General features: G+C 37.4%; 53 protein-coding genes and 1 pseudogene (1 of these 54 running past the window's edge). 15 read left to right on the forward strand and 39 right to left on the reverse strand.

Annotated features, from left to right (window positions below):
• Positions 1 to 8: 8 nt before the first annotated feature.
• The 7 genes from JG537_RS02560 to trxA all read right to left on the reverse strand — a co-directional run bounded on the left by JG537_RS02560 (position 9) and on the right by trxA (position 7,412).
• On the reverse strand, positions 9 to 1,136 hold the full coding sequence (locus JG537_RS02560; RefSeq protein ID WP_199543213.1) for an AAA family ATPase: 1,128 nt from the start codon (positions 1,134 to 1,136) through the stop codon (positions 9 to 11).
• An 82-nt stretch (positions 1,137 to 1,218) separates the two neighbouring features.
• Entirely contained in the window at positions 1,219 to 1,692 is a 474-nt protein-coding gene (locus JG537_RS09695; protein WP_246454257.1) for a restriction endonuclease subunit S, read from the reverse strand.
• Between the two features lie 73 nt (positions 1,693 to 1,765).
• Complete coding sequence (locus JG537_RS02565; protein ID WP_246454258.1) at positions 1,766 to 2,983, reverse strand: restriction endonuclease subunit S; 1,218 nt, start codon at positions 2,981 to 2,983, stop codon at positions 1,766 to 1,768.
• On the reverse strand, positions 2,976 to 3,986 hold the full coding sequence (locus tag JG537_RS02570; RefSeq protein WP_199543216.1) for a virulence RhuM family protein: 1,011 nt from the start codon (positions 3,984 to 3,986) through the stop codon (positions 2,976 to 2,978). The genes JG537_RS02565 and JG537_RS02570 overlap by 8 nt, the downstream gene beginning before the upstream one ends.
• The gene (locus JG537_RS02575; protein WP_199543219.1) at positions 3,983 to 5,542 is read right to left on the reverse strand and encodes a type I restriction-modification system subunit M; all 1,560 of its coding nucleotides are present in this window, start codon (positions 5,540 to 5,542) and stop codon (positions 3,983 to 3,985) included. The genes JG537_RS02570 and JG537_RS02575 overlap by 4 nt, the downstream gene beginning before the upstream one ends.
• Before the next feature lie 202 nt (positions 5,543 to 5,744).
• On the reverse strand, positions 5,745 to 6,788 hold the full coding sequence (locus JG537_RS02580) for an alcohol dehydrogenase catalytic domain-containing protein (RefSeq protein ID WP_132869240.1): 1,044 nt from the start codon (positions 6,786 to 6,788) through the stop codon (positions 5,745 to 5,747).
• A 309-nt stretch (positions 6,789 to 7,097) separates the two neighbouring features.
• Complete coding sequence (trxA, locus tag JG537_RS02585) at positions 7,098 to 7,412, reverse strand: thioredoxin (RefSeq protein WP_015695637.1); 315 nt, start codon at positions 7,410 to 7,412, stop codon at positions 7,098 to 7,100.
• A gap of 243 nt (positions 7,413 to 7,655) precedes the next feature.
• On the opposite strand from trxA, the gene JG537_RS02590 reads away from it, so the two are divergent.
• The gene (locus JG537_RS02590) at positions 7,656 to 8,153 is read left to right on the forward strand and encodes a phosphatase PAP2 family protein (RefSeq protein WP_132869239.1); all 498 of its coding nucleotides are present in this window, start codon (positions 7,656 to 7,658) and stop codon (positions 8,151 to 8,153) included.
• An 80-nt stretch (positions 8,154 to 8,233) separates the two neighbouring features.
• Here JG537_RS02590 and nadC read toward each other — a convergent pair whose 3' ends face one another.
• Positions 8,234 to 9,094, reverse strand: a complete 861-nt coding sequence (gene nadC, locus JG537_RS02595) for a carboxylating nicotinate-nucleotide diphosphorylase (protein ID WP_132869244.1) — start codon at positions 9,092 to 9,094, stop codon at positions 8,234 to 8,236.
• Between the two features lie 27 nt (positions 9,095 to 9,121).
• On the reverse strand, positions 9,122 to 10,426 hold the full coding sequence (locus JG537_RS02600; RefSeq protein WP_199543222.1) for an L-aspartate oxidase: 1,305 nt from the start codon (positions 10,424 to 10,426) through the stop codon (positions 9,122 to 9,124).
• 331 nt (positions 10,427 to 10,757) lie between these two features.
• Between JG537_RS02600 and nadA the strand changes: the two genes are divergently transcribed.
• The gene (gene nadA / locus JG537_RS02605; RefSeq protein WP_199543224.1) at positions 10,758 to 11,678 is read left to right on the forward strand and encodes a quinolinate synthase NadA; all 921 of its coding nucleotides are present in this window, start codon (positions 10,758 to 10,760) and stop codon (positions 11,676 to 11,678) included.
• Between the two features lie 67 nt (positions 11,679 to 11,745).
• On the opposite strand, the gene JG537_RS02610 is transcribed toward nadA, so the two are convergent.
• The 3 genes from JG537_RS02610 to zapA form a co-directional block, all read right to left on the reverse strand.
• Complete coding sequence (locus JG537_RS02610; protein WP_199543227.1) at positions 11,746 to 14,082, reverse strand: endonuclease MutS2; 2,337 nt, start codon at positions 14,080 to 14,082, stop codon at positions 11,746 to 11,748.
• Between the two features lie 106 nt (positions 14,083 to 14,188).
• Positions 14,189 to 14,737 (reverse strand): CvpA family protein, encoded by a 549-nt coding sequence (locus tag JG537_RS02615; protein WP_199543229.1) that lies wholly within the window; start codon positions 14,735 to 14,737, stop codon positions 14,189 to 14,191.
• 3 nt (positions 14,738 to 14,740) lie between these two features.
• Entirely contained in the window at positions 14,741 to 15,049 is a 309-nt protein-coding gene (zapA, locus tag JG537_RS02620; RefSeq protein ID WP_132869311.1) for a cell division protein ZapA, read from the reverse strand.
• Positions 15,050 to 15,168: 119 nt separating this feature from the next.
• Between zapA and rnhC the strand changes: the two genes are divergently transcribed.
• The 4 genes and pseudogenes from rnhC to JG537_RS02640 all read left to right on the forward strand — a co-directional run bounded on the left by rnhC (position 15,169) and on the right by JG537_RS02640 (position 20,005).
• A complete protein-coding gene (gene rnhC, locus JG537_RS02625) occupies positions 15,169 to 16,068 on the forward strand; it encodes a ribonuclease HIII (RefSeq protein ID WP_132869310.1) in 900 nt (299 codons plus the stop codon).
• A 16-nt stretch (positions 16,069 to 16,084) separates the two neighbouring features.
• Entirely contained in the window at positions 16,085 to 16,678 is a 594-nt protein-coding gene (gene lepB, locus JG537_RS02630) for a signal peptidase I (protein ID WP_199543232.1), read from the forward strand.
• A gap of 98 nt (positions 16,679 to 16,776) precedes the next feature.
• Positions 16,777 to 18,969, forward strand: a pseudogene (recD2, locus tag JG537_RS02635) (SF1B family DNA helicase RecD2); the annotation flags it as partial.
• Positions 18,970 to 19,507: 538 nt separating this feature from the next.
• The gene (locus tag JG537_RS02640; RefSeq protein ID WP_132869487.1) at positions 19,508 to 20,005 is read left to right on the forward strand and encodes a hypothetical protein; all 498 of its coding nucleotides are present in this window, start codon (positions 19,508 to 19,510) and stop codon (positions 20,003 to 20,005) included.
• A gap of 45 nt (positions 20,006 to 20,050) precedes the next feature.
• Here the strand turns inward: JG537_RS02640 and dinB are convergent, their stop codons facing one another.
• Positions 20,051 to 21,148 (reverse strand): DNA polymerase IV, encoded by a 1,098-nt coding sequence (gene dinB / locus JG537_RS02645; protein ID WP_132869489.1) that lies wholly within the window; start codon positions 21,146 to 21,148, stop codon positions 20,051 to 20,053.
• Positions 21,149 to 21,364: 216 nt separating this feature from the next.
• Here dinB and pflB point away from each other — a divergent pair, with 216 nt between their 5' ends.
• Together pflB and JG537_RS02655 are read left to right on the forward strand one after the other, a co-directional pair.
• The gene (pflB, locus tag JG537_RS02650) at positions 21,365 to 23,689 is read left to right on the forward strand and encodes a formate C-acetyltransferase (protein WP_132869486.1); all 2,325 of its coding nucleotides are present in this window, start codon (positions 21,365 to 21,367) and stop codon (positions 23,687 to 23,689) included.
• Between the two features lie 60 nt (positions 23,690 to 23,749).
• On the forward strand, positions 23,750 to 24,241 hold the full coding sequence (locus JG537_RS02655; RefSeq protein WP_199543252.1) for a GNAT family N-acetyltransferase: 492 nt from the start codon (positions 23,750 to 23,752) through the stop codon (positions 24,239 to 24,241).
• Between the two features lie 28 nt (positions 24,242 to 24,269).
• On the opposite strand, the gene JG537_RS02660 is transcribed toward JG537_RS02655, so the two are convergent.
• From JG537_RS02660 to gla, 5 genes are all read right to left on the reverse strand, one after another.
• Entirely contained in the window at positions 24,270 to 24,884 is a 615-nt protein-coding gene (locus tag JG537_RS02660) for a DUF1269 domain-containing protein (RefSeq protein ID WP_199543255.1), read from the reverse strand.
• Between the two features lie 99 nt (positions 24,885 to 24,983).
• Complete coding sequence (locus tag JG537_RS02665; RefSeq protein WP_199543258.1) at positions 24,984 to 25,904, reverse strand: serine hydrolase domain-containing protein; 921 nt, start codon at positions 25,902 to 25,904, stop codon at positions 24,984 to 24,986.
• Positions 25,901 to 26,647: a CppA family protein gene (locus tag JG537_RS02670; protein ID WP_199543261.1), complete on the reverse strand. Its 747-nt coding sequence runs from the start codon at positions 26,645 to 26,647 to the stop codon at positions 25,901 to 25,903. Before JG537_RS02670 ends, JG537_RS02665 begins: the two co-directional genes overlap by 4 nt.
• Before the next feature lie 263 nt (positions 26,648 to 26,910).
• Entirely contained in the window at positions 26,911 to 27,378 is a 468-nt protein-coding gene (tnpA, locus tag JG537_RS02675; protein ID WP_199543269.1) for an IS200/IS605 family transposase, read from the reverse strand.
• A 179-nt stretch (positions 27,379 to 27,557) separates the two neighbouring features.
• Complete coding sequence (gene gla, locus JG537_RS02680; protein WP_132869189.1) at positions 27,558 to 28,403, reverse strand: aquaglyceroporin Gla; 846 nt, start codon at positions 28,401 to 28,403, stop codon at positions 27,558 to 27,560.
• Positions 28,404 to 28,523: 120 nt separating this feature from the next.
• On the opposite strand from gla, the gene JG537_RS02685 reads away from it, so the two are divergent.
• Positions 28,524 to 30,806 carry a Xaa-Pro dipeptidyl-peptidase gene (locus tag JG537_RS02685; RefSeq protein ID WP_199543282.1) on the forward strand — a complete coding sequence of 761 codons (2,283 nt, stop codon included), beginning with the start codon at positions 28,524 to 28,526 and terminating at the stop codon, positions 30,804 to 30,806.
• Positions 30,807 to 30,840: 34 nt separating this feature from the next.
• Here the strand turns inward: JG537_RS02685 and JG537_RS02690 are convergent, their stop codons facing one another.
• From JG537_RS02690 to JG537_RS02720, 7 genes are read right to left on the reverse strand one after another with little or no spacing between them, the layout of a single operon-like run.
• A complete protein-coding gene (locus JG537_RS02690) occupies positions 30,841 to 32,493 on the reverse strand; it encodes an ATP-binding protein (protein ID WP_199543285.1) in 1,653 nt (550 codons plus the stop codon).
• A complete protein-coding gene (locus JG537_RS02695; protein ID WP_199543288.1) occupies positions 32,486 to 33,163 on the reverse strand; it encodes a winged helix-turn-helix domain-containing protein in 678 nt (225 codons plus the stop codon). Before JG537_RS02695 ends, JG537_RS02690 begins: the two co-directional genes overlap by 8 nt.
• Positions 33,160 to 33,813: a phosphate signaling complex protein PhoU gene (gene phoU, locus JG537_RS02700; RefSeq protein WP_199543291.1), complete on the reverse strand. Its 654-nt coding sequence runs from the start codon at positions 33,811 to 33,813 to the stop codon at positions 33,160 to 33,162. Before phoU ends, JG537_RS02695 begins: the two co-directional genes overlap by 4 nt.
• Complete coding sequence (pstB, locus tag JG537_RS02705; protein WP_199543295.1) at positions 33,810 to 34,559, reverse strand: phosphate ABC transporter ATP-binding protein PstB; 750 nt, start codon at positions 34,557 to 34,559, stop codon at positions 33,810 to 33,812. Before pstB ends, phoU begins: the two co-directional genes overlap by 4 nt.
• Positions 34,552 to 35,430, reverse strand: a complete 879-nt coding sequence (gene pstA, locus JG537_RS02710; RefSeq protein ID WP_199543298.1) for a phosphate ABC transporter permease PstA — start codon at positions 35,428 to 35,430, stop codon at positions 34,552 to 34,554. The genes pstB and pstA overlap by 8 nt, the downstream gene beginning before the upstream one ends.
• Before the next feature lies 1 nt (position 35,431).
• Positions 35,432 to 36,277 (reverse strand): phosphate ABC transporter permease subunit PstC, encoded by an 846-nt coding sequence (gene pstC, locus JG537_RS02715; RefSeq protein WP_199543302.1) that lies wholly within the window; start codon positions 36,275 to 36,277, stop codon positions 35,432 to 35,434.
• Between the two features lie 9 nt (positions 36,278 to 36,286).
• A complete protein-coding gene (locus tag JG537_RS02720) occupies positions 36,287 to 37,168 on the reverse strand; it encodes a substrate-binding domain-containing protein (RefSeq protein ID WP_199543317.1) in 882 nt (293 codons plus the stop codon).
• A 240-nt stretch (positions 37,169 to 37,408) separates the two neighbouring features.
• Here JG537_RS02720 and JG537_RS02725 point away from each other — a divergent pair, with 240 nt between their 5' ends.
• On the forward strand, positions 37,409 to 37,708 hold the full coding sequence (locus JG537_RS02725; protein ID WP_074564436.1) for a YbaB/EbfC family nucleoid-associated protein: 300 nt from the start codon (positions 37,409 to 37,411) through the stop codon (positions 37,706 to 37,708).
• Positions 37,709 to 37,750: 42 nt separating this feature from the next.
• Here the strand turns inward: JG537_RS02725 and JG537_RS02730 are convergent, their stop codons facing one another.
• From JG537_RS02730 to JG537_RS02740, 3 genes are all read right to left on the reverse strand, one after another.
• Positions 37,751 to 38,470 carry a MerR family transcriptional regulator gene (locus JG537_RS02730; RefSeq protein WP_199543319.1) on the reverse strand — a complete coding sequence of 240 codons (720 nt, stop codon included), beginning with the start codon at positions 38,468 to 38,470 and terminating at the stop codon, positions 37,751 to 37,753.
• 103 nt (positions 38,471 to 38,573) lie between these two features.
• A complete protein-coding gene (locus tag JG537_RS02735; RefSeq protein ID WP_199543321.1) occupies positions 38,574 to 39,161 on the reverse strand; it encodes a 3'-5' exonuclease in 588 nt (195 codons plus the stop codon).
• 81 nt (positions 39,162 to 39,242) lie between these two features.
• Complete coding sequence (locus tag JG537_RS02740) at positions 39,243 to 39,785, reverse strand: DUF536 domain-containing protein (protein ID WP_199543323.1); 543 nt, start codon at positions 39,783 to 39,785, stop codon at positions 39,243 to 39,245.
• Between the two features lie 223 nt (positions 39,786 to 40,008).
• Between JG537_RS02740 and aao the strand changes: the two genes are divergently transcribed.
• Both aao and rpsN read left to right on the forward strand, forming a co-directional pair.
• Positions 40,009 to 41,181, forward strand: a complete 1,173-nt coding sequence (gene aao / locus JG537_RS02745; RefSeq protein WP_132870014.1) for an aminoacetone oxidase — start codon at positions 40,009 to 40,011, stop codon at positions 41,179 to 41,181.
• 139 nt (positions 41,182 to 41,320) lie between these two features.
• Positions 41,321 to 41,590 (forward strand): 30S ribosomal protein S14, encoded by a 270-nt coding sequence (gene rpsN / locus JG537_RS02750; protein WP_024343539.1) that lies wholly within the window; start codon positions 41,321 to 41,323, stop codon positions 41,588 to 41,590.
• A 57-nt stretch (positions 41,591 to 41,647) separates the two neighbouring features.
• Here the strand turns inward: rpsN and JG537_RS02755 are convergent, their stop codons facing one another.
• Positions 41,648 to 42,130 (reverse strand): GNAT family N-acetyltransferase, encoded by a 483-nt coding sequence (locus tag JG537_RS02755; RefSeq protein WP_199543325.1) that lies wholly within the window; start codon positions 42,128 to 42,130, stop codon positions 41,648 to 41,650.
• A 108-nt stretch (positions 42,131 to 42,238) separates the two neighbouring features.
• On the opposite strand from JG537_RS02755, the gene JG537_RS02760 reads away from it, so the two are divergent.
• On the forward strand, positions 42,239 to 42,640 hold the full coding sequence (locus JG537_RS02760) for a MarR family winged helix-turn-helix transcriptional regulator (protein ID WP_199543327.1): 402 nt from the start codon (positions 42,239 to 42,241) through the stop codon (positions 42,638 to 42,640).
• 50 nt (positions 42,641 to 42,690) lie between these two features.
• Here JG537_RS02760 and tsaD read toward each other — a convergent pair whose 3' ends face one another.
• Genes tsaD through tsaB form a run of 3 tightly spaced genes read right to left on the reverse strand, consistent with a single transcriptional unit; the run spans position 42,691 to position 44,826 of the window.
• On the reverse strand, positions 42,691 to 43,701 hold the full coding sequence (tsaD, locus tag JG537_RS02765; RefSeq protein ID WP_199543340.1) for a tRNA (adenosine(37)-N6)-threonylcarbamoyltransferase complex transferase subunit TsaD: 1,011 nt from the start codon (positions 43,699 to 43,701) through the stop codon (positions 42,691 to 42,693).
• Positions 43,702 to 43,715: 14 nt separating this feature from the next.
• On the reverse strand, positions 43,716 to 44,132 hold the full coding sequence (gene rimI, locus JG537_RS02770) for a ribosomal protein S18-alanine N-acetyltransferase (RefSeq protein ID WP_286784041.1): 417 nt from the start codon (positions 44,130 to 44,132) through the stop codon (positions 43,716 to 43,718).
• Between the two features lies 1 nt (position 44,133).
• On the reverse strand, positions 44,134 to 44,826 hold the full coding sequence (gene tsaB, locus JG537_RS02775) for a tRNA (adenosine(37)-N6)-threonylcarbamoyltransferase complex dimerization subunit type 1 TsaB (protein ID WP_199543356.1): 693 nt from the start codon (positions 44,824 to 44,826) through the stop codon (positions 44,134 to 44,136).
• A gap of 180 nt (positions 44,827 to 45,006) precedes the next feature.
• On the opposite strand from tsaB, the gene JG537_RS02780 reads away from it, so the two are divergent.
• On the forward strand, positions 45,007 to 45,237 hold the full coding sequence (locus tag JG537_RS02780; protein ID WP_132868916.1) for a DNA-dependent RNA polymerase subunit epsilon: 231 nt from the start codon (positions 45,007 to 45,009) through the stop codon (positions 45,235 to 45,237).
• Position 45,238: 1 nt separating this feature from the next.
• Complete coding sequence (rnjA, locus tag JG537_RS02785) at positions 45,239 to 46,921, forward strand: ribonuclease J1 (protein WP_132868915.1); 1,683 nt, start codon at positions 45,239 to 45,241, stop codon at positions 46,919 to 46,921.
• A gap of 96 nt (positions 46,922 to 47,017) precedes the next feature.
• Here rnjA and JG537_RS02790 read toward each other — a convergent pair whose 3' ends face one another.
• The 7 genes from JG537_RS02790 to JG537_RS02820 form a co-directional block, all read right to left on the reverse strand.
• Entirely contained in the window at positions 47,018 to 47,680 is a 663-nt protein-coding gene (locus JG537_RS02790) for a CHAP domain-containing protein (protein ID WP_199543367.1), read from the reverse strand.
• Between the two features lie 181 nt (positions 47,681 to 47,861).
• Positions 47,862 to 49,301, reverse strand: a complete 1,440-nt coding sequence (locus JG537_RS02795; RefSeq protein ID WP_199543370.1) for a glutamate synthase subunit beta — start codon at positions 49,299 to 49,301, stop codon at positions 47,862 to 47,864.
• A 1-nt stretch (position 49,302) separates the two neighbouring features.
• On the reverse strand, positions 49,303 to 53,820 hold the full coding sequence (gltB, locus tag JG537_RS02800) for a glutamate synthase large subunit (protein ID WP_199543372.1): 4,518 nt from the start codon (positions 53,818 to 53,820) through the stop codon (positions 49,303 to 49,305).
• Between the two features lie 181 nt (positions 53,821 to 54,001).
• Positions 54,002 to 55,348, reverse strand: coding sequence for a type I glutamate--ammonia ligase (gene glnA, locus JG537_RS02805; protein ID WP_132868911.1), 1,347 nt, complete (start codon positions 55,346 to 55,348; stop codon positions 54,002 to 54,004).
• A gap of 48 nt (positions 55,349 to 55,396) precedes the next feature.
• On the reverse strand, positions 55,397 to 55,768 hold the full coding sequence (locus JG537_RS02810) for a MerR family transcriptional regulator (protein ID WP_015695674.1): 372 nt from the start codon (positions 55,766 to 55,768) through the stop codon (positions 55,397 to 55,399).
• Between the two features lie 81 nt (positions 55,769 to 55,849).
• Complete coding sequence (locus JG537_RS02815) at positions 55,850 to 56,395, reverse strand: FUSC family protein (protein ID WP_199543374.1); 546 nt, start codon at positions 56,393 to 56,395, stop codon at positions 55,850 to 55,852.
• A gap of 162 nt (positions 56,396 to 56,557) precedes the next feature.
• Positions 56,558 to 57,671, reverse strand: the 3' portion of a protein-coding gene (locus JG537_RS02820; RefSeq protein WP_132869847.1) for a phosphoglycerate kinase. 83 nt of this gene lie beyond the right edge of the window; 1,114 of the gene's 1,197 nt are visible here — the last part of the coding sequence; the start codon falls outside the window, past its right edge; it ends in the stop codon at positions 56,558 to 56,560.

Consider the following 57,671-nt stretch of genomic DNA (forward strand, 5'->3'; position numbering starts at 1 on the left):
TCTCATTTTTATTCTTTAAAAAAGCGAAAATTCTCCAAAAATTGATTGAACACACGCTCCAAAACTTTCTTCTCTTGTTCTGTTAACGGAATAGGCTCATACTCAGAGAAAGCACTGTGACTATGTAAATTAATTCTTCTCACATATGGTGCTGGTGATTCTACATTACCATCTTCATCATATAAAACAACACACTTAGACCAATTCTCATATCCCAAAAACGTTGCTGTTTTTTCCAAAAGATTTCGCAAAAAATTAAAATGATATTTTTCAACCCTATCCTCATTAATTGCATTTTTTAATTCTTTTACTAACATCAAATGATAACCAAATGGTGAATCGTTTTTCTGTTTCTCTAAAAAATACTTATCATCAGTTTTCGAAAATAAAAAATTAGAACTTTTACTTTTTAATTCATTGAACAAAACATTAAAAAATAAGGAATGATGAGTCGTAATAACAAACTTTAATCCTGTTCCATTTTTATTACTTTCCTTTACCAAATGCGATATGTCTAGAGCTATATCAATAATTCGACGATCATCCAAAGATGATATAGGATCATCTATAAAAATATACTCTAAATCACGATATTCAGAATCTTCATAATCAACATCACTTCTTTGCTCAATGATAGTTTCTAGTAATGTATAAAAAACAGACCAAATAAAATTACTCTCTTCACCTCTAGAAATTTTAATCCCCTCAGCTGTATTCCCTCGATATGTTCTTGAAAAAGATATTTCACTCATATCACTATTAAAATGAGGCTCTATCTTTTCAACAATACTATCTTTATCATTTAATACATACCCCTGAAATCTATCTACGATAGTACCAATAGCACCTTCTTCAGTTACTACTTTTCTTATCCAATGAGAGTTAGCATTTATAAGTAATTTTCTGTCATTGCCATTTTCTAAATCATTATCCCAAGTAAACAAGTCTTCTGTGAAAGCATTATAGTAAATAATTTTTTTCAAGTCTTGCTCTGAATTATTACTCGGCTGAATTAATTCTTTAAATTCCATAGAAAGTCTTGTTTTACCTGTACCATTGAAAGCATAAATTAATTTAATATTTTTATCAGAGCTTTTAATTTCTTCAGCTACCGTTTTTAAATCTGAAAATTCCACTTTCCTTATCTCCTTGCCCGGCTCTTATTAAAACTAACTTTATTATATCAAAAACCAGTCTCTTTGAGACTGGTAAAGGCAATTAATTAAATTTTAATAGTTTATCTCTAAAATATTCATATTGTTTCTGCCTAAGTTCAATTTCTTTTGGAAGACCTTGTGATAAATCATTAATCAATATATCAAATTTATCAAGAATAGAAACAATGGACTTTTGTTTAGTAACAGGTGGTAGAATAAAAATAATGTTTTCCAAGACACCTTTAGAAAGTCTTGGTATACTAGCTTTTCTGACTTTACCCTTTATACTTTCTTGAATATTCAGAAGCGTATAATACATAAATTTACTTGAAATAAATTTCGTTACATCCAAGGTGAATACATCATCTGCCGCCCAGAAGTCCAAGTTGCTATAAGCTATCTCTCCAGCCGCACCTGCACAAATCACAAAGGTTGTATCCGCACTTCGATTAAATTCTTGATAATAGCCTAATGGTTTTAAACTATTTTGATAAACTGGATAACCATCATTTTCACTTAATTGACTACGAGTCAACCGTTTACCACGAGATAAATTGATAACAGCATTTAACTTAACTCGTATAGGTCCAAATACCCATTGTAAAAGCCTAATTATGTCTTGTCTGTACTGTACTGTCAGTATACACGCCTTCGGCGGTAAAGGTCAATAGCTTATCCCTAAAATATTCGTACTGTTTTTGACGTAATTCAATCTCTTTAGGAAGTCCAATGTTAAGGTCGTTGCAAACCGTGTCAAAATTGTCTAGAACTTGGACAATGCGGGATTGGATGTCGAGGGAGGGGATGGGGATTTTTAAATTTGAAAAAGAAGATAAATTTAAATTTTCTTGTGCACTCCCCGTACTTTTTGAAGCAAGAACGTCTTTAATGGAAGCCAAATAATATGCAACATACTTAGTAATTGCTAGGTTTTCGTTGGCTACAAAACCAACGACACTGTCTGGAAAACAGGCATCAAAATCTAATATTCCCATCTCAGCTATATTAGCAGCTATTGTTATACATAGTGTACCTTTTAGCCACAATTTACTTTGCTTTAAACCAAAATCACTATACGTTTGTGAATAGCTTGTGATATGCCCTCTGGAATTTCTAACATCTCCAGTTTGTACAAATGGAATATCACCACCATAAAGTCTATTATCATTGCGAGGCCGATGTTTTGACTTTCCTCTTCCAAAATCTTTCGCCACCTCCCCCAACGTCTTCCACTCCACCTGATAAACCTCATCCTCAAACGAAAGTAACTTATCTCGATAAAATGAGTATTGCTTTTGACGTAAGGTCAATTCTGAGGTCAATTCTGAGGTCAATTCTGTTACATAATTTGTGAATTTGTCAAGTATTTGCACGATTTTTTTTTGAATTTTTAGAGGAGGGATGGGTAGTAACATTTTCGTTAACTTGTCAGATTTTAATGCTGGAATCCCTGCACCATATTGAAAATCCATAAGATAACTTTGATTCATTTTTACAAAATGATAAAGGAATCTATTAGTTATTTGAGTTTCATCAGGAATCAGGTAATAACAATGTGCATTAGCCCAAAATTTAGTCTCTACAAAATTAACAAAACCCGCCGAAGCTCCTCCCTGACTTACAATAATTGTATTAGCTTCCACGTTATAATTATTTGTTCTTCCTGAATAGTTTTTTCCTCCATTGTATGCAGGATAAAAACCATCTTCTGTCAGTAATTTTTTATTAAGTTGCTTACCTTTATTTACAGAACACACCTCACCCAGCTCTCTCCATTCCACACCATTTGGGCAAAGCTCTGCTATTAATCTCTCTATCTCATTCATGTGCTTTCCCTTCCTTGGCTAGATTTTCAATACTTTTAATTTCCTTTAAATAATCTTTTTCGACTTGAGTTAATGTTTGCGATTGATACTTTTGATATTCTAAAGCAACTTTTTCTGTCATTTTTTCACGTGAAATTTTTCCGTTATCTTTTAGAACATCTTCACCAGTTGCTGCCAAAATATTATCAACATGCGTTACCCAATCTTTCATGGTCATAACCACTTCTCGCTCTGCTTGCCTTTCAGCAAAGTCTAAATATCCTGATACTAACTGATTTAGTCCTCTTAGTTCTTTTTCTGTTAAATAGTTCTTTGCCACTTTAGCTTCATTAAGAGTAGGTAAATCCCCCTTAAATGTAGTTAAGCCCATAAATTCTTTATCACTATCTACACGATTATAAATTAATTCACTAGCTGTACTGTGATGAACAGCATAGTGTATCTTATTCTGCACCGTTGCAAAAAAATGCTTTGCTTCAAGACTATTTGGATTGTAATCACTTGAAGTTGCAAATAAATCTAAAACTTGACGATAAAAGACTTTTTCACTTGAACGAATGTCACGAATACGTTCAAGAAGCTCTTTAAAGTAAGACCCTCCACCTAGATTTTTCAATCGTTCATCATCCATAGCAAATCCCTTGATGAGATACTCTTTAAGGACTGTTGAAGCATATTGACGGAACTGAACACCACGAGGAGATCGTACACGATAGCCAATAGCTAAAATCATGTCAAGATTGTAATATGCCACCTTACGAGATTGTGTTTTTCCAACTATCGCCCCGTGTTGAGTGGTTGTCAACTGATAGTTGACAACCACTTGCTCATCAAGCTCACCGTCTTCAAAAATTGCCTTAATATGCTTACTAATATTCTGTTTAGAGGTCTGAAACAACTCCGCAAGTTCCTGTTGATTTAGCCAAACCGTTCCATTATTTAAGTGAAGTTCTATAGATGCTTTACCATCATCCGTATTGTAAATAATTACATCATTAGTCATTTACTTAGCTCCTCAACGATTTTATCAATTTCAGATCGTAAGATATCAATTTTTTTAACCGTTACGTTAATTTCTTTATTTAATTTATCAATATCAATTTTTTCTCGTGTATCTTCTTTTTCAACGTAAACTGAAACAGAAAGATTATAATCATTATCAGCTATCTTTGAATTATCAATTAGAGCTGCCTGGTAGGTTACATCTTCTACCTTAGTAAATAAATCAATGATAGTCGATATGTTGTCTTCTGAAAGAATATTATTGTTTGTTTCTTTCTTATAAAATTGGCTAGCATCAATAAAAAGTGTTTTATCTTGAAACTTATTTTTAGCTAGAACTAAAATATATGTTGCAATACTGGTTCCAAAGAAAAGATTATCTGGTAAAGCAATCACCGCCTCAACAAAGTTGTTATCTACTAAATATTGACGAATAGTTTTCTCAGCACCACCTCGATAAAAAATCCCTGGGAAACAAACAATAGCAGCTCGACCTTTATTAGATAAGTGATTAAGACTATGCATGATAAAGGCAAAATCGGCTTTAGATTTAGGAGCTAATTTCCCAGCGGGAGCAAAACGTTCATCATTAATTAAAGTAGGATCTGTGTCGCCTACCCATTTGATAGAATATGGTGGGTTAGACACAATAGCATCAAAAGGACGCTCATCCATATGCTTAGGTTCTAATAAAGTATCACCTCTTCGAATATCAAAATGATTATAATTAATATTATGAAGAAACATATTCATACGAGCCAGATTATAATTGGTCATGTTAATTTCTTGTCCAAAAAAGCCTTCTTCAAGGATGTGATCCTCAAACTGTTTTTTCATTTGAAGTAAAAGTGAACCTGAACCACATGTAGGATCATAGACTTTATTAATTTTTTCTTTTCCAACCATAACTAACCTAGCTAAAAGTTTTGATACCGTTTGAGGGGTGAAGAATTCCCCTCCACTTTTTCCAGCATTAGAAGCGTAGTTTGAAATAAGAAATTCATAAGCATCACCAAAAGCATCAATATCATTTTCCTCAAAATTACCAAAATTAATTTCAGCAATTCCTTTTAAAATAGATGCTAATCGTCTATTCTTTTCAGTTACAGTACCTCCAAGACGATTTGATGTTGTGTCTAAATCATCAAAAAGTCCTTTTATATCATTTTCTGATGGATGCCCAATAGATGAAGATTCTATTTCCTTAAAAATATCTGCTAAATCAGTATTCAAATTTTCATTTGATTCAGCTGTTTTTATAACATTTTCAAATAACTGTGATGGTAATATAAAAAATCCTTTTTCATCAACAGTTCCAGGTTTAAAATCTTCTAATGCTTCATCATCACTTAAATCGGCATATCTAAATTCCTCGTCACCAGCTTCATGCTCAGCCCTATCAAAATAGTCTGAAATATTTTCTGAGATAAATCGGTAAAATAAAATACCTAATATATATTGTTTAAAATCCCAGCCATCAACTGCACCTCGAACTTCGTCAGCTATCGCCCAAATACGACGATGTAACTCTGCTCTTTGTTGTTGTTCTTTAGCCATACTATTCCTCTTCTATGCATACTTTATCCTATTATTTTACCATAAATCAATAACAGATAACATAAAATAACATTCATAATATTGAGCTAATAAAGACTTTAATAGCTTACTTTATCATTATTAAAATCAAATTCTTAGTTTATTTATTCAAAAAACCTCCCGAAAAATTTCGGGAGGTTATGTTAACAGCTTAAACGTTAGGTTAGTCCATGACAATCATTGATTTGATTGCTTTGCGGTCTTGCATGTCTTTGTAGGCTTGGTTGATGTCGTCCAAGCGATAAGTGTTTGTAAAGACGCGACCTGGGTTGATGTCACCGTCAAGAACTGCTTTGAGAAGGAGTTGTTTGTCGTAGGTAGTGACAGAAGCTGAACCGCCTCCGACAGTAATGTTTTGTGCAAATGTTGAACCTAGCGGACGATTATTGTAATGAGGGACACCAACAAATCCAACACGTCCGCCATTGTGGATAACACCGAGAGCTTGCTCGATAGCGGCTTCTGTACCGACACATTCAAGAGCAGCGTCAGCTCCTCCGCCGAGAATTTGACGAACCTTAGCAATGCCTTCTTCACCGCGTTCAGCAACGACAGCGGTAGCTCCTGAAGCAAGCGCCATTTGTTGACGGTCTTCGTGTCGGCTCATCAAGACAATCTGAGAAGCTCCGCGCATTTTCGCCGCAATAACGGCACATTGTCCAACCGCTCCATCACCAATAATAACGACTTTGTCGCCACGTTTTACGTCGGCAACACGCGCAGCATGATAACCTGTTGGCATAACATCAGCCAAAGTAAGGAGTGATTTCATCATACCTTCTGAATAATCAGACGGTTGCCCAGGGATTTTAATCAAAGCCCAGTTAGCATAGTGGAAACGGACATATTCTGATTGGAAACCAGAAGACCAGTTTGTGTAGCCAGGGTGGTTATCACACGTTCCGTCAAAACCAGCACGGCAAGCATCACATTCCCCACAACCGTGAGTAAATGGCACGATGACAAAATCACCAGGTTGTACGGTTGTAATGGCAGAACCAACTTCTTCAACAATACCGAGAGCTTCGTGACCTGAGTTTTCAGAATGTGCAGCTTTTTCATCACCATTAGCATAAGACCAAAGGTCAGAACCGCAGACACAAGCACGAACAACCTTGATAATAACATCATCATCAGCTTGCAAAGTTGGCTTCGCCACTTCTTCGACCGTCATCAGACCAGCCTTTTCAAAAATAGCAGATTTCATAATAAGATACAGAGTCCGCCCGTAATCGGACAGAAAATTAGAAGGCTGACGATGGATGCTCGCATCCAAGGAAGACTATCTATTTTCCGATGATTACAGGACGAGTTCAATTCAAAGTACGATTTATGAACTCTCGAACCTCTCCTTTCTAAAATTTTTGAGTTTACAACTCTTACTTACAAGTATGAATAACTTTAAAGTGAATTTGTTAGAGTTCCATCTCTCAACAAAGCCATTATATTCCTTTGAGCTAACTCCAAGTCAAGCCTAAATATCAAAAAAAGTCAGAGTTTCCCCTGACCTTTATCATTAGCTCAATTCAGCAACGATTGCTTTGATTTGGTCTTTAGTATGAACACCAGCGACTTGTTTCACAACTTCGCCATCTTTTTTGAAAAGCAATGTTGGGATTGACATGATACCGAATTTTTGAGCTGTTTCTGGATTTTCATCAACGTCGATTTTAACGATTTTAAGTTCGTCTTCATCCATTTCTTCTGACAATTGTTCCAAGATTGGAGCTTGCATCAAACATGGACCACACCAAGTTGCCCAAAAGTCAACAAGGACAAGACCTTCATTTGTTTCTGCTTCAAATGTAGCATCAGTAATATTGTGTGCCATAATGTAATTACCTTGAACTTCCAAATGGACTGACTTGTTTTTTCATTAAAAAACGGATACGAATCAGCCTAGCATCCAAAAGTTCTTTTTCCTTTTCTATTAGTTTATGAGCCTATTTTACGGGAAAATTGTCGTTTTGACAACTAATTGCTACGCAAAATAATATTTTTGAAAATCTTCTCATTTTCCTTATTCTACTTAGCTATATGCTATAATAAAACTACTATCACACAAAGGATTCTTATGAAAAATTACGCTGAATTTTATAATAAGCTAACAAAAGCTTTTCAAGATAAACCAGCAGCTATCCGCAGCTTACAAGTTATCAACAGTTTATCAACTAAAGTCATGTATCTGGTTTATCCGCTACTTTTGATTTATCTTTTCTTTAAACAGCCAAGTCGACTCATCTCATTTATTCTTATCCCAGGGCTATCATTTGTCTTGGTTTCACTTGGTCGTCACCTACTTAATGCCCCACGCCCTTATGAGACTTGGCATATCACCCCACTAATCCCTAAAAATACCAAAGGGCACTCTTTTCCTAGCCGTCACGTCTTTTCAGCAACCATTATCAGTATGGCTGCTCTGCATTTAAATCTAGCATTGGGCATTTTTTTCTTGATATTATCTCTTTTAATTGCTTTTTGCCGCATTCTAGGTGGGGTTCACTACCCGCGTGATGTAATAGCAGGCTACCTAATCGGTATCATCTGTGGATTATTCCTTTTTCTTTTCTAGTTATCAGCATCAAAATCCCCAACTCTTATAGAGCTGGGGATTTTTCGAACAATAATTTTACCTTAAAAAGGGTTATCCACTTATTTATCAACAGGATGGAGATTTTTAAGGGACAAATCCAAGATTTTAGCAGAATGGGTAATAGCTCCGCTTGAGACGTATTGAACAGCTAGGTCAGTATAAGAAGCGAGATTTTCTCGAGTGACATTTCCTGAAATTTCAATTTCAGCTCTGCCATCAATCAAAGCGACTGCTTCTTTCATGACATCGTGTCCCATATTATCAAGCATGATGATATCTGCACCTGCTTCAACTGCTTCTTTAACCATATCAAGTGTTTCCACTTCGATTTCAATTTTACGAACAGAAGGAGCATAAGCCTTAGCAGCAAGAACTGCCTCTTTAACACCACCAGCTGCACCAATGTGATTATCTTTCAAAAGCACACCATCTGATAAATTATAACGGTGATTTTTACCACCACCAACTTTAACAGCATATTTTTCAAAAATGCGATTATTTGGTGTTGTCTTACGAGAATCAAGAAGCGTAATTGGGCTATCATTTAACAGCTCAGCCATTTCATGTGTATAAGTCGCAATCCCACTCATACGTTGTAAATAATTAAGAGCTGTACGTTCTCCTGATAGAAGCACACGAATATCTCCACGAACTGTTCCTAATTTCTGACCAGCTTTAACCACGTCTCCATCTTTTACAAAAACATCAAATTGAGTACTCGGATCAAGCAGATAGAAAACACGTTCAAAAACAGGCAAACCACAAATAATGCCGTCTTCTTTACAAATTAAGTCAACTTGACCAGCTACATTTTCAGGCATGACACTATTCGTTGAAACATCTTCATTATTGATGTCTTCTGCAAGTGCACTTAGAATCAGCGGATCAACATTTAATTTTAGGGTAATTGGATCTAACATCATTATCCTTTCTTATCTCACGATTGATTAAACAATATAGCTAGCTAATTGGTTTTGTTCGGTTAATTTTTCAAGAACAATTTTCTTGTAATCATCTTCAAGACTTTCTTGGTCGTCATAATCAACCAAATCAAGTGCTGATAGACTTTCTGGTAACTCTGCTACTATTTCATAATGAGCCACCAAATCTTTAGCTGCACGTTTAGCAAAAACCAAGCTTTCAAGAAGTGAATTACTTGCTAGGCGATTTTGACCGTGGACACCGTTACAAGCTGTTTCACCAACTGCATAAAGAGCATCCATAGTTGTTTTACTGTGATGGTTAACTTTGATACCACCCATGAAATAATGCTGTGCTGGCACAACAGGAATACATTCCGTGAATGGGTCATAACCTGCTTCACGACAGTGTGCCAAGATATTTGGAAAATGTTCTTCCAATTCTTTTTTTGGAATGGTACGCAAATCTTCCCAAACGTGGTCAGTACCATCTTTTTCCATTTGTTGTAGAATTGCTTGTGCCACAACATCACGTGGTTGCAATTCATCCACAAAACGGTTCATGTTTTTATCATAAAGAAGTGCCCCTTCACCACGAACTGACTCAGAAATCAAGAATGAGCGTTCTTTTGGATTTTCTTGGTAAAGAGTTGTTGGGTGAATTTGCACATAAGACATATCCTTAAGTTCGATGTCGTGTTTAAGAGAAATAGCTAGCGCATCTCCAGTCAAATGTTTAAAGTTAGTACTGTTTTTGTACAAACCACCTACACCACCGCTGGCAAGAACAGTGACATCAGCTATGATTTTTTCCAAGTCACCATTTTCAAGACGCACTACACCACCATAACAACGATTATCTTCTTCCAAGATGTCAAGCAGGCATGTGTGTTCCATCAAAGTGATATTAGAACGTTTTTTAACAGCTGCCAAAAGTCTACTTGTGATTTCTTTCCCAGTTGTATCTTGGTAGAAAAGAATACGTTTATCAGAATGGGCACCTTCTCGTGTGAAGGCTAAATTACCATTTTCGTCACGTTGAAAATCAACACCAAAGCCAATCAAGTCCTTGATAACATCTGGAGATGATTTAATCATTAGCTCAACAGACACTTTATCATTTTTATAATGACCTGCGCGCAAAGTATCTTCAAAAAATGATTCGTAATCTGAATCATCTTTTAACATACAGATACCACCTTGAGCTAAAAATGAATCACTGTGTTCTAATGTATCTTTAGAGATAATAGTAATTTGAAGTTCTTGTGGTAAATTAAGAGCTGTGTAAAGCCCTGAACAGCCACTACCGACAATAAGTACATTTGTTTTCATACAAACCTTCTTTTTTAACGATTGTTGATGAACAATCCATTTGGCGAGTCAGATAAAAAAAGAATTCCTAGAATACCATCATCAACTGACCTAAGCATAAACTTCTCATTTTCTGTATGATATCAATGCGAGGCTTACTTAAATCAGTTTTTAGGAACTTTTCCACTAACTCTTATCAATTAAAATCATACGACTTAGAACATATTTTACCACCAATCAAGACACCTGACAAGACACCCAGCTAAATTTTATTTACAGGTGTCTTGACACCTTTTAAAACCAGTACTATAATATATAACTAAGACAATTCATGGAGGATTTCATAGATATAATGAATACACGAGAGATGCAAGATGAGATTTTACGTCTCAAAAAAGAGAAGGGGGTCTGCATTTTAGCACACGCTTATCAGAGTCATGATATCTGGGAAGTAGCCGATTTTGTTGGGGATTCATTTGCTTTAAGTAAATACGCTGCTAAAGCACCACAAGATACTATTATGATGTGTGGGGTGCGTTTCATGGCAGAAACAGTTAAAGTTCTATCACCTGAAAAAACAGCACTTCTAGCCAATCCAATGGCTGGTTGTCCAATGGCTGCCCAAATTGATAAAAAACTCGTTAGCTGGTTAAAAGAAGCTCACCCAGACTATACTACCGTTGCTTATATCAACACCACATCAGAAGTCAAAACAATGGTTGATGTTTGCGTGACATCTTCTTCAGCTGTTAAGATTATCAACAACATTGACAATGATAAGATTCTCTTTGTCCCAGACCGCAACCTCGGTCAATGGGTTGCTGAACAATGTCCGGATAAACAATTTGAATTCTTCAAAGGCGGATGTCCAACTCACATGCGTATGCGTAAACGTGACGTTCTTCGTGCTCGCGAAGAACATCCAAATGCTAAGGTTTTGGTTCACCCAGAATGTCTGGCAGAAGTTACTAACCTAGCAGATTTTGCTGGTAGTACGACTGAAATCATGGCTTACGCTAAAAACAGTACAGACGAAGAATTTATCATCGGTACTGAAAGCAGCATTGTTGAACACTTACAATTTGAATGTCCTGATAAACGTTTCTATCTACTTTCAACTGAATGTGTTTGTCACAACATGAAGATGACAACATTAGCTGATATTTATAATTGTTTACTTGGACGAGCAGGTGAAGAGATTGAGCTTGACGAAGACACTATCAAAGGTGCCCGCCATGCCATTGATCAAATGATTTTGCTCGGTCAAAAATAAATTATTTGCATTTTCTACATACAAAAACTCTTCCCAATATGGGAAGAGTTTTTTATTTTCAGTTTCATTACCCTAAATTTGCAATGGTACATCCGCTGCCACCTGCGTTTTGTGGAGCGTAGCCAAATGATTTGACGTGTTTGTTGCGGCGAAGGTATTTTGTGACACCTTCACGGATAACACCTGTTCCGATACCGTGAATGATATCAACTTGTGCCATGTTATTAAGCAAGGCTTGATCGATAAATTCATCCAATTCTTGCATGGCTTCTTCATAGCGTTTACCACGAAGATCAAGTCGAGCACGTGGTCCAGCAGATTTCTTGCTTTTCTTAACCACATGAACTTGTTTTTTCTTCGGTTTTTGGGCTTCTTCTTGAACTTTGACAAGGCTAAATTCGTCTTCTTTAAGCGTCATCTTAATGAGACCAACTTGCGCTTCCCATTTACCGTTTTTAGTTTGGTTAATCAAGGTTCCACGTTGACCATAGGCTGTGACGATAATATCATCACCCACGCGCGGTGCACGTAGTTTCTTGGCTTTTTTGAGAACTTTATTTTTCGACAAATCAACCTCAGGTGCCAATTTTTTCAACTGGCTCTTAGCTTCAATGACTTCGTGTGGTTTAAGACTCGCTTTGTGATGAAGATTTTTAAGAATTTCTTCACTTTCAGCCATGGCTTTATCCACAATTTCTTGTGCCTTAGCGGAAGCTTTTTCAAGTTCTTTGTCTTTAGCGTGTGAGAATTCGTTGTAAAGTTTCTTGACTGCACGGTTGAATTTGAGGTTATCTTGCTCAACTTCCTTGATATGGTCAAGACGTTTGCGACTTTCGTGTGTTTGTTCTTCCAAACGTTCGATGATGCGGTTAACATCTGTATCAGAATCTGTCAATCGCTCTGCTTCATTAACAATGATTTCTGCCAAACCTAATCGACGAGCGATTTCAAAAGCATTTGAACGACCTGGCACTCCTTGCATGAAATGATAAGTTGGGCTCAATGTCTCTGTATCAAATTCCATGCTGGCATTTTCCACAAACTCTGTCTCAATACCGTAAGCTTTCAACTCTGGATAGTGTGTAGTCGCCATAGTTTTAACTTGTGTCAAACGCAAATGCTCTAGGATAGAAATGGCAAGACTCGCCCCTTCTTGTGGGTCAGTACCTGCCCCCAACTCATCCACAAGTACCAAGCTATCTTTATCAGCTGCTGCCAAGATATCCACAATATTTGTCATGTGACTTGAGAAAGTTGACAAGCTTTGCTCGATAGATTGTTCATCACCAATATCTGCAAAGATTTCATTAAAGACAGCCACTTTACTACCTTTATCGGCTAGGATTGGTAGACCAGACTGCGCCATAAGCTGCGCTAACCCTAATGTTTTCAACATGACAGTCTTACCACCAGTATTGGGACCAGTGATAACAATAATGTTCAATTCATCAAGAAAATGTAAATCATTAGCAACTGGATTTGTCAAAAGTGGATGACGTGCTTGTAAGAGCTGCACAGTCTTATCTGTGGATAACTGTGGAACAACTGCTTTGTTTTCTTGCATGAAGAGAAACTTGGCACGCACAAAATCCAAATGCCCTAAAACCCAAGCATTGTTACGAATAATATTAGTATGTGGGCGAAGCATATTCGACAATTCACGCAAAATACGCGCCATTTCATGGCGTTCGTCTGCACGTAACTGAGTGATTTCTTCATTAAGTTGCACTACTGCGCGTGGCTCAATGTAAACTGTGCTTCCTGATGCAGAAATATCATGCACAACCCCTGAAATGCGATTGCGGTAGCTATTTTTCACAGGCAAAACCGCACGACCATTACGACTAGCAATCAAAGTCTCTGTCAAATGGTCAGCTTGTTTTTTCAAAATATCCTGTAAAATTTGACGAACTCTGCCTTCATCGTGATTGATTTGACGACGAATACGGTCTAATTCTGTGCTAGCGAAGTTTTCAATAAACCCACCATCATTGATGGCTTGCAAACTTCCCTGCAAACTTGGCAAAAGTTCAATTTTATCAAAAAGGCTATTCAAAGCCGTTAATTCAACATTCTCCAAATCATGGTAAAAATGTTTTACCTCTGCTGAGACCTGCAAGATTTTCTTAATATCAATAATCTCTGAAACATTGACGTCTGCATCCAATTCCAAACGACGCATACTTTCAGAAATATCACGTAAACTACCTAGACCAAAACCATGTTGCTCAATAAAAATCTGCTCCATGTCTAACATTTCAGCAAAAGAACGTGAAATACGGTCAGATTCAGCCATTGGTGCAAGTTTACGCAATTCATCTTGCCCTTGCTCAGTTTGTAAATAGCCAGCAAAAAGTTGCTTGACCTTATCAAATTCTAACTGTTCTAAAATTCTGTTATTCATATCTCTATTATACCAAAACTTCACTAATATCGTGCTTTAAGCACACTGTGATATCTTCATAAAATACGGAATAAGTCTGAGATAATTCATCCCAGACTCTCTTACTCTATCCTAAAATTGCTGTTACCCAAAGTGCTCTTAGAACACTCGCCAGTGGTTGGAAATAATTAATAATCAAACGCGCTAACCAGCTACTTGATAATAGATTCTGAACCATTGACATCGGTACAGTAGCAAGTAATGTCAAGACTAACCCAAAGAATATTAGCGCTACTAAAACCGCTAAAACGCCGCTAATACTGTTAAGCTTAACATTATCGAATCGATGGATTGGTAGTAAATGTACCAAAATCCCTATAAAACGAAAGATGGCATAAACCAACATGTAAATAGCTGTGAAAGCCACCCCAGCATAATAAACTCTATCTAAATCAAAAATATTAACGTCCGTGAAGAAATTCATGCTGGCACCTTGCCCTGCATTTGAGTAAGGAATCCATAAAGTAATCTCTTCAGACAATGCTTGATAAAAGCGACTAGCTACCACTAGCGAAACCAGACTGGCTACAAAATAGTAAGCCTGTAAAATAATCCCACGAGAATAGCCAATATAAAAATGCCAAGCTAAAATCAGCATAATAAGAACTGATAACATATATTATTCCTCATCAGAATCAGACTTGCTGGCTTTCTCCTTAATATCGTCAATCGCCTCAGAGCGGAGAACCGTCAATTCCTTTTCCATTTTTTCAACTTCAATCTCACGACTAAGCTGAGTTGAAAGCGAATTGAGTGCCATCAAAATAGCAATCGTTTCATTATCAGCTTGTGGTAATTTTTCCTTGATTGTATTATATTTTTCTTTGGCTACACGCTCAACTTCCTCCATAAAGAGGTTATCCTTATCCGTTGTCAATGTGAGCGACTTTTCTCCAAAGACGAATTTATAACGATTTTTGCTTTCCATATAGTCACCTCTTTGACATTATACCTTAAAATAAACATTTCGTAAAATTTAAGCGTGAAAATACTAGTTTCAACAGGCTATTTTGCCCTCTTGTCATCTTTTTATGTTACAATTAAATCATGAATACAATTGTTATGAAACTAGGGAAAAATGACTTGCAAAACCTCATTAAAGCACTAGCAAGTAAACAAGTCACAAATAACAATCCCTACGTCACTTTTGCCGCAAAAGAAAAAGGTGTCACAATCCTTGTGTACACATCTGGTAAGGTAGTCTTTCAAGGAACCAAAGCGCAAGAAGTCGCAAGTCAATTTGGCTATCAGGCATCAGATGCTACTACACAAGATGCTAAATCCGGTCAAAATATGCCTTTGATTGGTTCAGATGAAGTTGGAAACGGCTCTTATTTTGGTGGCTTAGCTGTTGTTGCTAGTTTTGTAACACCTGATGACCACGCGCTTCTTAGAAAGCTTGGTGTCGATGATTCTAAAAATTTAACGGATAGCAAAATTCGTCAAATTGCCCCTATCTTAGAAGAGAAAATCAGACATAAAGCTCTGCTATTATCCCCACAAAAATATAACCAAGTCGTTGGAAAAGGCAAGATGCACAATGCTGTCTCAGTTAAGGTTGCACTTCACAACCAAGCTATCTACCTCTTGCTACAAGATGGCGTGAAACCTGAAAAAATCGTTATCGATGCTTTTACCAGTCGTCAGAACTATGAAAAATACCTAAAAAATGAAGTTAATCACTTTGATAACCCTTTAACTCTTGAAGAAAAAGCTGAGGGTAAATACCTAGCTGTAGCAGTTAGTTCTATTATCGCCCGAAACCTTTTCCTAGAGAATTTAGATAAACTAAGCCAAGAAGTGCAATACAAACTCCCAAGTGGTGCTGGTAGCCAATCAGATAAAGTTGCTAGCCAGATTTTAGCGGCATATGGTATGCCTGGCTTAGAACATACTGCAAAACTCCATTTTGCAAACACCCAAAAAGCACAAAAATTATTAAAATAACATCGAGGAGCCTATTATGAAACAATTCATTAAAGAATGGGGAGCCTTCATCATCTTTTTCGTCGTCCTTGGTCTTCTTCGCCTCTTCGTCCTACAACCCGTGAGTGTTGACGGTCACTCTATGGACCCTACCTTGGCTGATGGAGAACGCCTAATCGTTCTTAAAACTTCATCTATTGATCGTTTTGATATTGTTGTCGCTAAAGAAAAAGAAGGTAATAAAACTAAAGAAATCGTAAAACGTGTTGTCGGACTCCCAGGTGACACCATCACTTACAAAGATGACGTTCTTTATGTTAACGGTAAAAAGACAGATGAACCTTATCTAGACAAATATAAAAAAGCTTTTGAGGAAGATGATTTACAGGATATCTATTCTTACAATACCCTCTTCCAGCAATTAGCTGAAAGCTCTGATGCCTTCACCACTGCTAAAGATGGCAGTACTGAATTTACAGTCAAAGTTCCAAAAGACCAGTACTTCTTATTAGGTGATGACCGTATCGTTTCAAAAGACAGCCGCGAAGTTGGTACCTTTAAAAAATCGGCTATCGTGGGAGAAGTCAAATTCCGCTTCTGGCCATTATCAAAAATTGGAAGCGTTCATTAATAATAAAAGGACTTAACTCAATTGGGTAAGTCCTTTTTGATTAGTCAGGTTTTGAATGATATAATAAAGCCACTATAGAAATCACGTAAGGATCAATTATGGAATACTTCTTTTCTGGCATCGTTGACCGTATTATTTTTGAAAATGCCAGTAACTTTTTTAAAATCATATTACTCGAAATTGAAGATACTGATTCTGACTTCGATGATTTTGAGATTATTGTTACCGGGACAATAGCTGAAATCATTGAAGGCGAAAATTATACTTTTTGGGGCGAATTAACCCAACATCCAAAATATGGGGAACAGCTCAAAGTCACACGTTATGAGCGCTCAAAACCAACATCATCAGGCTTAATCAAGTATTTTTCAAGCGAACATTTTAAAGGGATTGGTAAAAAAACAGCAGAAAAAATCGTCCAACTCTACGGTGACGATACTATCGATAAAATTTTAGAAGACCCAAGTAAACTTGAAAGTATTTCAGGGCTCTCTAAAGAAAACCGTGATAATTTTGTTGCCAAATTAAAACTCAACTACGGTACCGAACAAATCCTATCAAAACTCGCAGAATACGGTTTAACCAACCGCGTTGCTTTTGATATTTTTAACCACTATAAGGAAGACAGTCTTGATATTATCCAAGAAAATCCTTATCAACTAGTCGAAGATATTCAAGGGATTGGATTTAAAATTGCTGACCAACTAGCTGAGCAATTAGGCATTGAAGCGGATGCTCCGCAACGTTTTCGCGCAGCGCTTGTTCATACCTTATTTGAATTATCCATTGAAAACGGGGATACTTATGTTGAAGCGCGTGATTTACTAGAAAATGCGATCACCATTCTTGAAGAAGCTCGTCAGATTGAACTAGATCCAGCAGCTGTTGCTCAAGAATTATCAACCCTCATCGCTGAAGATAAGGTGCAAAATATTGGTACAAAGATTTTTGACAACACTCTTTTTTATGCTGAAGCAGGCATCAAAAAAAATCTAACACGTATCCTGGACACACCACTGGCTAAACAATTCTCAGAAGAAGACTTGCAAGAAGAAATTGCCGAAATCGAGGACACTTTTGGAATTAGCTACGATTCAGTTCAAAAGAACGCCATCAAAGAAGCGCTTCAAAGCAAAGTTTTCATTTTGACAGGTGGTCCTGGTACAGGTAAAACAACTGTTATCAATGGCTTAATTGCGGCTTATGCTGATCTTCACGGGATAGATTTAGATAAGAAAGATATTCCTATCGTTCTTGCTGCACCGACAGGTCGTGCTGCCCGTCGCATGAATGAACTCACTGGGCTACCAAGTGCCACAATTCACCGTCATCTTGGTCTAAATGGCGATAATGATTACCAAGCTATGGATGATTATCTTGACTGTGATTTGATTATCATTGACGAATTTTCAATGGTGGATACCTGGCTAGCTAACCAACTATTTAGCTCGATTTCATCAAATACTCAAGTCATTATCGTTGGTGACAGTGACCAGTTGCCATCTGTAGGGCCCGGTCAGGTTTTAGCTGATTTACTAAAAATCAAATCATTACCGCAAATCGCCCTAACCAAAATTTTCAGACAATCAGAAGATTCCACTATTGTTAGCCTAGCTAACCAGATGAGACAAGGAATTTTGCCAGCTGATTTTACGCAGAAAAAAGCTGACCGTTCTTATTTTGAAGCTGGCGCTCAGTACATTCCTGAAATGATTCCAAAGATTGTCAGCGCAGCTATTAAAAGTGGTATTAGTCCCCAAGAAATTCAAATTCTTGCCCCAATGTATCGAGGAGCCGCTGGTATTAACCGACTCAATACCATTATTCAGGATTTACTCAATCCACTTGGCGATCAATTGTCTTTTACATTTGGTGAGATGAATTTCCGTAAGGGAGATAAAGTTCTACACTTGATTAACGATGCTGAGCTTAATGTGTTCAACGGCGATATTGGCTACATCACTGACTTGATTCCAGCTAAATACACTGAGTCCAAACAAGATGAACTTTACATGTCTTTTGATGGGACAGAAGTCATTTACCCTCGTAATGAATGGCACAAAATCACGCTAGCTTACGCCATGTCTATTCACAAATCCCAAGGGAGTGAATTTCAAGTTGTCATCCTCCCTATTACTCGTCAAAGCCATCGCCTTCTTCAGCGTAACCTCATTTATACTGCAATCACCCGTTCTAAAAGTAAATTAGTTATGTTAGGCGAAATTGCCGCTTTTGACTACGCCATCAAAAACGAAGGCGCTAAGCGAAATACTTATCTCGTTCAACGCTTCACAGCAACTGATACAGAACCTGATGAGACTGAAACAACTAAGGTTCTCAGCGAGACGACAGAAATCCAAAATGTAGCAAAAAAAGACAAGACAATCGCTTCTACTCCTCACATAAAAGAAGAAATAAGTGAAGATGCTGTTCAACTCAGCCTTGATTTTGAAGATGACACATCTGAACCAGAACAAGTCAAAGACTATCGTCTAACAGAAGAAAACCTCCCCTTCATCGATCCAATGATTGGCATCACACAAGAGGATATTAACCAATTTTTCAAAAACTAATAGCTAAAAGTTAGGGAAACTATTGATAGAATTTCCTAACTTTTCTTATACACTTATTTTGTATAAATATAAATTTTCAGATGATAAAATAACTTTATACTTGAAACATTTCGAGGATTAAAACGATTTAATCCTTGAAAATAAAGGATTTTCAGATATTACATCTCTTGACAGAAAAGTGTTTACATATAAGGAAATTGTGTTATAATATCTGTACTATCATAATAGGATTACCATTGTTTTTAGGAGGTTTGAAATGGTTTCTTATGAAAAAATTCGTCAATCTTTGCGTTCTTGGACGCTTTTCATCGCTTGGGTAAATGTTCTTGCAGCCTTAGCTAAAGTCTACTCTGTTATTAGCCATTTTGTCTTGGTTAATAACCTCGACAAGCTAAAAGAACAACTTGATGCTGAAACATACAAAATTGTTGAAGCTTCTGCTAATATTGGCAATGTCATCATTGCTATTATTGCTCTTGTTGTTAACATTGTTGTCGCTGTTTTAGCATTTAAAAACTTAGCAAAAATCAAAGACAATGCTCCAAGTTTATCACCTTACCGCATTGCCTTGATTTATACTGTTGTTTACAATCTTGCATCTTTTGCTTTTGCAATTTACCTTGGTGCAACACTTTCACCATTTAGTCTTATTCTACCACTTGTCTTCCTAGTACTTTATGGCTATGTCTACAACAAAGCCGCACAATTACTAGACAAAGATAATGCTGACGATTCTGAAAGTGATAATAACTAAGCTTTTTGAAACGAATACCGTCTCAGCAACTACTAAGACGGTATTTTAATTTTTAAAAAGATTTAACGGACGAATATTATCTTCTAATCCAGTGATAGTAACCCCCAGAAGACGCACACCAGCTTTTGATTCTTCTAAGCTGTCAAATATCGCATGAGCAGCTTGATCAATCACATCAAAATCATTGGTGACATCATCTAGCGTTTTACGCTTGGTTAAGGTTGAAAAATCCGCATATCGAACCTTCAAAACGACAGTTCGGCCAACTTTATTGTTTCGTGTCAGGCTGTCTACAACTCGACGGGTATTTTTTGAAATCTCAGACTTAATATCAGCATCGTCGTAAAGCAATTTACTATAGGTGCGCTCACTCCCAATAGATTTTCGAATACGATTGGGTTTTACAGGAGAATTTGAAATACCACGCGCTTTGCGGTACAAATCATAACCGAAACGTCCGAAATGATCAATCAAAGTCATCTCTGGAATTTCTAGCAGGTCCGCACCTGTAAAAACACCTAGTTGATGTAATTTTTCAACTGATTTCTTACCCACACCATGAAATTTTTCAATTGGTAATTTTTTCAAGAAATCCTGCGCATCTTCTGGCAATATCAAGGTTAAACCTTTCGGTTTATCAAAATCCGAAGCTAGTTTAGCTAAAAATTTGTTATAAGAGACACCTGCTGAACAAGTCAGGTGAACTTCTTGCCAAATATCATATTGAATCATTTTGGCGATTTTAATCGCTGATTTGATGCCACGTTTGTTTTCAGTAACATCTAAGTAAGCCTCATCAATAGACATAGGTTCTACTAAATCCGTATAACGTCTGAAAATCTCACGAATTTGCATTCCTATTTCTCGGTATTTCTGATAATTACCAGAAATAAAGATAGCTTGAGGACAACGTTCGTAAGCCTCTTTTGAAGACATGGCAGAATGAACGCCAAATTTTCTGGCTTCATAATTGCATGTTGATACGACACCACGCCCACCTGTCTTACGTGGATCAGAACCAATAATCACAGGCTTTCCTTTGAGGTCTGGATTATCTCTTTCTTCCACTGACGCAAAGAAAGCATCCATATCAATATGAATAATTTTTCGAGAAGTATCATTAATTAATGGAAAAATAAGCATCATCCAGTCCTTTCTGACTCTATTATAACAATTTTCATTGCTTTCAATCAAAGCTTACAAATTTCTAGTACAGTTCTCCTTGTTTCTGAAACTGTACTAGAAAAGATTCTTGTTTTTTCCAATTTTTTTGCTTGGGAAAACGCTTCCTTTATGATAAACTTATACTTGTAAATGTAACAGATGACCTGTTACTAGAATTTAAGGAGAAATCTCATTATGGCGACTGTTAAAACAAATGCAGATGTTTTTGAAAAAGCCTGGGAAGGCTTTAAAGGTACTGACTGGAAAGAAAAAGCCAGCGTTTCTCGCTTCGTTCAAGCTAACTACACACCTTATGATGGTGATGAAAGCTTCTTAGCACCAGCTACTGAACGCTCTCTTAAAATCAAAAAAATTATTGAAGATACTAAAGCTAAATACGAAGCAACTCGTTTCCCAATGGACACTCGTCCAACATCAATCGCAGATATTCCTGCCGGCTATATTTCAAAAGACGATGAATTAATCTACGGTATTCAAAATGATGAGTTGTTCAAATTGAATTTCATGCCAAAAGGTGGTATCCGTATGGCAGAAACAGCACTTAAAGAACATGGTTATGAACCTGATCCTGCTGTTCATGAAATTTTCACAAAATACTCTACTACAGTAAATGACGGAATCTTCCGCGCTTATACATCTAATATCCGCCGAGCACGTCACGCTCACACAGTAACTGGTCTTCCAGATGCTTACTCTCGTGGACGTATCATCGGTGTCTATGCTCGTCTTGCTCTTTACGGAGCTGACTACTTGATGCAAGAAAAAGTTAACGACTGGAACGCTATTACTGAAATCGATGAAGAATCAATTCGTCTTCGCGAAGAAGTAAACATGCAATACCAAGCTCTTGGTGAAGTGGTTAAACTTGGTGACCTTTATGGACTTGATGTTCGTAAACCAGCCATGAACGTTAAAGAAGCTATTCAGTGGGTTAACATTGCTTTCATGGCGGTCTGCCGTGTTGTCAATGGTGCCGCTACTTCTCTTGGACGTGTGCCAATCGTTCTTGATATCTTTGCTGAACGCGACCTTGCTCGTGGTACATTTACAGAATCTGAAATTCAAGAATTTGTTGATGATTTCGTATTGAAACTTCGTACTGTAAAATTTGCTCGTACTAAAGCTTACGACGAACTTTACTCAGGTGACCCAACATTCATTACAACTTCTATGGCAGGTATGGGGGCTGACGGTCGTCACCGTGTTACTAAAATGGACTACCGTTTCTTGAACACTTTGGACAATATCGGTAATGCTCCAGAACCTAACTTGACAGTACTTTGGACTGACAAATTGCCATATTCATTCCGTCGTTACTGTATGAAAATGTCACACAAACACTCTTCAATTCAATACGAAGGTGTGACAACAATGGCTAAAGATGGTTATGGTGAAATGTCATGTATCTCATGTTGTGTATCACCACTTGACCCAGAAAATGAAGAACAACGCCACAACATCCAATACTTTGGTGCTCGTGTTAACGTTCTTAAAGCTCTTCTTACTGGTTTGAACGGTGGTTATGACGATGTTCATAAAGATTACAAAGTCTTTGATATCGAACCAGTTCGTGATGAAGTCCTCGACTTTGAAACTGTAAAAGCTAACTTTGAAAAATCACTTGATTGGTTGACTTCAACTTACGTAGATGCTCTTAACATCATTCACTACATGACTGATAAATACAACTACGAAGCTGTTCAAATGGCCTTCTTACCAACTAAACAACGTGCTAACATGGGATTCGGTATTTGTGGCTTTGCTAATACTGTTGATACATTGTCAGCAATCAAGTACGCTACTGTTAAACCAATCCGTGATGAAGATGGCTACATCTACGATTACGAAACAATCGGTGACTTCCCTCGTTGGGGTGAAGATGACCCTCGTTCAAACGAATTGGCTGAATGGTTGGTAGAAGCATACACTACTCGTCTTCGTAGCCACAAACTTTACAAAAATGCTGAAGCTACTGTATCACTTCTTACAATCACTTCAAACGTTGCCTACTCTAAACAAACTGGTAACTCTCCAGTTCACAAAGGTGTTTACCTTAACGAAGATGGTACTGTGAACCTTTCTAAACTTGAATTCTTCTCACCAGGTGCTAACCCATCTAACAAAGCTCGTGGTGGTTGGTTGCAAAACCTTAACTCACTTGCAAGCCTTGACTTCTCATATGCTGCAGATGGTATTTCACTTACAACTCAAGTTTCTCCACGTGCTCTTGGTAAGACATTTGATGAACAAGTTGATAACTTGGTAACTATCCTTGATGGTTACTTCGAAAACGGTGGACAACACGTTAACTTGAACGTCATGGACCTTAAAGATGTTTATGACAAGATTATGAATGGTGAAGATGTTATCGTTCGTATCTCAGGTTACTGTGTAAACACTAAATACCTTACAAAAGAACAAAAGACAGAATTGACACAACGCGTCTTCCACGAAGTTCTTTCAATGGATGACGTTGCTGAAACTGTTGCTGCTAAATAATAAATATCGAAAAAGACTTTGTCAGTTGACAGAGTCTTTTTTTGTCCTTAAAATAGAGCTATGAAAATCAAACAAACCAGAAACACACTTTCAGATACCTACTTGGATGCCATGAAAATCCGTCAAATCGTTTTTGTAAAAGGACAAGGTGTTCCTTTATCTCCTGAAATTGATGAAAACGAAGCTTATTGCCTGCATTTTGTTCTTTATAATGACTTAGGAAATGCTGTCGCTACTTGCCGTATTTTGCCAAATCAAGACCACAGCAAAGCCACCTTGCAGCGTATGGCTGTTCTTCCCGACCAACAAGGAAAGCATTTTGGAAAACACCTTCTAGAAGAGGTCATCACTTTTTGTAAACAGCAAGGCTTTAAAGAAATGATACTTCACGCCCAATTAACTGCAAAAGGATTCTATGATAAACTTCATTTCACCTGTTTTGGTGATGAATTTGAAGAAGCTGGTATCATGCATATCAGCATGAAAAAACACTTTAAATCAAATAAAAACTCTCTTGATTTTGCTCAAGAGAGTTTTTTTATCACTGTTTAGAGATGAATAGAACTGACTGCTTTTTCTATTACTCTTTTCCTTTTAAGCGACGGAATTTCGCTTTAATAGCTTCTGCAATATCGCTTCCTTGTTCTTTCAAGTGGTTAACACGACGTTCATTCATGTCTTCTTGAACTTTATCAAAAAGTTCATCCTGAACTTGACCGGCAAGTTCTACTTCATGAGCTAAAGCCACAGCATCCCAACGCATAATATTCGTCTTATAAGGAGCAAAGACATGGTTCAATACACTTTCGTCTTCTTCACGAACCAAAGCAATAACCGCCACATCGCCATCAAGCAATTTAGTTGTGACTTCTTCGATTAAGTTATTATCACTAGAATCGTTCATACTACCGCTTGCCGCACCAGCGAGACTTCCGATACCATAACCAATAATAACACCAATTGGTCCACTCAAGATACCAATCAAACCACCGACAATTCCACCAATCGTTGCATATTCACGGCTAGCATCATCAAAATCGATAGAATCCTTGATTGTGATTTTACCATTTTCATTCTCAACCAATGCAATCTGAGCAATCTGAGTGTGGCTATCTTGCTTAAAGGCTTTTAATTCTGAAAATGCTTGGTATGCTTCACTTTCAACATCAAAAACAACAGTAAGTACATCTGCCATAACTTTGTCCTCCTTTTCTCTGGTTACCTTCATTATAGCACTTTCACGCTAAAAAAGCCGAGAAAAAAGTAAAACGTTTTCATAAAAATAGCAATCTTTTTAAAAATTTTCCTGAATCCAATTAGAAATTTTCTTTCGTTCCTCAATCCAAAGAGGTCGATCATCGTAAGAATATGTACGATTAGTCAAGAAAATAGCAGCTTTCTGTTCTTTTCGATTAATGGCCACATAAGTTCCCGTATACCCCGTGTGGTCAAGCCAATCCCCTTCTTTATTCCATGCAAGAGAACGTTCTTTATTAGCATAACTAAAATTTTGCCAAATATCACGTGAAAAATCATCAATCAGATAATGTTGACAAAGTTTTTCAAGGTCGATCACATTCGAAAATAGACCAGCAGAACCAGAGTGACAACCTAACACTTTAGCCTTAGGATCATGAACCATGCCATCATCAATTCCAGCTACCGTTGGTACAGCACCCTTAACTGGTCCAAAGCCTGTCTTTGTCATACCAAATGGTCCAAAAACCTGTTCCTGAAAAATGTCAGCCAGAGATTTACCAAAATAGTTTTCCAGCATAAAACCGAGCAGTAAAAAGTTGATATCTGTATACAAGAAATTCTTTTTATCTTCTACCGTAATGTGATTAATCGCTTCTTTTAGCTCTTTAGCATTAAGTGAATCACGATTTGGGATAAACGGGTTAATCCCACTACTGTGCGTCAAAAGCTGACGAAGTGTTAATTTAGATTCATGAAAATCAGGATAGTACTGCTTCAAAGGAGCATCAATATCCAATTTTCCCTCAGAGATAAGCGAGATAATAACAGTTCCAACACCAACAACCTTAGAAACAGATGCTAAATCATAAATCAATCCAGGAGAAACAGCAGTCTCACCATCAATTGTACCAATGTACCGTTCTGTCCAATGATTACCTTTAAAAAGAGCTATACTAGCTCCATGATAAATATTGCGATTGATTTGATCGTTAATAATGTCTAACAAATCTGTCATTTGATAAACCAAATTTCAACTTGACTAGGATCAGAAAGAACTAGGACACTTTCTTTTTTATCTAGATAAATAGATTGTCCCTTAGCTTCAAGATAGTCTGCCAAAGCTTTCAAATCATAGTTCTCAGGCACTTTAAATTCTAGAATTTCCAAATCCCATGTTGTCAAAGGATCAACAGTTAGGTCTGCACCTTTGCCTTGTTCAAAGTTGAGCTCTAATGGTAATTTACCAGCAAAGACATCTTGATAAAAGGCTTGTGTACCAGCTTTGTCAGCAACATTAAGGGTCAAACTTTCAAAATGAAATTCAGATACTTCCTCTAAGTCATCATTTTCAGGGAAAGTTTGTTTTTCAATTTCTGTTAATTCTTGAATATCATCTTCTGAATGTATAAGGAAAAGATCACCTTCTGGAGACACTGTCTCAAAAGCATAACCACGTTTACCTTTGAAAAGTCGTTCAACGTCAATGCCATTTCCTAAAATAGCTTCAATTTCATTTGCTTTAGGGATTTTAACGACGATTTTATTAACCTTTTTGTCACCTTGAACCGCACGAGTATCAGGCGCTGGCGATTCTTCAATAACGAAACGAGCATTTCGGTGTTTCGTCGAAAATACAGCGATTGCATTTTCTTCATTTACTAATTTAAAACCTAATTTTTGGTAAAAATCGATGTTATGATCACGATTATTAATACGTAAAACGGGATACCTAAACGTGACTCCGTTAAATAAAGTCATAATTGTCTCCTCACAGTGTTTTTTGTTAGATTATGTTATACAAGTTCTTACAAAAATAAGGACCGGGTCTTTTCTATTTTAGAAAAAAATAGTCAGTTTGACAAGAAATTATGCTCTCCTCTATTAGTCATAACCACCCGTGAAAACGGGTGGCTTGTACACCGGCTATAAGCCGTTAATCTCCAGCAGCGTCTAAAGACGCTCGCTGAACGTTGTTCAGGTCATGCTTCTATTACTTGACTATCGCCCGTAACAACGGGCTTTTATCGTGTTCTAAATCCTCCATCGGAAAATAGATCTTCATACTCTTTTACACTTAACTTATCCAAAGCTATGTCATCTTTCTCCTGTTCGCGAATATACTTCGCTACAGTTTGTTCGTTTAGTCCAACAGTACTTACGTAATATCCCCTAGCCCAAAGCTTACGATTTCCGTATTTATATTTTAAATTTGCATGCTTATCAAATATCATCAAAGCACTTTTTAAATATCCCATAAAATCCGAAATCGCAAGTTTTGGTGAAATTAAAACAAGCATATGAACGTGATTTGACATCATATGCCCTTCTATTATCTCAACTCCTTTATATTGACATAGGTGACGGAAAATACCTATTAAGTCTTGTCTAATTGTATAGTAAATGGATTTTCTACGATATTTGGGTGTGAATACTATGTGATATTTGCACATCCATTTTGTGTGTGATAAACTGTAACTGTTTTTTGCCATTTCTTTTTCCTTTCTTTTTTCTAACCTGAACAATTAGATTATATCAGGAAAAAGAAATAGAAGCTCAAAGCCTTGTCAGCCACCAGCTTAGCTGGTGGTTTTCTTGTTTTTCTCTTCGAGAAAAACTGGCTTGAAGCCATAATAAAAAGAACCCGAAGGTTCTTTTCTGATTTATTATCTTATAGGTATAAGAATTTGAACAAGGCAACCGCAGCAACACCAGCAAGGATTGGAGCTACAACTGGTACCCATGAATACCACCATTTAGAATCGCCTTTGTGTTCACCAAGAATTGATTTTGGAAGCAAAGCATGGACGATACGTGGACCAAGGTCACGTGCAGGGTTAAGACCAGGACCTGTAGGACCACCAAGTGAAGTTACAAGTGTCATAACAAGGAATCCGATCCCCATGTGAGCAACAGCAAGTGAACCTGTAGTGTAAGGAGCAACTTGAGTTGCAGCTGTAGAAGCATCATAACCTGCAGCAGTCAATTGAGAAATCAATTGTGCACCGAAGTAGTTTTTAGTAAGAGCCATTGCACCAAAGAAAAGTACAAATGATCCAAGGAACTCATTCAAGAAACCATTAACCCATGCAGCTTTGTGGCTGTCTTTTGTACCATCGTCAACAGCTGAAATAGTTGAGAATGATCCAAGGATAGCATTTGGGTTTTCAGTTTGAAGGTAGTATGGTTTGTGAACCATAACAACAAGTAATTGACCAAACATTGCACCAAGTACTTGAGCGATGATGTATTGAGCAACGTGTGACCATTCAAACATACCTGAAACTGCAAGTGCAATTGTGAAAGCAGGGTTGATGTGGTTACCTGATACGTTACCAAACATAAGAGCTGGCATCATAACACCAAAACCATAACCAAGAGCGATGATAACCCAACCTGAGTTGTGTCCTTTTGTACCTTTAAGATCAACGTTTGCAACAGCACCGTTACCAAGGATGATAAGAAGAGCTGTTCCAATAAATTCTGTGATATATTTCACAGTCCATGAAAAGTCCATGTCTTTTTATTTCCTCCAAAAAAAATATAGTTTAGACAACTAACATTTTATCAAGTATAATAGATAATGTAAAGGTTATCTGTAAAATAAAAACGTTTACTTTTAGAAGGAGAAATTTTCATGAAATACAATCAATTCTCTTACATACCAAGGCCTGCCGATGCTTGTGAACAAGAATTACAAGCTCTTGGATTTGAGCTCAACAAGCGTCAATCTGACAAGGAGGCTTTGGAGCACTTCTGCCGTAAGATTTTCTTTAATTATAAAGATACGGACTATCCACTTCATAATCTCATTGCTGATTTTGAGACGGATTTATTAACATTCTTCCAATCTGATCGTCCTCTAACGGCAGATATTTTTTATACCATTGCCCTTCAATTACTTGGATTTACACCACATGTTGATTTTACAGATACAAATGACTTCCTAGAAAAAATTGCCTTTCCGATTAATTACCAAAAGGGACACATTATTGAAGCTCTTTACCACCTTCTTGTTAGCCGTCAAAAAAATGGTATGACGTTACTTGATGATTTAATTAGTAAAGGACTTATTCCTGTTGACAATGACTACCACTTCTTCAATGGAAAATCTTTAGCAACTTTTGATACAAGTGACTTAATCCGAGAAGTTGTCTACGTCCAATCACCACTTGATACTGACCAAGATGGTCAATTAGATTTAATTAAGGTCAATATCATTCGTCCAAATACCAGCCATCAAGTGCCAACTATGATGACAGCTAGTCCTTACCACGAAGGAACAAATATCGTTGCTAACGATAAGAAACTTTACAAAATGGAAGGTGACTTAGCTGTCAAACCTGCTGGTAAGATTGAGGTCGAAACACGTGACTTCGAATCATTAGCAACTCCTGACTTAGATCTTCCAGTAGGGGAGGCCGAAGAAAGCTTCAACTTTATCGATCCTTATACTCTAAATGATTATTTCTTAGCTCGTGGCTTTGCTAACATCTACGTTTCCGGTGTGGGAACAGCAGGTTCAAACGGCTTTATGACTAGCGGTGATTATGCTCAAGTCGAAAGCTTCAAAGCTGTTATTGACTGGTTAAATGGGAAAGCAATTGCCTTTTCTAGTCATCGCCGTGACCAAAAGGTACTTGCAGGCTGGTCGAATGGACTCGTTTGTACCACTGGTAAATCTTATCTCGGTACCATGTCAACTGCCCTTGCGACAACGGGTGTAGAAGGGCTAAAAGTCATCATTGCAGAATCAGCCATTTCATCTTGGTACGACTACTACCGTGAAAATGGACTTATCTGCAGTCCTGGCGGTTATCCTGGTGAAGATCTTGATGTTTTAACTGAATTGACTTATTCACGTAATTTGTTATCAGGTGATTATCTTCGTAATAACACACATTATCAAGAGCTTCTCGATGAGCAATCAGCTCAATTAGATCGTCAATCAGGTGACTACAATCAATTCTGGCATGACCGTAACTATCTTCTTCATGCTGATAAAGTGAAAACTACTTGCGTTTACACACACGGTCTTCAAGACTGGAACGTTAAACCACGTCACGTTTTCAATATTTTTAACGCCTTGCCAAGCTCTGTTGAAAAACATGCCTTTCTTCACAATGGCGAACATGTTTACATGCATAATTGGCAATCCATTGATTTTAGAGAAAGCATGAATGCTTTGCTTTGTCAAAAAATGTTGAATCAAGATAATTACTTTGATTTACCAACTCTGATTTGGCAAGACAATAGTCAAGAACAAACATGGACAAGCAGCTTGACACAATTTGGTAGTGCTAACCAAGAAACATTGCCTCTTGGAAAAGACCTTCAAATCATTGACAACCATTATGGCAAAGATGACTATGAACGTTATAGTAAAAACTTCCGCACATTCAAGAGTGACTTATTTGCAGGAAAAGCAAATAACATTTGCCTTGATATTCCAGTTAACCAAGATTATCACATCAATGGTCAGGTAACATTGCATTTGACACTTAAATCCAGTGAAAATAAAGGTCTCTTGTCAGCACAAGTTTTAGATTATGGTCAGAAGAAACGCTTCAAAGACGTTCCAACCAATCGAGCTCTACATGCTATCGATAACGGCCGCAACTTCTCACGTGAAGCACTTAAAGAATTACCATTTGTCAAAACACAAGAACGTGTCATCACAAAAGGTGTTCTCAATCTTCAAAACCGAAATGATTTGCTAACTGTCGAAGACATTAAACCAAACGAATGGATGACGCTTGATTTCACTCTTCAACCAAGCATCTACAAACTTAAAAAAGGCGATAACTTACGTGTTCTTCTCTACACTACAGACTTTGAACACACTATCCGCGACAATAGCAATTATATTTTAACCGTTGATTTAGACCAATCAAGCATTAGTCTTCCGGTAGAAAAATAATTATAAAAAGGTTGAACCCAGGGTTCAACCTTTTTTATTTATGAAATGTTAGTAACATCTGTGTTCCAATATTTTCCTGACTTCTGACTTGGATAGTAGCCTCATGAAGTTTTAAAGCATGTTTGACAATAGACAAACCAAGACCAGTTCCACCAACTTTTCTTGAGCGACTTTTATCAACACGATAGAAGCGTTCAAAAATCCGTTCTTGTTCTTCTTTTGGAATGCCAAGACCAGTATCCTTAATAGCTAAGAAAACGTATTTTTCATCCGATGTTATTGTAACTTCGACGCTTCCTTTATCACGGTTATAAGTAATGGCATTATCGCAGAGATTGTACAAAACTGAGTGAATCAAAGCAGGATTTCCTAGCATCATGGTTGGCTGACCTGTTAAGTGTAAATGGATCTGTCTCTGACTAGCTTTGGTAGCCAAACTATCAAGAACATTTTTAGCAATTGCATAGATGTCCAATGTTTCCATAGGTACCTGATCAGTCTCATCCAAATGTGAAAGATTGATAATATCTTCAACTAGTTGAACCATGCGCTTAGATTCTTTGTAAATTTTGCCTGCAAAATAAGGAGCATCCTCACTTGAAACCATTCCATTAACCAGCATCTCTGAGTATCCCGAGATAACATGTAAAGGTGTCTTTAATTCATGTGAGACATTAGCCGTAAATTCATGACGCAGCTGTTCAATTTGTAATTGTTCTGTCACATCAAATAAAAGAATGACCAAACCTGTCACATGACCATCAAATAAAATCGGGCGAATCAGAACTTTATAACTCTCCTTATCAAACTGAATGATTCCCTCTTGTTTTTGACCAGCTAGACCTGATTTTAACCATTTATGAAACGACAAGTCTCTCGTAATTTGTAAGATGTCTTTTCCAAGACAAGTTTGATCTGTCTGAAAAAGTTGTTGCGCCGCGTCATTAATACTAATCACCTGACACTTAGCATCCAACAAAATAATACCTTCTTTAATTTTTGAAATGATGGTATCAAATTCTTCTTTTTTCTGGTTTAACAAGGCTTCTTGCTTACTCAATGCTTTTTGATGATGAGCAATTCGTCTTAACAAAGGAGAAATTTCATCATAAGCTTCATTTTGCAGTGGCTGATCTAAATCTAAATCATTTAGAGGAGCCACAATACGTTTGGCAGTATATCGCGCAACCCAGATTGATAAAGCAATAGCTAATATGATAATCAAGGCAAATGGTTGAAACATGCGAATATACAGTAATAATAAGCTGTGCTGTGTCACTGATAATCGGATAACCGTTCCGTCATCAAGACGCTGTGCTAAATACAAGGACTTAGTTGTTAAAGTAGATGAATAGCGCGTGCTTTCTCCATAACCTTCAGCCAAGGCTTCCTTGAATTCTTTCCGATTGGCATGATTATCCATCTTCTTTGCATTAGACTGACTATCATAAAGAACATCTCCTTTATGGTCAATCCAAGTCATTCGAACTCCTGATACCTTAAGGTGATTAAAATAGCTTTTTCCCTCAAGATTAACCCCTTGGGCAACTAAGGACGTCTCTGTCTGAAGTTGTTCTTTTTGTACTTGGGCAAAATAGCTATAGAGAACCCCCATAATCAGCATAATTGCTAAAAAGAGAATTCCCAAAGTTACCATAAGCGTCGAACGAAAAATCTTCTTAACCATTGTCATCCTCCAGGCGATAACCGACACCACGAATCGTTTGAATATAATGGCTAGCATCACCAAGTTTTGTTCGAAGCGTTCCAATATGGACATCCACAGTTCTCGTTTCACCTAAAAAATCATCTCCCCAGACTTGTTTAAGTAGATCTTGTCTGGTAAATACACGATTGGGATTTTTCAGCAAAAGAGCAAGAAGTTCAAACTCTTTCAGAGTTAAATGAATCACTTGATTATCTTTTTTAACAATATAATTTTCCACATCTAGTGATAAATTTCCAAGCTGTAGTTGCTTAGGAGCAGGTGCTTTTTGACTTCGACGCAAAACAGCCTTAATTCGTGAAATCATCTCCATCATGCCAAAAGGCTTGACAAGGTAATCATCGGCTCCCATATCTAGCCCTTTTACCTTGTCGTATTCCGTTCCTTTGGCTGTTGCCATAATGACTGGAATATCTGCAGTCATAGGTGTCCCTTCTAGCTTTTCTAAAATGGCTAAACCATCACTTCCAGGCAACATAATATCTAATAAAACCAAATCAGGCTTTTGACTAGACACGGCTTGCCAAAAGTCATCAGCGTTTGGAAAGCCAAGAGCTTCAAAACCAGCTGTTTTTAAAGTATAGAGCATCAATTCACGGATATCATCATCGTCTTCAACACAGTAAATCATATGTCATCTCCATCTAATTGCCCAGTAATGGAAAAAATCACCCATTTGGCAATATTAACCGTATGGTCACCGATACGTTCAATGTATTTAGCTACCATCAAGACATCAATAGCATGCTCGCCATCAACATCTTTGCCTGAAAAATATGTCATCAAATTTACCTTTATTGTATCAAAATCTTGGTCAACTGTATTGTCGTAACGAACAACCTGATTTGCCATCTCTTCATTGTCGTATACAAAGGCATCAATACTGGTTGTTACCATACCTACAACATGGCCGACCATTTTTTGCAAATACTCTAACTCTGGTCCAGGTTGAATGTGACCTTGATTCACAATTTCACCAATTTCTGCAGCTTGCGCTCCAATACGTTTCATGTCATAAACCATCTTCAATGCTGCTGAAACTCGCCTTAAATCTTTAGCAACAGGCTGTTGACATAAGAGTAATTTCAAACACTGCTCCTCAATATCACGCTCAAGCCGTTCAATTTTCTGGTAGGTTTTAACCACATTATTAACTAAATATGAATCATCTTTCTTCAAAAATTGAACTGATTTTGAAATGACATCCTCACACAAGGCTCCCATCAGGATGACATTTTTCGTTAGCTCTTGCAGCTGATTTTCAAATGTTGACCGAATCATCCAAATCTCCCTGTAATATAATTTTCTGTTCTTTCATCTTGCGGCAGTGAAAAGAGCTGGCTTGTTTGATTACACTCAACCAACTCCCCCATGAGAAAGAAAGCTGTCTTATCTGAAATTCTCACTGCTTGTTGCATATTATGAGTTACCATGACAATGCTATATTTTTCTTTTAAAGCAATCACCAAATCTTCGATTTTTGACGTTGATATAGGATCCAATGCACTAGTTGGTTCATCCATCAATAAAACTTCTGGCTCAATAGCTAAAGCACGCGCAATGCAGAGACGTTGTTGTTGACCACCCGATAAACCCATAGCCGATTTCGTCAAACGATCTTTGACCTCATCCCAAAGTGCTGCTTGTTTTAAAGAACGTTCAACAATTTCATCTAGTTGAGCCTTCGCGTGAATCCCATGTGTTCTCGGTCCAAAGGCAATATTGTCGTAAATGCTCATTGGAAATGGATTTGGCTTTTGAAATACCATACCAACTTTTTTACGTAATCTGTTGATATCAATATCTTGATAAATGTCTTCATCATCTAGAATCACTTTCCCAGTGATACGACAATCTTTAACCAAATCATTCATGCGATTCAAACTTTTTAACAAGGTGGATTTTCCACACCCTGACGGCCCAATAAAAGCTGTGATTCCATTTGCTGGAATTTCTAAATCAATCGATTTTAACGCGTGAAAATCACCATAATATAAATCTAAATTATCAACAATTAACTTACTCATCACTCATCTCACTTCCTAGACATCTAGCCACAAAACCAGATAAAACATTAATACCAATGACTAATACCAAGAGAACTACTGCTGTTGCATAAGTCTGATTAAGATATAAGCCCTCACCAGATATCGCATACATATGAACTGCTAAAGTTCTAGAGGAACTAAAGACACTTCTTGTTACTTCCGCAACAGTTCCAGCTGTAAAAATAAGAGCCGCAGATTCTCCGATAATACGGCCAATTGCTAAAATAACCCCTGAGAAAATACCCGGTATTGCACTTGGTAAAACTATTCTAAAAATTGTCCGTAATTTTCCAGCACCTAAAGCAAAGGCTCCTTCTCGGTACCCATCAGGAACAGATAGTAAAGCTTCTTCCGTTGTACGCATGATTAGGGGAAGAATCATAATACTTAACGTAATACCACCTGATAACAAAGAAAGACCAAAATGCGCATACTTAACAAAGAAAAGTGCCCCAAACAAACCATAAATAATCGATGGAATTCCTGAAAGTGTTTCGGTAGCAATCCTAATAATTGAAACTAATGGATTATCCCTTCTAGCGTATTCCGTTAGGTAAATAGAAGCACCAATTCCAATCGGAACAGCAATCAAAAGGGTCAATAGCGTTATCGACAAGGTATTAATCAAAGCTGGTAATAGAGAAACATTTTCTGTCGTATAAGTTAAAGCAAATAAGCCCTTACTAAGATGAGGTGCCCCCTTAACTAGAATATAAATGACAATAAAAGTGATAACTAAAAAACTTAAGAAGGCTGCCAAATACACCACGCAAAATAAAATCATCGACAGAGGATCTTTTTTACGAGAGTCAATCTTTTGTTTGATATTTCTCTGATTAATATTTTTCATACTAATCCTCTTTCCGTAATAATGAAAAAGCAATGTTAACAATCAAGACAAACAGAAACAAAATAACAGCCGTTCCAATCAAAGCTTGCCTATGAAGTCCTGATGAATACCCCATTTCCATAACAATATTTGTTGTTAGTGTTCGAACCCCTGAGGTTAATGAGCTTGGTAAAATCGCCTGATTACCTGCTACCATAATAACAGCCATAGTCTCTCCAACAGCGCGACCAAGTCCGAGAATAACGGACGCCAAGATGCCGCGTTTGGCAGCAGGAAGTACCACAAAAAATATACTTCTTTCATGAGAAGCTCCCAGAGCTAATCCTCCCTCATAATAAGAGTTGGGCACCGCACGAATGGCTGACTCCGACACACTAACTATAGTTGGCAAAATCATTATTCCCAAAAGAATCGATGCCGTTAGTACCCCCATACCATAGCCACCAATGTAATTACGCACAAAGGGGACAAGGACAACTAAACCAAAGAAACCATAAACAACCGACGGAATTCCTGCCATTAAATTAATAGCTGACTTCAAAAGCTTATAAAGAACAGGTGGACAAAATTTTGCCATAAAAACTGCCGTAAAGATACCAATCGGAACCCCTATGACTAAAGCTCCCAGCGTCACATAAAGAGACCCAACAATCATTGGTAAAATGCCAAATTCATTACTTGATGGGCGCCAAATTTCTCCCAGAAGAAAATTTTTAATGCCAATTTCTTTAATAGCAGGCAGTCCATTTGCCAACAAGAAAATGCATATCAATAAAACTGAAACGATTGAAATACAGGCTGTTAAAAAGAATAGCCCCTGCATGATTTTTTCTTTTTTGTGATTCATGACATCCTCTTAATCAGTCAAGTCTTTCCAGTCTGTTATTTTGCCAGAAAAGATATCTTTTACCTGTTGGCTGGTCAAATTTTCTACCTCATTAGCCTTATTGACAACAAGTGCAATGCCATCCATTGCAATAACAGTTGATGAAACACCTTTTGCTTTTTCAGCTTCCTCTAATTCACGAGAAGCCATACCAATATCCGATGTTCCATCAATAGTGTCAGTGATACCGGTTGATGAGTCACTTTGTTGAATATCGACTTTAACACCTGTATTAACTTTGCCATAAGCTTCTTTCAATTTTTCCATAACTGGAGTTACCGAACTAGATCCAGAAACCACTACTTTTCCAGTAGTCACACTTGTTTGATAAGGCTCTTTTTGCTCAAGAGGAATATAGCCATTATCCTTAACAATCTTTTGACCATCACTACTTAAGATATAAGCCATGAAATCCTTTGCTGACTTACTGATTTCTGATTTTGTCACAATATTAAATGGACGAGAAATCTTATAAGAACCATCCTTAATTGTCTCAACACTAGCTTTTTGGCCATCGATATTCAAAACTTTGACACTGTCATTAAGAGCACCTAGTGATGCATAGCTAATTGCTGACTTATCTCCGGCAACAGTCGTTAATGTGACCGATGTTGAGTTTGTTACGATAGCACTTGATGTAGTCATATCAACTGTATCGCCTTTACTATTTTTTCCTTTTAAATCAAAAAGCTCAACAAAAGCACCGCGTGTTCCTGATCCTTCTTCACGAGAGACAACATTAATCTGCCCCATTCCTGACTCAGTTTTAGATGATTTTCCACAAGCAGATAAGACTGAACCTACTCCCAAACTAAGTAGAGCTAAACCGGCTAACATTTTCCATTTTTTCATGGCTTTCTCCTTTAACATCTTTATAGTCGTCATTATAAGCAGTTAATATCAAATCCATTACCTGTTTTTTGTAAAGTTTTTGTAAAATCCTCTCTTATCAGACCAAAAACAATAATCATAACCCTAACTCCAAACTTTAAGTTCTATAGGAAAGATGCTATAATATTAATATCTTTTTCAAGATAAATTTCCAAATTAATAAAGGCTCAACCCCTTGCTACGAAAGGAATCTAGATTATTATGATGAACATGCAAAACATGATGCGCCAAGCTCAAAAACTCCAAAAACAAATGGAGAAAAAACAAGCTGAATTGGCTAGCACTACTTTTACTGGAAAATCAGCCCAAGAACTTGTTGTTGCTGAATTTACAGGTGATAAAAAATTGGTAAACATCACATTTAAGGATGCTATTGTTGATCCAGACGATATTGAAACACTTCAAGACATGACAACACAAGCTATCAACGATGCTCTTTCTCAAGTTGATGCTGCTACTCAAAAAACACTTGGCGCTTTTGCAGGAAAATTACCATTCTAATAATGCCAGACAAAAAAGCTCGAACCAATCGGTTCGAGCTTTTTATTTACTTGCAACTTCTAAACAATAAGATTTTTCATGACAATGTGGACAAGTGAGCTTTCTTGTCTTAGGTGTGTGCGCTGCAAAGAAAAATGTCTGAAAATTTGGTTGAAAGCAATGATGACAATTTGGGCAAACATAAGCTACATTTTGAGAGTATTTCCTAGCAAACCAGATGGCAAAGGGAGCTATGATAATTTCAGCAAGCAGATAAATCCAAAAATTCCTTGCCACAAGTGCCCATACTATGCTTCCCACTTGAAGGATAATTAAAGGCAAAAAGATGAAAAACATCTTCCGATGGACCTTTTTCAAAGATAATTGATTTTTCATGGTAAGAGAAATGTCTGATAAAAATTCTAATGACTGGCCAGATTGACTTTTCACATTGTCAAGCAAGTTGACAGCAGTGTCAAGCCTCTCTTTCTTGTCAGCTAGTTCTTGCTTTATCTCACGAATATGCTCAGCAAGCAATAACTCTAAAACCTGCTTAGCATTATCTTCAACAAAGAGACGTTTAATCTGTTCAATTGAAAAATCCAAATCTCGCAAGAAACAAATCATTCGCAAACGTTCCAAATCACTCTCAGTGTAAATTCGACGACCACCTTCTGTCAATTGAGAAGGAACCAAAATACCGCGTTTGTCATAATATTGCACTGTACGAACTGAAACACCAGCCAACTTTGCCAAATCACCGGTGCTATAAGTCTGAGACATTCCTTTCACCTCCTTTCTGCCCTCATTATAGGACATGACCTAAGGTTACATGCAAGGGGTTACCCTAGATGATTTTTTATTTTTTTGAAAAATAGCAGAGCTATCAGCTAAAAAAGCCACCCAAAGTTGCAAAAGGATTATCGCCATGCTCTTCTTCTTGCTGATTCAGATAAGACTTGTTCTCATCAAATTCCATAAATTTTTCATAGACGAGTGCTGTCATTCGAGCATCTTCTAAAGAATTATGTCCATGTCCAGAGATGCCTAAAAAATCAGCAACGCTTGTCAACTTAAGATTTGCAATTCCATTCAAATCAGAACTACGACGTTCATAAGCTTCATCATACAAGTCAACCTTGTAAAGCTCTGTCAAGTCTAAATCATTCTCAGCTAAAAGTGGCAAGTCAGATTTCAAGGCATTATAACCAACTAGAGCTGTCTCTCCTACGAAATCTTTAAAATCTGCCAAGACTTTATCTAATTTTGGAGCATTTGCAATTTTTTCTGATGTAATCCCTGTTAAACCATTAATAAAAGATTGCAAAGGCACATCTGTGTAAACATAAGTGTCAAAGTTGTCAACTTCTTCACCATCTCGAAATTTTACAGCAGAAACTTGAATAATATGGCTAATTTCAGCAACTGTATTAAATTCCAAGTCAAAAGCAATGTACTCAGATAGCTTTTTCATGATTTCTCCCTTATATCTTTAATCTTATTTCTTCTTTTTTATAAAATAAAGCTGGAACTTTCGTCCCAGCCTCCGACTTCCTTATTTTTTACCAAAAAGACGCGCAAACAATCCCTTCGGAGCAGCTGCTTCTTCCTGTTCTTGAATTGCTTCTTCAGTTTTTGTTTGAATCTCTTCAAATTCAGCTTTAGCTTCATTAAGTTCAAGTTGAAGACGTTTGCTATCTTCCATAGCAGCAAGTGTCAACTGTTGTTGTTGATCTAATTGCTTGTCTTTTTCACCAATTTGGACATCTTTAACACGAAGTTGCTCATCTTTTGAAGCCAATTGTTTATCTTTGGCTTTTAGTTGTTCATACAGACGAGTGATTTCTGTATTTTTTTCATCAACTAGAATTTCCAAAAGTTCACGTTGTTTTGTTTCTTCATCAATTGGATCATCTTCAAAGATAGTTTTTTTATAAATTTCTTCAAGTTTAATCAAGCCGCTACGATTAACTACCGTAACACCCTTTTCATTTTTATCAACATCTTCTTCCGGCAGATTCTTAACACGATTATTAACCGCTTGACGGCTAACACCCAGAATCTCAGCCAATTCACTAACTGTTTTCTCGATTGCCATAATATCCTCTTTTACATTGAAATTACTTATGAAAAGGATAACACATGAACTAATGATTGTCAATTTTTAACCAGTTAATTGACTGCTTCAAGCCTGAATTGATAGGCTTTTTTTCGCAATCGTGTCAACTTTCTGTCATTTTCTGTAAACTTACTTCCTTATTTCAAAAATATCTACTGTCATTTGACTACGGGATAGAAACATTTTATGCTACAATGATTATATGAAACAATACGATACAATTATCATCGGTGGTGGACCTGCCGGTATGATGGCTGCCATTTCTAGCAGCTATTATGGTTACAAAACGCTACTTATTGAAAAAAATAGAAGACTCGGAAAGAAACTAGCTGGTACTGGTGGCGGACGCTGTAATGTCACAAATAATGGTACTATCGATGACCTCATGGAAGGCATTCCTGGCAATGGGCGCTTTCTATATAGTGTCTTTTCACAATTTGACAACCATGATATCATGCGATTCTTTGAAGAAAATGGTGTTGCTTTAAAAGTTGAAGACCATGGACGCGTCTTCCCAAAAACTGATAAATCAAAAACAATCATTGATGCCCTCACTCATAAAATCAGTGAACTCGGTGGTACAGTCTTAACAAATACTGAAGTTGTTTCTGTAAAGAAAATCGATGAGCTTTTCCACATTAAGTCAGCTTCAGATGAATTTGTTTGTGGAAAACTTATTGTCACAACTGGTGGTAAAGCTTATCCATCCACAGGATCTACCGGATTTGGTTACGAGATTGCTCGTCACTTTAAATTAAATCTAACTGAACTTGAAGCAGCTGAAAGTCCTTTATTAACAGATTTTCCACATAAAGAACTTCAAGGGATTTCACTTGATGATGTTAGCCTATCTTATGGAAAACATCATATCACACACGATTTACTCTTTACTCACTTTGGACTATCTGGACCCGCTGCTCTTCGCATGTCTAGCTTTATCAAAGGTGGAGAAACCATTAAACTGGATGTTATCCCAAAAATGTCCACAGAAGAACTTAATTCATTTCTAGTGGAACATCGTGAAAAATCTCTTAAGAATACACTCAAAATGCTTGTTCCTGAGCGCTTAGCAAGCTTTTTCGCTCAGCCATTTCCCGAAAAAGTCAAACAATTGACACCAAATCAGGAACAAGAACTTGTGGCTAAACTGAAAGCTATGCCAATCAAAGTCACTGGCAAAATGTCACTAGCTAAGTCCTTTGTAACCAAAGGGGGCGTCGACTTGAAAGAAATCAATCCTAAAACTCTTGAAAGTAAACAAGTCCCAGGCCTACATTTTGCAGGTGAGGTTCTTGATATTAACGCCCATACTGGTGGTTTTAACATCACCGTTGCTCTATGTACAGGCTGGGTTGCTGGAAGTTTACATTATTAATAAACTAAAAAGAGATCCTATTTTGGGTTTCTTTTTACTTTTTTTAAAAATATTTAACTAGTTAAGTTTTTTCTCTTGATTCTCTTTTTAAAAGTGCTATAATTATTTTTGTTAACCAGTTAACTAAAAAGGAGATATTATGGCTAAAAAATCAAAAATCGCTAGATATAATAAACAATTAAAACTCATCGAGCAATATGCTGACTTACGTCGTGAATTAAAAGCTAAGGGCGATTACGAAGCCCTTCGCAAATTGCCACGCGACTCAAATCCAAATCGTTTGAAAAACCGCGACCGCATCGACGGACGTCCACATGCTTACATGCGCAAATTTGGTATGAGTCGTATCAATTTCCGCAATCTTGCTCACGAAGGTAAAATCCCAGGGGTTACAAAAGCCAGCTGGTAATATAATATATAGAAAAATAAGTTTTTATCACTGAAAAAGCAGACTTTGTCTGCTTTTTTAGTTGAGAAAATAACTATAATAGCGATTATCCACAGATAATTTTGGAAAATCCACAGGTAAATCTGTAGAGTCAATTTCCTGAAATCCTGATTTTTGATAAAAATACTGAGCAGCTTCAAAATCTGATGTTGTTCCAAGAAATATCGCCTTTTTACTATTTTCATAACAATAAGTAATAAATTCTTCTAATAACTTTTTCCCTAAACCTAATTTTCGATAAGGTTTTGCAACAAACATTTTCTTTAAAGCAACATTTCCTTCTGCAAGAGCAACTAACCCAAGGCACCCTATTACCTTTTCACCTTTATCATCTACAGCTACCCAAAATTGTCCACCACTCTTTTGATAGGAACTTTCAATGTTTAATAAATCTGGTTGATCAGATAGCGTGATTGGAAGTAGAAATTCATTTTGTTGAATATCTAAAATCATCTCTTTTACTGACTGATTAAATTTTGGCTCAAAAATTCTGATTTCCATAAACTCTCCCCTTTTATTTAATTGTATTTGCAATAATATTTCTCATATTATAGCACATTTTATTGTAAATGCAATATTTTTTTGATAAAATTTATTCGAGGAGATAAGATGTTTAAAATCATTCGTACTATTGGTGCCATTACGCGTACTATTCAAATAGATTCTAACAATCACTTTAAAGAATTTGGCTTAAATAATAACCTTTATATCTATATCATTCGTATCTGTGAACAACCTGGTATGTTTTTAGGGGAATTAGCTGATAATGTCCAAATTGATCGCACAACAGCCTTTAGAACCATCAAAAAACTTGTTAAGCTTGGCTATTTTGAATTAAAGAAAGATTCTGTTAATCAAAAAATCAAGCGTGTTTACCCAACAGAAAAAGCCATGGACATTTATCCACAACTTCATGAATATGAACAGCAACAATCTGATTTGCGATTATCAAACTTATCCACAGATGAAGTGGCTCAGCTCGAAAAACTCATATCAAAATTAAACTACTAAACCTGGTAATAAGTCAAAAGCCCCTGAAATTTTCAGGAGCTTATTTATATTTAATCCAATGTATCAAAGGCAAGACTTGGTTTAGCATTTAAATCAAGTCCAGCAAAATGTCCTTTATCATATTCGATAGCTGCAGCTAGTGAGACCATCCCAGCATTGTCACCACATAGGCGAAGTGGTGGAATAACAACTTCTGCTTCAGTAATCTCATCAGCTAGTCGCCCACGTAATCCTTGGTTAGCAGCTACACCACCTGCCACCACAAGTGTTTTGACAGGATATTTCTCTAAAGCTTTTTTCGTTTTAGCCATTAAAACATCTAAAACTGCCGCTTGGAATGAGGCTGATAAATCTTCATTTGAAAGAGTTTCACCCTTTTGAGCTGCATTATGATGCAAATTAATAAAGGCAGACTTCAAACCTGAGAATGAAAATTCTAGATTATCTTCTTTAATCATAGCACGTGGGAAATCATAAATATCTTTTCCTTTATGAGCCAACTGATCAATTTCACGTCCCGCTGGATAAGTCAATCCCATAACACGCCCTACTTTATCATAAGCCTCACCAACAGCGTCATCACGTGTTTCACCAACAATTTTATAGTTTCCAGGCTCAGACACATAAACAAGCTCTGTATGCCCACCAGAAACCAACAAAGCCATTAATGGATATTGAAGTTCTTTAACTTCACGCGCAGCCATCAAGTGCCCTGCCATGTGATTTACTGGAATCAGTGGCAAATTATTAGCCCATGCAAAAGCTTTTGCAGCAGCCATACCAACTAAAATAGCACCGACCAATCCTGGACCATAAGTCACAGCAACAGCATCTAAATCACTAACTTCAATTCCAGCTGCATCTAAAGCATCCTTGAAACAAGTTGTAATCACTTCAACATGGTGACGACTTGCTACTTCAGGCACTACGCCGCCAAAGCGTTTGTGACTTTCGATTTGACTAGCGATGACATTACTTAAAATCTCACTGTCATTTTTTAAAACCGCAATACTTGTCTCATCACAAGAACTCTCCACGGCTAAAATATATCTATCTTTCATCAATTTATTACCTCTTATTTACCTTCGCGCTTCATGATAATCGCATCTTCTACTGGTTCGTGATAATATTGCTTACGTTTGGCAATAATTTCAAAACCAAATTTCTTATATAGTGCCTGTGCAGAAGCATTTGATGCTCTGACTTCTAAGAAAATGGGAAAATCAACATGATCAAGATTAGCCAGTAATTGGCTACCTAATCCATGTCCCTGATAAGCTTTTTTAATGGCAATATTTGTAATCTCAAGCTCCCCAACTAACTGCTGAATCGCTAAAAAACCGACTACTTGCCCATCTTTTTCCACAAAAAAGTAATCAACATTCTCTTGTTGCATGTCAGATAAAATCTGATTTTCAGTCCAAGGAGATACTGGATACACATCTGAAAGTATCTCATAAACAGCTGCAACACATGCTTGTAAATCTTTCATGTTAGATACGATTGACATAGTTTGCACTTGGGTTTTCTTTGTGTGTCTTAAGCCAATTTTCCTCTGCTTCAACACGTTTTAAATAATTAGGAACAAAACTATCTACTTCGACAGGTTCTAAATTTTGACCGTATTTTCCGATAGCATAAGCAGATGGTAACACTGTAATAGCCTTAGCCTGTGGTAAACTTTCAGCAATTTGATCGTGGAAGTTAGCAACTTCTCCTACAAACATAACTGCCTCCTCATTCTTAACCACGTCTAGAACATCAGCAAAATTCATGTGTTGATCTTCTTTAACAGATTGACCATTTTTATAAAAGCCAGCGTAAACATTGTTACGACGGGCATCAATGACAGGGACAACTAATCCCTCAAAATCAGCTGCTGCAGCAAGTGCATAAAGGCTTGAGACACCGACTAATTCAATATCTAGGGTGTAGGCTAGCGTTTTAGCTGTCGCAACTGCCACACGAAGACCGGTATATGAACCAGGTCCTTGAGCAACTGAAATTCTATCCAAATCAGCTGGTTTTAAGTCTACAGCTTTCATCAAAAAATCAATCGCAGGCATCAAATTAATACTGTGATTTTTCTTAATATTGACCGTTACATCGGCTAGTAAATTATCACCATCTAAGATGGCAACAGACAAAGCCTTACTTGAAGTATCAAAGGCTAAAACTTTCATCATTTAAATTCCCTCACTTGATTATACTTCTTATTTTATGATATAATTTTAATAATTGCAACGAATCAAGGTTAAATCAATTACTCGGAAAAATTTAATAATGACTGGTCAAGTAGATACAAGCTAGTTGACGTGTTTAGTGTAGTTTGATTAACCACAGGTATATAAAGAAAGGAAAAAACTATGATTTACAAAGTTTTTTATCAAGAAACAAAAGAACGTAACCCACGCCGCGAACAAACTAAAGCACTTTATTTAGAAATTGACGCAGCAAACGAACTCGAAGGACGTATCAAAACTCGTGAACTTGTTGAAGAAAAAACAGCTTACAATGTAGAGTTTATTGAACTTCTTTCAGATAAACACCTAGCCTACGAAAAAGAAACAGGTGCCTTTAAATTAACGGAGTTATAATATGTCACAAATCAATTTAAAACCCGAAGAAGTTGGGGTTTATGCGATTGGTGGTCTCGGAGAAATTGGTAAAAACACTTACGGTATTGAATATCAAGATGAAATTATTATCGTAGATGCAGGTATCAAATTCCCAGAAGACGATTTGCTCGGTATTGACTACGTTATTCCAGACTATTCATATATCGTTGACAATATCGATCGTATTAAAGGCCTTGTGATTACTCACGGGCACGAAGACCACATTGGTGGGATTCCTTTCCTTTTGAAGCAAGCTAATATTCCAATTTACGCTGGACCACTTGCTCTTTCACTCATCAAAGGAAAATTGGAAGAACACGGGCTTTTACGTGACGCTAAACTTTACGAAATCAACGCAAACACAGAGTTAACGTTTAAGAATCTTAGTGTTACATTCTTCCGTACTACCCACTCAATTCCAGAACCTCTAGGAATCGTTATCCACACACCACAAGGTAAAATTGTCTGCACAGGGGATTTCAAATTTGACTGGACACCAGTTGGTGAACCAGCTGATATCCACCGCATGGCTGCACTTGGTGAGGATGGCGTCCTATGTTTGCTATCTGATTCTACTAACGCAGAAATTCCAACCTTTACAAACTCAGAAAAAGTTGTTGGACAATCTATTATGAAGATTATTGAAGGCATCCATGGACGTATTATCTTTGCGTCATTTGCCTCAAACATCTTCCGTCTCCAACAAGCTGCCGAAGCAGCTGTTAAAACTGGACGTAAAATCGTAGTCTTCGGACGTTCAATGGAAAAAGCCATTGTAAACGGTATTGAACTTGGTTATATCAAAGTTCCAAAAGGAACATTTATCGAACCAAGCGAAATCAAAGACTACCACGCTAGTGAAATCTTGATTATGTGTACAGGTAGCCAAGGTGAATCAATGGCTGCGCTAGCACGTATTGCTAATGGTACACACCGTCAAGTTACACTACAACCTGGCGATACTGTCATCTTCTCTTCTAGCCCAATTCCTGGTAATACAACAAGTGTTAACAAACTTATCAACACTATCCAAGAAGCTGGTGTAGAAGTTATCCACGGAAAAGTTAACAATATCCACACATCTGGTCACGGTGGACAACAAGAGCAAAAACTTATGCTCCGCTTGATGAAACCAAAATACTTCATGCCAGTTCACGGTGAATACCGTATGCTTAAAATCCACGCTGGTTTAGCGATGGACACAGGTGTGCCAAAAGACAATATCTTCATCATGGAAAACGGTGATGTGCTAGCTCTTACAGCTAACTCAGCTCGTCGTGCTGGACACTTTAACGCCCAGGATATCTATGTTGATGGTAATGGTATCGGAGATATCGGTGCTGCCGTACTTCGTGACCGCCGTGATTTATCTGAAGACGGAGTTGTTCTTGCCGTTGCTACTGTTGACTTTGATAGCCAAATGATTTTGGCAGGTCCAGACATTCTTAGTCGTGGATTTATCTACATGCGAGAATCTGGTGACCTTATTCGAGAAAGTCAACGTGTTCTCTTCAATGCTATCCGCATTGCTTTGAAAAACAAAGATGCAAGTATCCAATCTGTTAACGGTGCTATCGTTAACGCGCTTCGTCCATTCCTATACGAAAAAACTGAACGTGAACCAATCATTATTCCAATGATTCTTACACCAGATGATAAATAATCAAAAAGCTAGTTGATCACATCAACTAGCTTTTTATCAACAACTTATCCACAGAAATAAAAGAGCCTGGAATTTTTCCAGACTTATTCTATCTTGTTAATAACTTTCTGGATAGATATAGCTGACTGTTCCAGCAGTGTTACTCTTTGTTGGATCAAACCAGCCACGATAATTATCAATCCATTGTTTATTGCCATAATTAGATTCTAAAACTTGAATTTGCCCACTAGCATTGACTGCTGTAACGTAGGCCACATGCCCGTAACTATCAGGATCTGTCCAACAAATAATAGCTCCTACTTCAGCTTGTGTCCCAACCACATAGCCTTGTGAAGCTGCATTAGCTGCCCAATCGCCAGCATTTCCCCACCAATTACTTGCCCAAGTTGCAACTTGTTTTACACCCCAGGTACATTGCCCAACTGGGTAAGTATTAGTTGGAACTTCTGACTTTGACACTGGCGAATCAACCTGACTAGACTCCGAATTTCTACTTGATGTTAACAAATTCGTCACAAATGGATCAATAGGGGTTTTATCAGGTATCTGCAACACTTGCCCAGGAACAATAGTGTCATAAATTGACATACCATTCAAAGCAGCCAAATCATAGACACTAAGTCCATACATTTGTGCTACACTGTAAAATGAATCACCGCTTTGCAAAGTATAGGCATCTGCCTTAGCGTTTACTTGTGAAAACAACAAAGCTCCTGAAAGAGTAGCTGTTGCTAACGCTATTTTTGTTTTGTAATTCATAAAAATCTTCCTCCCTTTATGAATACTAGTATAGCAAGCTAATATTACAAATAATATAAAGGATTGTAAGCGTTATATTTCATGATACATCATTTCGTAAAATAAAAGTCATAAAAAAACTGCCCTAAAGGCAGTTTTTTATGATTGAAAACAAGAATGTGTTAAACGCTTAATAAATTAATTATTGAGCAACCATGATGCGGAGACCTTGGTCGATTTTTTCTGCAGCCTTACGTCCTTCACGGATTCCCCAAATAACAAGACTTGGACCACGACGAGCGTCACCAGCAACAAAGACACGATCATTATTAGTTGAATAATCATCGTAAACACTTTGAACTCCAAATTGTTCAAAAAGTGATTTTTCAGCACCAGTGAATCCCATTGCTAGCAAGACAAGGTCTGCTTTAATAGTTTCTTCAGTACCTTCGATTGGTTTGAATCCAGGTCCAACTTTGATAGTCTTAGCAGCAATAACTTGACCACGATCAGCACCAATAAATTCAGTTGTTGATGTCGCATAAGTTGTCAATTCAGTATCTTGAACATAGTTAGCTTCTTCTTGTCCATAACCAACACGTTTAATCATTGGGTATTGTGGCCAAGGATTTGTTAGCAAACGTTTTTCGGGTGGCTCTGGAGTGATTTCAAGCTGTTTAACGCTTGCTGCACCTAAACGAACAGCTGTACCGATACAGTCATTACCAGTATCACCACCACCAATGACAAGAACGTGTTTACCTTCAAGGATTGGACCAAGTTTTTTATTATCAGATGCAAGAACATTTTTAGTTGTTTCAGTCAAGAAATCAACCGCAAAACGCACACCTGATAAATGACGACCTGGGACATCCAAATCACGAGGAACACTTGCACCAGTCGCAAGAACAACACGATCATATTGTTTCAACAATTCATCAGCTGTAATATCACGTCCAACTTCTGTATTGGCAACAAATGTGATACCAAGTTTTTCCATAAGATCAATACGACGTTGAACAATTTCTTTATCCAACTTCATATTTGGAATACCGTACATCAAAAGTCCACCAAAACGATCACTACGTTCATATACTGTTACACTATGACCAAGTTTGTTAAGGCGCCATGCAGTTGAAAGTCCCGCAGGTCCTGAACCAATAACAGCAACTTTAAATCCAGTACGATAAGTTGGGCGACCAGATTCTTCAACCCAACCATTTTCAAATGCAGTATCAATGATAAAGCGTTCATTATCATGGATAGTAACTCCAGAGCCATTAAGACCTTCTGTACAGCCTTTTTCACACGGTGCTGGACAAACACGTCCAGTCATTTCTGGAAACGGGTTAGTGCGTGAAAGACGCTCAAATGCACGCTTATAGTCGCCTTTGTAAACCAAGTCATTCCATTCCGGAATCAAGTTGTCGTTTGGACAACCTGAAACCGCACGTCCACCACCGTAAAATTGACCTGAATGACAGAAAGGAATCCCACAAGACATGCAACGCGCAGCTTGTTTTTGGCGTTCTTCTTCTGACAATGGAACTTGTAATTCTTCAAAGTCCAAGATGCGTTCAGCAACAGGACGAAACGGATTATCTTTTCGATCGTATTTCAAAAATCCAAACGGATTAGCCATTTTATTTACCCCCTGTTACTTGTGCGAGAAGTTCTTCTTTTTCTGCAGCTGTTTCTGCACCACCAGTTGCAATTTCGAAAGTACGCAATTCAAGTTCATTACCTTCTAAACCAGTGTTGGCAAGAGCATACTCAATATTATTGATTTCATGGAATTCAGTTGGGTAAACTTTAACAAATTTATCAACTTCTTGTGCCCAGTTATCAAGCAAACGTTTAGCTTTAGCACTACCAGTGTATTCGTAGTGTTTTTGAATCATATCTACCAAGACATCATCACCACGTGTTTCACCAACTTTGTAAAGATCAACCATTTGACGGTTTACTTTTTCAGCAAAGTCACCATTTACATCATAAACGTAAGCAACACCACCACTCATACCAGCGGCAAAGTTACGACCTGTTGTACCAAGAATAACAGCAACACCACCTGTCATATATTCACAACCGTGGGCTCCTACACCTTCAACAACAACTTTTGCACCTGAGTTACGAACACAGAAACGTTCACCAGCGCGACCAGCAAAGTAAGCTTCACCTTTAACAGCACCAAATAGAGCAACGTTACCTACAATTGGTGAATTTTCGATATCATAGGCTGCATCATGTGGTGGTTTAACAATCAAACGTCCACCTGACATTGATTTCGCAATATAGTCATTAGCTTCACCAATCAATGTCAATTCCATACCTTGAGTAATGAAGCTTGCAAATGATTGTCCAGCAATACCAGTGTATTCGTATTTAATCAAACCAGGTTCAACTGAATAGTTACCGTAACGTTCAGCCATCCAACCTGCCATGCGAGCACCAACAGCACGTTGAACGTTATTAATTGTTTCTTTAACTGTTACACTTGCACCGTTGTCAACAGCAGCTTTGGCAAATCCATCCAATTCTTTCCATTGACGTGCTTCAGCAAATGGATCTTCAGTTTTACGTTCAATTGGATAAGCAGTTCCGAGCATACGAGAGAAATCAAGTGATTTAGCTTTTCCTTTTGGAATGAATTTTGCTTTCAAGATTTCTGAGTGACCAACCATTTCATCAACAGAACGGAAACCAAGTTCAGCCATGTATTCACGCAATTCTTCTGCCATGAACATCATCATGTTAATAACATGTTCAGGTTTACCAGCAAAATGTTTACGAAGTTCTGGATTTTGTGTTGCAACACCAACTGGACAAGTATTAAGAGAACATACACGCATCATGACACAACCGATAGAAATCAATGTCAAACTTGCAAATGAATATTCTTCTGCACCAAGAAGTGTAGCAATAGCAACATCACGACCAGTCATCAATTTACCATCTGTTTCAAGTGTCATACGTTGACGGAGACGGTTAAGTGACAATGTTTGATGTGCTTCAGCCAAGCCCATTTCCCATGGAAGACCAGCATCACGGACAGAGTTACGTGGAGAAGCTCCGGTACCACCATCATAACCAGAAATAACAACCTTATCAGCACCAGCTTTTACACAACCTGTAGCGATTGTACCAACACCAGTACTTGAAACCAATTTAACATTGATTTTAGCATAAGGATTGATAGCTTTAAGGTCATAAATCAATTGTGCCAAATCTTCAATTGAGTAGATATCATGGTGAGGTGGTGGTGAAATCAAACGTACACCAGGCGTTGCACCACGAATTTCAGCAACCCATGGGAAGACTTTTTGACCAGGCAATTGTCCACCTTCACCAGGTTTAGCACCTTGTGCCAACTTGATTTGGATTTCTTCAGCAGACATAAGGTATTCAGCATTAACACCAAAACGTCCTGAAGCGACTTGTTTAATCTTAGAATTCAAGTTACGACCATCTGGTTGTACTTTGAAACGATTGCGGTTTTCGCCACCTTCACCAGAGTTTGATTTAGCTCCGATTGAGTTCATTGCTTCAGCAATTGTTTCGTGTGCTTCTTTAGAAAGTGAACCAAAACTCATGGCACCAACTTTGAAACGTTTAACGATTGTTTCAGCTGGTTCGACCTCAGAAAGGTCAACTTTTGGACGATCTGATTTAAATTCCCAGATTGAACGAAGTGTTGTTGGAGTTGCTAAAGCTTCTTTATCCAATTCAGCTGTGTATTCTTTAAAGAGTTTGTAGTCACCTTTGCGAACAGCTTGTTGGAAATTATAAATAGTATGTGGATTGAAGAGGTGATATTCACCATCTGCTTTAAATTGATAAATACCGCCACTTTGAAGATAATCACCACGACGAGGACCAAATGCATCTTCCATACGTTGAAGATATTCTTTTTCAATTTGGTCAAGTGACAATCCACCAATACGAGTTACAGTACCTGTAAAGTATTTATTAACAACAGAGTCTGAAAGTCCAACTGCTTCAAACAATTGTGCTCCTTTATAACCAAGGATTGTAGAAATCCCCATACGACTCATAACTTTAACAATACCTTTTTCAGCTGCTTTACGATATTTTTCAAAGGCAGTTGCATCTTTTCCATATTCTTTCAATGTTGCATAAGCACCATAAGGATGAACAGCCGCAGCACCATAACCAACTAAAGTTGCAAAATGGTGAACTTCAATAGCTTCTGCCGTATCAACAACAATTGAGAATTGGCTAGCTTTCCCTTTAACAACCATGTAGTTATTCAAACCAGAAACAGCTAAAAGCATTGGAATAGTTGTTTGGTTTTCTTTAACATTGCGGTCTGAAAGGATAATAATCTTGCTGCCATTATCAACAGCTTTTTCAGCCGCTTTGAAAAGATTTTCTAACGCACGTTGCAAACGATTATGTGATGGTTCAACCACATCATAAACTGTTGAGAGAGTTGTTGCACGATAACGTTCGTCTTGCAAGTTAGCGATTTTGGCAAAATCTTCGCTTGAAAGAACTGGACTATCAATTTTAACTTTGACACAGTTATCAGCACCATCAGCTTTGAAGTTACCATCACCACCGAGGTAAACACTTGTTGAAACGACAATTTGTTCACGAATCGCATCGATTGGTGGGTTTGTAACTTGGGCGAATTGTTGTTTAAAGAAAGTGAAAAGAGATTGACTCTTATTAGAAAGAACTGCTAGTGGGCTATCAAATCCCATAGAAATAACTGGTTCTTCACCTTTTTCAGACATTGGAAGAATAACAGTACGAATAACTTCTTCATTATATCCGTAAGCTTTCCACATTGTTTCAATGTCATTTGTTTCTTGATTTAATTCTGAAGCTTCAAAATCATTAAGATGTGCAATGTTTTCTTCTACCCACTCTTTATATGGGTGTTGTGCAGCATAATAAGCTTTCACTTCTTCATTACGCATCAATTTACCAGAAGTTGTATCAATCAACATCATATTACCAGGACCAAGTACACCTTTTTCAATAACGCGACTTGGTTCAAGGTCAACAACACCTGATTCACTAGAACAGATTAAGAAGTTATCTTTTGTCAATGAATAACGGCTAGGACGCAAACCATTACGGTCCAAACGAGCACCAACCATATCACCATCTGTAAAGACAAGAGCAGCTGGACCATCCCACGGAGCCACAAAACTTGATGCATATTCATAAAATGCTTTAAGATCATCAGGAAGACCTGATTCATCACCCCAAGCTTCTGGCACCATCATCAATAAACTTTGTGGAATATCACGGCCATTGCGATAAAGATACTCTAAACAGTTTTCCAACTTGGCAGAATCTGAGTTTTCTTCATTATAAACTTCAATCTGGTGACTGTGCATCCAGTTTTCTGCACCACGAAGTGTATTAATTTCACCATTGTGAGCCAAGAAACGGAATGGTTGTGCACGATCCCAAGATGGGAAAGTATTTGTAGAGAAACGAGAGTGTGTCAATGCAATGTGTGATTTGAAATGTTCATCTTGCAAGTCAGGATAAAAAAGACCAACTTGGAAGGCATGAAGCATCCCTTTGTACACAATTGTTTTGCTTGAAAGAGAACAGATGAAAAATTCATCAGATGAAAAGCTCTTTTCAAGTTGACGACGCAAGCGGAACAATTTGTCTTCAAAATCACGACCAGCTTTAGTATCATCAGGTTTTTTAACAAAAACTTGTACAAAACTTGGCATAATTTCTTGTGCCGCTGGACCACAATTGTCATAATTGAATGGCACATCACGAGTCATCAAAACATGGAAACCAGCTGATTTAATTTCTGCTTTAACTGCTTCTAAAAGACTGTCTTTAGCCTCAGTATCTTGAGGTAAAAAGAGTTGCGCAACAGCGTAGTCACCTTTTTTAGGTAAATCATAACCTGCTTCTTTTGCTTTTAATTGGAAAAATTCATCTGGTAAAGCAAGCAACATTCCGGCACCATCACCAGTATCAGGTTCAGCTCCTGTACCACCACGGTGATTCATACGTGTCAACATTGTCAAGGCATGTTCAATCAAAGTATGACTTGCTTCACCATCGAGTTGAGCAACAAACCCCATCCCACAAGCATCCGATTCAAAAGACGGATCCCAAAGCGTTGTCTGCTGCGCCCTCAAAGCACTTTCATTCATAGCTCTTACTCCTATCATTAATACAAATAGTCTAAAATAGTCTAATTATTCAGAATATTTACTTCACATTATACCACATTCTCTCTAATTAGAATAGCTCTTATTTAAACTTTCTATTTAGAATGTGGTATTTTTGGGGAAAAAAAAGACAGCTAGAAGCTGTCTTACTTACTACTACTTCTTAGTAAAGATCTAGATAGTTGTCAATTTCCCATTGTGAAACAAAGGCCGCATAGCTTGACCATTCAATTTTCTTAGCTTCCACAAAGTTTGTAAAGATGTGATTTCCAAGAGCAGCTTTAACTACTTCATCTTCTTGCAAAGCTTTAACGGCATTGTGCAATGTTGATGGAAGATCACGGATACCAGCTTCTTTACGTTCTTCTTGAGTCATGATGTAGATATTTGATTCAACTGGAGCTGGAGCTTCAATTTTGTTTTCAATACCATCAAGACCTGCTTCAAGAAGAACTGCAAGAGCAAGATATGGGTTAGCAGTTGGGTCAACTGAACGAAGTTCCAAACGAGTACCCATTCCACGTGATGCAGGTACGCGGATAAGTGGTGAACGGTTACGTCCAGCCCATGCGATGTAAACTGGTGCTTCATAACCAGGAACCAAACGTTTGTATGAGTTTACAGTTGGGTTCATGATTGCAGTGTAGTTATAAGCGTGTTTCATCAAACCGCCAAGGAAGTAATATGCTGTTTCAGACAATTGCATACCTTTTGGATCTTCAGTATCAAAGAATGCATTATTTCCATCGTAGTCAAACAATGACATGTTGCAGTGCATACCTGAACCGTTGATACCAAATTTAGGTTTAGCCATGAATGTAGCATAAAGACCGTGTTTACGAGCAATTGTTTTAACAACAAGTTTGAAAATTTGAATGTTATCACAAGCTTTCAAAACATCAGCATATTTAAAGTCAATTTCGTGTTGACCAATCGCAACTTCGTGGTGACTTGCTTCAACTTCAAATCCCATTTCAGTCAAAACATTAACGATTTCACGACGAGTGTTATCTGCAAGGTCAGTTGGTGCAAGGTCAAAGTAACCACCGCGGTCGTTTACTTCAAGAGTTGGTTCACCTTTTTCATCCAATTTGAACAAGAAGAATTCTGGTTCTGGACCAAGGTTAAATGATTTGAAACCAACTTTTTCCATGTGACGAAGTGCACGTTTCAAGTTACCACGTGGGTCACCTGCGAATGGTTCACCTTCAGCAGTGTAGATATCACAGATCAAACCTGCAACAGCACCATTTTCACCACCCCAAGGGAATACTGTCCATGTATCAAGATCTGGGTGTAAGAACATATCAGATTCGTTGATACGTACAAAACCTTCGATTGAAGATCCATCAAACATTGCTTTGTTTGACAATACTTTGTCAAGTTGTTCGTCAGTTGCTGGGATTTCTACGTTTTTCAATGTTCCAGCGATATCTGAGAACATCAAGCGTAAAAATGTAACATTTTTTTCTTTGACTTCGCGACGGATGTCAGCTGCTGTAATAGTCATGAATTTAGGTCTCCTTTTAAAACCGAAATAACCGAGCGACGCTTATTTTTAGATGCGCCAATTGCTAATGTACTGTGATGGGGCCGAAAAACGGCCTTGGTTTCGGAGTTCATCTTGTAAGATTCGACGAACATCAGCATCTGTTAAAGACTTCTGCTTTTGAAGTGCTTTATCTTGTCTATCAGCGTATTCTCGCTTAATAGCTGCAATATTTAGCCCCTCGTCAAGGAAATCTTTAATTTCAAGCAATCGATCCATATCATTTAACGAAAACATACGACGGTTACCTGAAGTACGTTCTGGGGTTATCAACCCTTGATCCTCATAATAACGAATCTGACGTGCTGTTAAATCGGTCAATTTCATTACTGTCCCAATGGGAAAAACCGCCATGGAACGTCTGAGTTCTTTTTCTTTCATGATGACCTCCTTCCGATAATTATTATAGTCTGAAAATTCTAAACTGTCAACCCCATATGTCAGAAAATATAACATTAAAACCTAATTTTTTTCATTTTTATTTTTCAACCACTCGCGAACCATGTCTACATCAGAATTAACAAGAATAGCTACAAAGACACCACAAAAAGTTTCAAATACTCTTGCAAAAACATATAAAATCGTATCACCAGCAGGAATTGATAGAGTAATAATCAAAAGCGCTGATGTTCCGCCAATAATTCCTGCCTTATTATTAATTGAAACATTAATCATGATTCCTAACATAGTAAATACAGGAACAAATATCAAAGTTACCCAAAATTGATTATGGAAAAATTGATTAATTAAAAAGAAGAGCAAAGATAAAAAACCTCCGACACTGTTACCAACTATACGTGAAAAGCCAAAGTGCACACTTTTATCTAAACTTTCACGTAAGCTGAAAACAGCCGTCAGCGTTCCAATCTGCAGCCCTTCCCAACCAAATAAATGAAATAATAAAAGAACAAGAAAAACAGATAAGCCTGTCTTAAGCGTTCGCATCCCTAACTTAAACTTACTCGGATCAAATTTATAATTCGACAAAAGATTTTTTAGATATTTCATAACTCACAACCAAATTTTTTTCCTTTATTTTAACACAGTTTAAATCGTTTTCGCTAGATGTGAATACGTTTACTAAATCGCCTTCTCCCACTATTACTCAATTTTAATTTATCAAAAATAAAAAAGAGCCCTTTGGGCTCTTTTGTTTCTCAATAATGAGAATTATTTTTCAGTCAATGCAGCAAGACCTGGAAGTACTTTACCTTCAAGAAGTTCCATAGATGCACCACCACCAGTAGAGATCCATGAGAATTTGTCTGCACGACCAAGGTTGATAGCTGCAGCAGCTGAGTCACCACCACCGATGATTGATTTAACGCCTGGTTGTTTAACAATAGCGTCCATTACACCGATTGTACCAGCTTGGAAATCAGGGTTTTCGAACACACCCATAGGTCCGTTCCAAACAACTGTTTTAGCACCAGTCAATTCTTCATCGAATTTAGCGATTGATTTAGGACCGATGTCGAGACCAAGGAATCCAGCATCTACAGCTGCACCTTCAGTATCTTTAACTTCAGTGTAATCAGCAAAAGCATTAGCTTCTTTTGAGTCAACTGGCAAGATCAATTTACCGTTAGCTTTAGCCAAAAGTTCTTTAGCAACTTCAAGTTTGTCTTCTTCAACAAGTGAGTTACCGATTTCGATACCTTGTGCTTTAAGGAATGTGTAAGTCATACCACCACCGATAAGAACTTTATCAGCTTTTTTCAACAAGTTTTCGATAACACCGATTTTATCTGAAACTTTTGAACCACCAAGAATCGCGATAAATGGACGAACTGGGTTTTCAACAGCTTCTTGGATGTATGCAATTTCGTTTTCAAGAAGGAAACCTGCAACAGCTTTTTCAACGTTTGCAGAGATACCTACGTTAGATGCGTGTGAACGGTGTGCAGTACCGAATGCATCGTTAACGAAGATTCCGTCACCAAGTGAAGCCCAGTATTTACCAAGTTCTGGATCGTTTTTAGATTCTTTTTTACCGTCAACGTCTTCAAAACGAGTGTTTTCAACAAGAAGAACTTCACCATCTTTAAGGTTGTTGATAGCTTCTTCAAGTTCAGCACCACGTGTAACACCAGGGAAGACAACTTCTTGACCAAGTTTAGCTGCCAAATCAGCTGCTACTGGAGCAAGAGATTTACCTTCTTTATCAGCTTCTTCTTTAACACGTCCAAGGTGAGAGAAAAGAATTGCACGACCACCTTGTTCGATGATGTACTTGATTGTTGGAAGAGCCGCAGAAATACGGTTGTCATTAGTGATAACGCCA

The organism is Streptococcus vicugnae, from assembly GCF_016461705.1.
GTDB lineage: Bacteria > Bacillota > Bacilli > Lactobacillales > Streptococcaceae > Streptococcus > Streptococcus vicugnae.

Bases quoted from the DNA above. Each gene is read 5' to 3' on its own strand.
- JG537_RS02740 (WP_199543323.1), bottom strand. From the start codon at position 39,785: ATGGCAATCGAGAAAACAGTTAGTGAATTGGCTGAGATTCTGGGTGTT.
- JG537_RS02730 (WP_199543319.1), bottom strand. From the start codon at position 38,470: ATGTCTCAGACTTATAGCACCGGTGATTTGGCAAAGTTGGCTGGTGTT.
- nadA (WP_199543224.1), top strand. From the start codon at position 10,758: ATGAATACACGAGAGATGCAAGATGAGATTTTACGTCTCAAAAAAGAG.
- JG537_RS02665 (WP_199543258.1), bottom strand. From the start codon at position 25,904: ATGACAGATTTGTTAGACATTATTAACGATCAAATCAATCGCAATATT.
- dinB (WP_132869489.1), bottom strand. From the start codon at position 21,148: ATGCTTATTTTTCCATTAATTAATGATACTTCTCGAAAAATTATTCAT.
- JG537_RS02660 (WP_199543255.1), bottom strand. From the start codon at position 24,884: ATGGCAGATGTACTTACTGTTGTTTTTGATGTTGAAAGTGAAGCATAC.
- zapA (WP_132869311.1), bottom strand. From the start codon at position 15,049: ATGGAAAGCAAAAATCGTTATAAATTCGTCTTTGGAGAAAAGTCGCTC.
- JG537_RS02600 (WP_199543222.1), bottom strand. From the start codon at position 10,426: ATGAAAACAAATGTACTTATTGTCGGTAGTGGCTGTTCAGGGCTTTAC.
- JG537_RS02695 (WP_199543288.1), bottom strand. From the start codon at position 33,163: ATGATTTACTGTGTTGAAGACGATGATGATATCCGTGAATTGATGCTC.
- rimI (WP_286784041.1), bottom strand. From the start codon at position 44,132: ATGAAAGATTTACAAGCATGTGTTGCAGCTGTTTATGAGATACTTTCA.
- JG537_RS02735 (WP_199543321.1), bottom strand. From the start codon at position 39,161: ATGAAAAAGCTATCTGAGTACATTGCTTTTGACTTGGAATTTAATACA.
- gltB (WP_199543372.1), bottom strand. From the start codon at position 53,820: ATGAATGAAAGTGCTTTGAGGGCGCAGCAGACAACGCTTTGGGATCCG.
- rnhC (WP_132869310.1), top strand. From the start codon at position 15,169: ATGAATACAATTGTTATGAAACTAGGGAAAAATGACTTGCAAAACCTC.
- JG537_RS02760 (WP_199543327.1), top strand. From the start codon at position 42,239: ATGTTTAAAATCATTCGTACTATTGGTGCCATTACGCGTACTATTCAA.
- JG537_RS02720 (WP_199543317.1), bottom strand. From the start codon at position 37,168: ATGAAAAAATGGAAAATGTTAGCCGGTTTAGCTCTACTTAGTTTGGGA.
- JG537_RS02575 (WP_199543219.1), bottom strand. From the start codon at position 5,542: ATGGCTAAAGAACAACAACAAAGAGCAGAGTTACATCGTCGTATTTGG.
- JG537_RS02640 (WP_132869487.1), top strand. From the start codon at position 19,508: ATGGTTTCTTATGAAAAAATTCGTCAATCTTTGCGTTCTTGGACGCTT.
- nadC (WP_132869244.1), bottom strand. From the start codon at position 9,094: ATGTTAGATCCAATTACCCTAAAATTAAATGTTGATCCGCTGATTCTA.
- lepB (WP_199543232.1), top strand. From the start codon at position 16,085: ATGAAACAATTCATTAAAGAATGGGGAGCCTTCATCATCTTTTTCGTC.
- aao (WP_132870014.1), top strand. From the start codon at position 40,009: ATGAAACAATACGATACAATTATCATCGGTGGTGGACCTGCCGGTATG.
- glnA (WP_132868911.1), bottom strand. From the start codon at position 55,348: ATGACTATTACAGCAGCTGACATCCGTCGCGAAGTCAAAGAAAAAAAT.
- JG537_RS02570 (WP_199543216.1), bottom strand. From the start codon at position 3,986: ATGACTAATGATGTAATTATTTACAATACGGATGATGGTAAAGCATCT.
- JG537_RS02690 (WP_199543285.1), bottom strand. From the start codon at position 32,493: ATGGTTAAGAAGATTTTTCGTTCGACGCTTATGGTAACTTTGGGAATT.
- JG537_RS02780 (WP_132868916.1), top strand. From the start codon at position 45,007: ATGATTTACAAAGTTTTTTATCAAGAAACAAAAGAACGTAACCCACGC.
- tsaB (WP_199543356.1), bottom strand. From the start codon at position 44,826: ATGATGAAAGTTTTAGCCTTTGATACTTCAAGTAAGGCTTTGTCTGTT.
- JG537_RS02590 (WP_132869239.1), top strand. From the start codon at position 7,656: ATGAAAAATTACGCTGAATTTTATAATAAGCTAACAAAAGCTTTTCAA.
- phoU (WP_199543291.1), bottom strand. From the start codon at position 33,813: ATGATTCGGTCAACATTTGAAAATCAGCTGCAAGAGCTAACGAAAAAT.
- JG537_RS02795 (WP_199543370.1), bottom strand. From the start codon at position 49,301: ATGGCTAATCCGTTTGGATTTTTGAAATACGATCGAAAAGATAATCCG.
- JG537_RS02610 (WP_199543227.1), bottom strand. From the start codon at position 14,082: ATGAATAACAGAATTTTAGAACAGTTAGAATTTGATAAGGTCAAGCAA.
- JG537_RS02790 (WP_199543367.1), bottom strand. From the start codon at position 47,680: ATGAATTACAAAACAAAAATAGCGTTAGCAACAGCTACTCTTTCAGGA.
- tsaD (WP_199543340.1), bottom strand. From the start codon at position 43,701: ATGAAAGATAGATATATTTTAGCCGTGGAGAGTTCTTGTGATGAGACA.
- pstC (WP_199543302.1), bottom strand. From the start codon at position 36,277: ATGAATCACAAAAAAGAAAAAATCATGCAGGGGCTATTCTTTTTAACA.
- rnjA (WP_132868915.1), top strand. From the start codon at position 45,239: ATGTCACAAATCAATTTAAAACCCGAAGAAGTTGGGGTTTATGCGATT.
- pstA (WP_199543298.1), bottom strand. From the start codon at position 35,430: ATGAAAAATATTAATCAGAGAAATATCAAACAAAAGATTGACTCTCGT.
- JG537_RS02815 (WP_199543374.1), bottom strand. From the start codon at position 56,395: ATGAAATATCTAAAAAATCTTTTGTCGAATTATAAATTTGATCCGAGT.
- JG537_RS02655 (WP_199543252.1), top strand. From the start codon at position 23,750: ATGAAAATCAAACAAACCAGAAACACACTTTCAGATACCTACTTGGAT.
- pstB (WP_199543295.1), bottom strand. From the start codon at position 34,559: ATGAGTAAGTTAATTGTTGATAATTTAGATTTATATTATGGTGATTTT.
- trxA (WP_015695637.1), bottom strand. From the start codon at position 7,412: ATGGCACACAATATTACTGATGCTACATTTGAAGCAGAAACAAATGAA.
- pflB (WP_132869486.1), top strand. From the start codon at position 21,365: ATGGCGACTGTTAAAACAAATGCAGATGTTTTTGAAAAAGCCTGGGAA.
- JG537_RS02810 (WP_015695674.1), bottom strand. From the start codon at position 55,768: ATGAAAGAAAAAGAACTCAGACGTTCCATGGCGGTTTTTCCCATTGGG.
- JG537_RS02670 (WP_199543261.1), bottom strand. From the start codon at position 26,647: ATGACTTTATTTAACGGAGTCACGTTTAGGTATCCCGTTTTACGTATT.
- JG537_RS02685 (WP_199543282.1), top strand. From the start codon at position 28,524: ATGAAATACAATCAATTCTCTTACATACCAAGGCCTGCCGATGCTTGT.
- JG537_RS02565 (WP_246454258.1), bottom strand. From the start codon at position 2,983: ATGAATGAGATAGAGAGATTAATAGCAGAGCTTTGCCCAAATGGTGTG.
- JG537_RS02755 (WP_199543325.1), bottom strand. From the start codon at position 42,130: ATGGAAATCAGAATTTTTGAGCCAAAATTTAATCAGTCAGTAAAAGAG.
- JG537_RS02580 (WP_132869240.1), bottom strand. From the start codon at position 6,788: ATGAAATCTGCTATTTTTGAAAAGGCTGGTCTGATGACGGTCGAAGAA.
- gla (WP_132869189.1), bottom strand. From the start codon at position 28,403: ATGGACTTTTCATGGACTGTGAAATATATCACAGAATTTATTGGAACA.
- rpsN (WP_024343539.1), top strand. From the start codon at position 41,321: ATGGCTAAAAAATCAAAAATCGCTAGATATAATAAACAATTAAAACTC.
- JG537_RS02615 (WP_199543229.1), bottom strand. From the start codon at position 14,737: ATGTTATCAGTTCTTATTATGCTGATTTTAGCTTGGCATTTTTATATT.
- tnpA (WP_199543269.1), bottom strand. From the start codon at position 27,378: ATGGCAAAAAACAGTTACAGTTTATCACACACAAAATGGATGTGCAAA.
- JG537_RS02725 (WP_074564436.1), top strand. From the start codon at position 37,409: ATGATGAACATGCAAAACATGATGCGCCAAGCTCAAAAACTCCAAAAA.